General features: G+C 56.2%; 68 protein-coding genes, 1 tRNA gene, 5 pseudogenes and 1 riboswitch (2 of these 75 cut by a window edge). Of the genes and pseudogenes, 33 read left to right on the top strand and 41 right to left on the bottom strand.

Annotated elements, in window-relative coordinates:
* The 6 genes and pseudogenes from rlmN to AAYR33_04545 form a co-directional block, all read right to left on the bottom strand.
* Positions 1-343: pseudogene (rlmN, locus tag AAYR33_04570) on the bottom strand (23S rRNA (adenine(2503)-C(2))-methyltransferase RlmN) (it extends 877 nt beyond the left edge of the window).
* Between the two features lie 66 nt (positions 344-409).
* Positions 410-1,153 carry a TlyA family RNA methyltransferase gene (locus AAYR33_04565; protein ID XAO72174.1) on the bottom strand — a complete coding sequence of 248 codons (744 nt, stop codon included), beginning with the start codon at positions 1,151-1,153 and terminating at the stop codon, positions 410-412.
* Positions 1,153-3,147, bottom strand: coding sequence for a 1-deoxy-D-xylulose-5-phosphate synthase (gene dxs / locus AAYR33_04560; GenBank protein ID XAO72173.1), 1,995 nt, complete (start codon positions 3,145-3,147; stop codon positions 1,153-1,155). The genes AAYR33_04565 and dxs overlap by 1 nt, the downstream gene beginning before the upstream one ends.
* 5 nt (positions 3,148-3,152) lie before the next feature.
* Positions 3,153-4,049, bottom strand: a complete 897-nt coding sequence (locus tag AAYR33_04555; GenBank protein ID XAO72172.1) for a polyprenyl synthetase family protein — start codon at positions 4,047-4,049, stop codon at positions 3,153-3,155.
* Between the two features lie 29 nt (positions 4,050-4,078).
* Positions 4,079-4,345: an exodeoxyribonuclease VII small subunit gene (locus AAYR33_04550; protein XAO72171.1), complete on the bottom strand. Its 267-nt coding sequence runs from the start codon at positions 4,343-4,345 to the stop codon at positions 4,079-4,081.
* Positions 4,346-4,495: 150 nt separating this feature from the next.
* A complete protein-coding gene (locus AAYR33_04545; GenBank protein ID XAO72170.1) occupies positions 4,496-4,753 on the bottom strand; it encodes a sulfurtransferase TusA family protein in 258 nt (85 codons plus the stop codon).
* A 125-nt stretch (positions 4,754-4,878) separates the two neighbouring features.
* On the opposite strand from AAYR33_04545, the gene AAYR33_04540 reads away from it, so the two are divergent.
* Complete coding sequence (locus AAYR33_04540; protein ID XAO72169.1) at positions 4,879-5,826, top strand: ROK family protein; 948 nt, start codon at positions 4,879-4,881, stop codon at positions 5,824-5,826.
* Between the two features lie 13 nt (positions 5,827-5,839).
* Here the strand turns inward: AAYR33_04540 and AAYR33_04535 are convergent, their stop codons facing one another.
* On the bottom strand, positions 5,840-6,646 hold the full coding sequence (locus AAYR33_04535; GenBank protein ID XAO72168.1) for an RlmE family RNA methyltransferase: 807 nt from the start codon (positions 6,644-6,646) through the stop codon (positions 5,840-5,842).
* Positions 6,647-6,839: 193 nt separating this feature from the next.
* On the opposite strand from AAYR33_04535, the gene AAYR33_04530 reads away from it, so the two are divergent.
* Positions 6,840-6,913: transfer RNA gene (locus AAYR33_04530), tRNA-Gln, on the top strand.
* A 23-nt stretch (positions 6,914-6,936) separates the two neighbouring features.
* On the opposite strand, the gene cyoD is transcribed toward AAYR33_04530, so the two are convergent.
* The 6 genes from cyoD to AAYR33_04500 form a co-directional block, all read right to left on the bottom strand.
* On the bottom strand, positions 6,937-7,260 hold the full coding sequence (gene cyoD, locus AAYR33_04525) for a cytochrome o ubiquinol oxidase subunit IV (protein ID XAO72167.1): 324 nt from the start codon (positions 7,258-7,260) through the stop codon (positions 6,937-6,939).
* Positions 7,257-7,826, bottom strand: coding sequence for a cytochrome c oxidase subunit 3 (locus AAYR33_04520; GenBank protein ID XAO72166.1), 570 nt, complete (start codon positions 7,824-7,826; stop codon positions 7,257-7,259). Before AAYR33_04520 ends, cyoD begins: the two co-directional genes overlap by 4 nt.
* Before the next feature lie 357 nt (positions 7,827-8,183).
* Entirely contained in the window at positions 8,184-9,650 is a 1,467-nt protein-coding gene (locus AAYR33_04515) for a cbb3-type cytochrome c oxidase subunit I (GenBank protein XAO72165.1), read from the bottom strand.
* A gap of 3 nt (positions 9,651-9,653) precedes the next feature.
* Positions 9,654-9,944, bottom strand: a complete 291-nt coding sequence (locus AAYR33_04510; GenBank protein ID XAO72164.1) for a hypothetical protein — start codon at positions 9,942-9,944, stop codon at positions 9,654-9,656.
* Complete coding sequence (locus AAYR33_04505; GenBank protein XAO72163.1) at positions 9,941-10,345, bottom strand: hypothetical protein; 405 nt, start codon at positions 10,343-10,345, stop codon at positions 9,941-9,943. Before AAYR33_04505 ends, AAYR33_04510 begins: the two co-directional genes overlap by 4 nt.
* 292 nt (positions 10,346-10,637) lie before the next feature.
* Positions 10,638-10,814 carry a hypothetical protein gene (locus tag AAYR33_04500; protein XAO72162.1) on the bottom strand — a complete coding sequence of 59 codons (177 nt, stop codon included), beginning with the start codon at positions 10,812-10,814 and terminating at the stop codon, positions 10,638-10,640.
* A gap of 263 nt (positions 10,815-11,077) precedes the next feature.
* On the opposite strand from AAYR33_04500, the gene AAYR33_04495 reads away from it, so the two are divergent.
* The 3 genes from AAYR33_04495 to AAYR33_04485 all read left to right on the top strand — a co-directional run bounded on the left by AAYR33_04495 (position 11,078) and on the right by AAYR33_04485 (position 16,850).
* The gene (locus AAYR33_04495; protein ID XAO72161.1) at positions 11,078-12,817 is read left to right on the top strand and encodes a cation:proton antiporter; all 1,740 of its coding nucleotides are present in this window, start codon (positions 11,078-11,080) and stop codon (positions 12,815-12,817) included.
* Positions 12,818-12,832: 15 nt separating this feature from the next.
* Positions 12,833-13,615, top strand: coding sequence for a 5'/3'-nucleotidase SurE (surE, locus tag AAYR33_04490; protein ID XAO72160.1), 783 nt, complete (start codon positions 12,833-12,835; stop codon positions 13,613-13,615).
* A 139-nt stretch (positions 13,616-13,754) separates the two neighbouring features.
* Positions 13,755-16,850, top strand: a complete 3,096-nt coding sequence (locus AAYR33_04485; GenBank protein ID XAO72159.1) for an FAD-binding and (Fe-S)-binding domain-containing protein — start codon at positions 13,755-13,757, stop codon at positions 16,848-16,850.
* On the opposite strand, the gene AAYR33_04480 is transcribed toward AAYR33_04485, so the two are convergent.
* The 8 genes from AAYR33_04480 to AAYR33_04445 all read right to left on the bottom strand — a co-directional run bounded on the left by AAYR33_04480 (position 16,843) and on the right by AAYR33_04445 (position 20,292).
* Positions 16,843-17,616: an SDR family oxidoreductase gene (locus AAYR33_04480; protein XAO72158.1), complete on the bottom strand. Its 774-nt coding sequence runs from the start codon at positions 17,614-17,616 to the stop codon at positions 16,843-16,845. The two genes, AAYR33_04485 and AAYR33_04480, sit on opposite strands and share 8 nt — an antisense overlap.
* Positions 17,617-17,731: 115 nt before the next feature.
* The gene (locus tag AAYR33_04475) at positions 17,732-18,004 is read right to left on the bottom strand and encodes an alpha-hydroxy-acid oxidizing protein (protein ID XAO72157.1); all 273 of its coding nucleotides are present in this window, start codon (positions 18,002-18,004) and stop codon (positions 17,732-17,734) included.
* On the bottom strand, positions 17,992-18,390 hold the full coding sequence (locus AAYR33_04470; GenBank protein XAO72156.1) for an alpha-hydroxy-acid oxidizing protein: 399 nt from the start codon (positions 18,388-18,390) through the stop codon (positions 17,992-17,994). Before AAYR33_04470 ends, AAYR33_04475 begins: the two co-directional genes overlap by 13 nt.
* Before the next feature lie 24 nt (positions 18,391-18,414).
* Positions 18,415-18,717 (bottom strand): GMC family oxidoreductase, encoded by a 303-nt coding sequence (locus tag AAYR33_04465; protein ID XAO72155.1) that lies wholly within the window; start codon positions 18,715-18,717, stop codon positions 18,415-18,417.
* Positions 18,718-18,735: 18 nt separating this feature from the next.
* A complete protein-coding gene (locus AAYR33_04460; protein XAO72154.1) occupies positions 18,736-19,014 on the bottom strand; it encodes a hypothetical protein in 279 nt (92 codons plus the stop codon).
* On the bottom strand, positions 19,011-19,469 hold the full coding sequence (locus AAYR33_04455; protein ID XAO72153.1) for a GMC family oxidoreductase N-terminal domain-containing protein: 459 nt from the start codon (positions 19,467-19,469) through the stop codon (positions 19,011-19,013). The genes AAYR33_04460 and AAYR33_04455 overlap by 4 nt, the downstream gene beginning before the upstream one ends.
* Positions 19,470-19,512: 43 nt before the next feature.
* Positions 19,513-19,941 carry a hypothetical protein gene (locus tag AAYR33_04450; protein ID XAO72152.1) on the bottom strand — a complete coding sequence of 143 codons (429 nt, stop codon included), beginning with the start codon at positions 19,939-19,941 and terminating at the stop codon, positions 19,513-19,515.
* A gap of 33 nt (positions 19,942-19,974) precedes the next feature.
* Entirely contained in the window at positions 19,975-20,292 is a 318-nt protein-coding gene (locus AAYR33_04445; GenBank protein ID XAO72151.1) for a hypothetical protein, read from the bottom strand.
* A 65-nt stretch (positions 20,293-20,357) separates the two neighbouring features.
* Between AAYR33_04445 and AAYR33_04440 the strand changes: the two genes are divergently transcribed.
* Complete coding sequence (locus AAYR33_04440; GenBank protein ID XAO72150.1) at positions 20,358-20,645, top strand: hypothetical protein; 288 nt, start codon at positions 20,358-20,360, stop codon at positions 20,643-20,645.
* 45 nt (positions 20,646-20,690) lie between these two features.
* Here the strand turns inward: AAYR33_04440 and AAYR33_04435 are convergent, their stop codons facing one another.
* The 7 genes from AAYR33_04435 to AAYR33_04405 form a co-directional block, all read right to left on the bottom strand.
* On the bottom strand, positions 20,691-20,834 hold the full coding sequence (locus AAYR33_04435) for a hypothetical protein (protein XAO72149.1): 144 nt from the start codon (positions 20,832-20,834) through the stop codon (positions 20,691-20,693).
* 106 nt (positions 20,835-20,940) lie between these two features.
* On the bottom strand, positions 20,941-21,066 hold the full coding sequence (locus AAYR33_04430; protein XAO72148.1) for a hypothetical protein: 126 nt from the start codon (positions 21,064-21,066) through the stop codon (positions 20,941-20,943).
* A complete protein-coding gene (locus AAYR33_04425) occupies positions 21,063-21,647 on the bottom strand; it encodes a hypothetical protein (GenBank protein XAO72147.1) in 585 nt (194 codons plus the stop codon). The genes AAYR33_04430 and AAYR33_04425 overlap by 4 nt, the downstream gene beginning before the upstream one ends.
* 16 nt (positions 21,648-21,663) lie before the next feature.
* On the bottom strand, positions 21,664-23,451 hold the full coding sequence (locus AAYR33_04420; GenBank protein ID XAO72381.1) for a thiamine pyrophosphate-requiring protein: 1,788 nt from the start codon (positions 23,449-23,451) through the stop codon (positions 21,664-21,666).
* A gap of 344 nt (positions 23,452-23,795) precedes the next feature.
* Positions 23,796-25,160 carry an MFS transporter gene (locus AAYR33_04415; protein ID XAO72146.1) on the bottom strand — a complete coding sequence of 455 codons (1,365 nt, stop codon included), beginning with the start codon at positions 25,158-25,160 and terminating at the stop codon, positions 23,796-23,798.
* A gap of 204 nt (positions 25,161-25,364) precedes the next feature.
* On the bottom strand, positions 25,365-25,724 hold the full coding sequence (locus AAYR33_04410; protein ID XAO72145.1) for a hypothetical protein: 360 nt from the start codon (positions 25,722-25,724) through the stop codon (positions 25,365-25,367).
* Positions 25,721-26,446 (bottom strand): Gfo/Idh/MocA family oxidoreductase, encoded by a 726-nt coding sequence (locus tag AAYR33_04405; protein XAO72144.1) that lies wholly within the window; start codon positions 26,444-26,446, stop codon positions 25,721-25,723. Before AAYR33_04405 ends, AAYR33_04410 begins: the two co-directional genes overlap by 4 nt.
* Before the next feature lie 15 nt (positions 26,447-26,461).
* Between AAYR33_04405 and AAYR33_04400 the strand changes: the two genes are divergently transcribed.
* From AAYR33_04400 to AAYR33_04370, 7 genes are all read left to right on the top strand, one after another.
* The gene (locus AAYR33_04400; GenBank protein ID XAO72143.1) at positions 26,462-26,998 is read left to right on the top strand and encodes an MFS transporter; all 537 of its coding nucleotides are present in this window, start codon (positions 26,462-26,464) and stop codon (positions 26,996-26,998) included.
* Positions 26,999-27,071: 73 nt separating this feature from the next.
* The gene (locus AAYR33_04395; protein XAO72142.1) at positions 27,072-27,926 is read left to right on the top strand and encodes an MFS transporter; all 855 of its coding nucleotides are present in this window, start codon (positions 27,072-27,074) and stop codon (positions 27,924-27,926) included.
* A 307-nt stretch (positions 27,927-28,233) separates the two neighbouring features.
* Positions 28,234-28,530: a sugar dehydrogenase complex small subunit gene (locus AAYR33_04390; protein ID XAO72380.1), complete on the top strand. Its 297-nt coding sequence runs from the start codon at positions 28,234-28,236 to the stop codon at positions 28,528-28,530.
* An 8-nt stretch (positions 28,531-28,538) separates the two neighbouring features.
* Entirely contained in the window at positions 28,539-28,817 is a 279-nt protein-coding gene (locus tag AAYR33_04385; protein XAO72141.1) for a hypothetical protein, read from the top strand.
* 66 nt (positions 28,818-28,883) lie between these two features.
* Entirely contained in the window at positions 28,884-29,162 is a 279-nt protein-coding gene (locus tag AAYR33_04380; GenBank protein ID XAO72140.1) for a hypothetical protein, read from the top strand.
* A 29-nt stretch (positions 29,163-29,191) separates the two neighbouring features.
* A complete protein-coding gene (locus AAYR33_04375; protein ID XAO72139.1) occupies positions 29,192-29,593 on the top strand; it encodes a hypothetical protein in 402 nt (133 codons plus the stop codon).
* Between the two features lie 34 nt (positions 29,594-29,627).
* Positions 29,628-30,014: a cytochrome c gene (locus tag AAYR33_04370; protein XAO72138.1), complete on the top strand. Its 387-nt coding sequence runs from the start codon at positions 29,628-29,630 to the stop codon at positions 30,012-30,014.
* Positions 30,015-30,202: 188 nt separating this feature from the next.
* Here the strand turns inward: AAYR33_04370 and AAYR33_04365 are convergent, their stop codons facing one another.
* From AAYR33_04365 to AAYR33_04350, 4 genes are all read right to left on the bottom strand, one after another.
* Positions 30,203-30,640: a hypothetical protein gene (locus AAYR33_04365; GenBank protein ID XAO72137.1), complete on the bottom strand. Its 438-nt coding sequence runs from the start codon at positions 30,638-30,640 to the stop codon at positions 30,203-30,205.
* 90 nt (positions 30,641-30,730) lie between these two features.
* Positions 30,731-31,201 carry a hypothetical protein gene (locus AAYR33_04360; protein XAO72136.1) on the bottom strand — a complete coding sequence of 157 codons (471 nt, stop codon included), beginning with the start codon at positions 31,199-31,201 and terminating at the stop codon, positions 30,731-30,733.
* A 56-nt stretch (positions 31,202-31,257) separates the two neighbouring features.
* Entirely contained in the window at positions 31,258-31,458 is a 201-nt protein-coding gene (locus tag AAYR33_04355) for a hypothetical protein (protein XAO72135.1), read from the bottom strand.
* A gap of 696 nt (positions 31,459-32,154) precedes the next feature.
* Entirely contained in the window at positions 32,155-32,613 is a 459-nt protein-coding gene (locus AAYR33_04350; GenBank protein ID XAO72134.1) for a MurR/RpiR family transcriptional regulator, read from the bottom strand.
* 40 nt (positions 32,614-32,653) lie between these two features.
* Between AAYR33_04350 and iolC the strand changes: the two are divergent.
* The 14 genes and pseudogenes from iolC to AAYR33_04280 all read left to right on the top strand — a co-directional run bounded on the left by iolC (position 32,654) and on the right by AAYR33_04280 (position 43,722).
* Positions 32,654-33,852: pseudogene (gene iolC, locus AAYR33_04345) on the top strand (5-dehydro-2-deoxygluconokinase).
* A gap of 62 nt (positions 33,853-33,914) precedes the next feature.
* Positions 33,915-34,283 (top strand): annotated as a pseudogene (locus tag AAYR33_04340) (DUF2090 domain-containing protein).
* Positions 34,284-34,373: 90 nt separating this feature from the next.
* Positions 34,374-34,741 (top strand): annotated as a pseudogene (locus AAYR33_04335) (5-deoxy-glucuronate isomerase).
* On the top strand, positions 34,683-35,174 hold the full coding sequence (gene iolB, locus AAYR33_04330) for a 5-deoxy-glucuronate isomerase (GenBank protein XAO72379.1): 492 nt from the start codon (positions 34,683-34,685) through the stop codon (positions 35,172-35,174). The pseudogene AAYR33_04335 and the gene iolB overlap by 59 nt, the downstream one beginning before the upstream one ends.
* Positions 35,175-35,230: 56 nt before the next feature.
* A pseudogene (locus AAYR33_04325) lies at positions 35,231-35,617 on the top strand (tautomerase family protein).
* A gap of 85 nt (positions 35,618-35,702) precedes the next feature.
* Positions 35,703-36,170, top strand: a complete 468-nt coding sequence (locus AAYR33_04320) for a hypothetical protein (GenBank protein XAO72133.1) — start codon at positions 35,703-35,705, stop codon at positions 36,168-36,170.
* Complete coding sequence (locus AAYR33_04315) at positions 36,062-36,466, top strand: TIM barrel protein (GenBank protein XAO72132.1); 405 nt, start codon at positions 36,062-36,064, stop codon at positions 36,464-36,466. The genes AAYR33_04320 and AAYR33_04315 overlap by 109 nt, the downstream gene beginning before the upstream one ends.
* Positions 36,467-36,662: 196 nt before the next feature.
* Positions 36,663-36,881, top strand: coding sequence for a hypothetical protein (locus tag AAYR33_04310; protein XAO72131.1), 219 nt, complete (start codon positions 36,663-36,665; stop codon positions 36,879-36,881).
* Positions 36,878-37,630, top strand: a complete 753-nt coding sequence (locus AAYR33_04305; GenBank protein XAO72130.1) for a TonB-dependent receptor plug domain-containing protein — start codon at positions 36,878-36,880, stop codon at positions 37,628-37,630. Before AAYR33_04310 ends, AAYR33_04305 begins: the two co-directional genes overlap by 4 nt.
* Positions 37,631-37,783: 153 nt before the next feature.
* Entirely contained in the window at positions 37,784-38,236 is a 453-nt protein-coding gene (locus AAYR33_04300; protein ID XAO72129.1) for a hypothetical protein, read from the top strand.
* Positions 38,237-38,312: 76 nt separating this feature from the next.
* Positions 38,313-38,999: a TonB-dependent receptor gene (locus AAYR33_04295; protein XAO72128.1), complete on the top strand. Its 687-nt coding sequence runs from the start codon at positions 38,313-38,315 to the stop codon at positions 38,997-38,999.
* 123 nt (positions 39,000-39,122) lie between these two features.
* The gene (locus tag AAYR33_04290) at positions 39,123-40,901 is read left to right on the top strand and encodes a hypothetical protein (GenBank protein XAO72127.1); all 1,779 of its coding nucleotides are present in this window, start codon (positions 39,123-39,125) and stop codon (positions 40,899-40,901) included.
* Between the two features lie 196 nt (positions 40,902-41,097).
* Positions 41,098-41,514, top strand: coding sequence for a DUF2946 family protein (locus tag AAYR33_04285; protein XAO72126.1), 417 nt, complete (start codon positions 41,098-41,100; stop codon positions 41,512-41,514).
* A gap of 63 nt (positions 41,515-41,577) precedes the next feature.
* Positions 41,578-43,722 carry a TonB-dependent receptor plug domain-containing protein gene (locus tag AAYR33_04280; GenBank protein ID XAO72125.1) on the top strand — a complete coding sequence of 715 codons (2,145 nt, stop codon included), beginning with the start codon at positions 41,578-41,580 and terminating at the stop codon, positions 43,720-43,722.
* A 34-nt stretch (positions 43,723-43,756) separates the two neighbouring features.
* On the opposite strand, the gene AAYR33_04275 is transcribed toward AAYR33_04280, so the two are convergent.
* From AAYR33_04275 to AAYR33_04255, 5 genes are read right to left on the bottom strand one after another with little or no spacing between them, the layout of a single operon-like run.
* A complete protein-coding gene (locus tag AAYR33_04275) occupies positions 43,757-44,749 on the bottom strand; it encodes a HesA/MoeB/ThiF family protein (protein ID XAO72124.1) in 993 nt (330 codons plus the stop codon).
* Entirely contained in the window at positions 44,736-45,359 is a 624-nt protein-coding gene (locus AAYR33_04270) for a thiamine phosphate synthase (protein ID XAO72123.1), read from the bottom strand. The genes AAYR33_04275 and AAYR33_04270 overlap by 14 nt, the downstream gene beginning before the upstream one ends.
* Positions 45,356-46,114: a thiazole synthase gene (locus tag AAYR33_04265; protein XAO72122.1), complete on the bottom strand. Its 759-nt coding sequence runs from the start codon at positions 46,112-46,114 to the stop codon at positions 45,356-45,358. Before AAYR33_04265 ends, AAYR33_04270 begins: the two co-directional genes overlap by 4 nt.
* 1 nt (position 46,115) lies before the next feature.
* Entirely contained in the window at positions 46,116-46,313 is a 198-nt protein-coding gene (thiS, locus tag AAYR33_04260; protein ID XAO72121.1) for a sulfur carrier protein ThiS, read from the bottom strand.
* On the bottom strand, positions 46,310-47,254 hold the full coding sequence (locus AAYR33_04255; GenBank protein ID XAO72120.1) for an FAD-dependent oxidoreductase: 945 nt from the start codon (positions 47,252-47,254) through the stop codon (positions 46,310-46,312). The genes thiS and AAYR33_04255 overlap by 4 nt, the downstream gene beginning before the upstream one ends.
* A gap of 53 nt (positions 47,255-47,307) precedes the next feature.
* Positions 47,308-47,436, bottom strand: a riboswitch (TPP riboswitch).
* A gap of 189 nt (positions 47,437-47,625) precedes the next feature.
* Between AAYR33_04255 and AAYR33_04250 the strand changes: the two genes are divergently transcribed.
* Together AAYR33_04250 and AAYR33_04245 are read left to right on the top strand one after the other, a co-directional pair.
* The gene (locus tag AAYR33_04250) at positions 47,626-47,769 is read left to right on the top strand and encodes a heavy metal-associated domain-containing protein (GenBank protein ID XAO72119.1); all 144 of its coding nucleotides are present in this window, start codon (positions 47,626-47,628) and stop codon (positions 47,767-47,769) included.
* Between the two features lie 119 nt (positions 47,770-47,888).
* Entirely contained in the window at positions 47,889-50,045 is a 2,157-nt protein-coding gene (locus AAYR33_04245; GenBank protein ID XAO72118.1) for a cation-translocating P-type ATPase, read from the top strand.
* Between the two features lie 692 nt (positions 50,046-50,737).
* Here the strand turns inward: AAYR33_04245 and AAYR33_04240 are convergent.
* The 4 genes from AAYR33_04240 to AAYR33_04225 all read right to left on the bottom strand — a co-directional run bounded on the left by AAYR33_04240 (position 50,738) and on the right by AAYR33_04225 (position 52,377).
* Positions 50,738-50,980 carry a hypothetical protein gene (locus AAYR33_04240; protein XAO72117.1) on the bottom strand — a complete coding sequence of 81 codons (243 nt, stop codon included), beginning with the start codon at positions 50,978-50,980 and terminating at the stop codon, positions 50,738-50,740.
* A 155-nt stretch (positions 50,981-51,135) separates the two neighbouring features.
* Positions 51,136-51,369 (bottom strand): hypothetical protein, encoded by a 234-nt coding sequence (locus tag AAYR33_04235; protein ID XAO72116.1) that lies wholly within the window; start codon positions 51,367-51,369, stop codon positions 51,136-51,138.
* Complete coding sequence (locus tag AAYR33_04230) at positions 51,366-51,878, bottom strand: hypothetical protein (GenBank protein XAO72115.1); 513 nt, start codon at positions 51,876-51,878, stop codon at positions 51,366-51,368. The genes AAYR33_04235 and AAYR33_04230 overlap by 4 nt, the downstream gene beginning before the upstream one ends.
* Positions 51,879-51,987: 109 nt before the next feature.
* On the bottom strand, positions 51,988-52,377 hold the full coding sequence (locus AAYR33_04225; GenBank protein ID XAO72114.1) for a superinfection immunity protein: 390 nt from the start codon (positions 52,375-52,377) through the stop codon (positions 51,988-51,990).
* 385 nt (positions 52,378-52,762) lie between these two features.
* Here AAYR33_04225 and AAYR33_04220 point away from each other — a divergent pair, with 385 nt between their 5' ends.
* The 4 genes from AAYR33_04220 to AAYR33_04205 all read left to right on the top strand — a co-directional run.
* The gene (locus tag AAYR33_04220) at positions 52,763-53,407 is read left to right on the top strand and encodes a glycoside hydrolase family 3 N-terminal domain-containing protein (GenBank protein XAO72113.1); all 645 of its coding nucleotides are present in this window, start codon (positions 52,763-52,765) and stop codon (positions 53,405-53,407) included.
* A 10-nt stretch (positions 53,408-53,417) separates the two neighbouring features.
* Entirely contained in the window at positions 53,418-54,059 is a 642-nt protein-coding gene (locus tag AAYR33_04215; GenBank protein ID XAO72112.1) for a glycoside hydrolase family 3 C-terminal domain-containing protein, read from the top strand.
* Positions 54,014-54,358: a glycoside hydrolase family 3 C-terminal domain-containing protein gene (locus AAYR33_04210; GenBank protein XAO72111.1), complete on the top strand. Its 345-nt coding sequence runs from the start codon at positions 54,014-54,016 to the stop codon at positions 54,356-54,358. The genes AAYR33_04215 and AAYR33_04210 overlap by 46 nt, the downstream gene beginning before the upstream one ends.
* A 126-nt stretch (positions 54,359-54,484) precedes the next feature.
* Positions 54,485-54,663, top strand: the 5' portion of a protein-coding gene (locus AAYR33_04205) for a fibronectin type III-like domain-contianing protein (protein XAO72378.1). Its footprint extends 295 nt past the window's final position; the window shows 179 of its 474 coding nt (coding positions 1-179); the start codon lies at positions 54,485-54,487; the stop codon falls past the right edge of the window.

Below are 54,663 nucleotides of genomic sequence, written 5' to 3'. Positions count from 1 at the left end.
GAAATTTGCGCGTGTCGTCGCGGGCCGTCTGCTGGGTTGTGATATCCGGCCGCCCGATAACATACAAGCTGGCAAGCTTCTCCCGCAATGGGCGGGAAATGGAACTCATTTCATCAAATTGCGTGACGCCCTGATGATAGATCCAGTGCCAGAGCTGCTTGGCGTGGAAAGGTTTTTCACCCAGCAGAGCAAGTTTGGCGATCAGCTCCTCTCGTGACAACCCAACCAGATCTTTCCGCCCATCTGCGAGAACGGGCGAAGGTGGCGGAAAAAGCGCGGCTTTGGCCTGAATGCGCGCCTGTTCATCAGCAGTGAGGTCGGGTAGCGAGACGCTGTCTGTCATAATGGGGGATGGCTTATCATAAAGTCGGGCTATTTTTTAAACCAAAACGTCATGAAGCCCGAAATTTTAGTCCAGACGTCGTGCCGCGATAAGGAATTCTCGATTGCCTTCCGGGCCGGTGATCGGGCTGGGCTCCACGCCAAGCACCTTCCAACCGGGCAGATTTCGCCACCAATCGGCAATTTCATCGCAGACGCGTTGATGAATCTGCGGGTCTCGCACCACCCCTTTGGCGCCGATCTCCGTGCGTCCCGCCTCAAACTGAGGTTTGATCAGCGCGACCGCCCAGCTCCCGGGTGCGCATAGGGCGAGCGGCGCGGGAAGGACCATCCTTAACCCGATGAAGCTCGCATCACAGACGAGGATATTGACAGGCTCGGGCACGTCCTGTTCCGACAGGTTGCGTGCGTTGCATTTTTCCCGCACGTCAACGCGTGGGTCAGAGCGCAGGCGCCAGGCAAGCTGCCCATGCCCCACATCGACCGCGTAAACCTTGCGCGCGCCATGGGTGAGAAGCACATCGGTGAAGCCGCCTGTTGACGCCCCGATATCCAGCGCGACGCAATCCGTGACATCCAGTTTGAAATGCTGGATGGCATGGTCGAGCTTCAGCCCGCCGCGTGACACCCAGGGATGATCCTGCCCACGCACGGAAAGCGCCGCATCTTCGTCAAGATTGTCCCCCGGTTTGGAGACACGCTTCTCGCCTGTAAAAACCAGTCCGGCCATAATCAAGGCCTGGGCGCGGGCACGCGTTTCCACCAATCCGCGTGAGACGAGGAGGAGGTCGGCCCGAACTTTCTTTGCCATTAAGCTGACTGGGCCTCGATGTCCACGCCGAGGGCCGTCGCCGCTGTCGCGACAATATGGCGTGCGGTCAGGCCCGCCTCATCATATTGGGCATCTGGCTTATTATGGTCGATATAGGCGTCGGGCAGGGCCATCGGGCGGAATTTCACGTGGTCAAGCTGCCCTGTCTCTGCGAGATGTCGCACGACCAGACTGCTGAAACCACCCGCAGCACCTTCCTCAAGCGTGATGAAGACATCGTGACGTTTCGCCAGCCTGTCGATCAGCGCCGTATCGACCGGCTTGGCAAAGCGTGCATCGGCGACGGTGACGGGGATGCCCTGCGCGGCCAGCCTATCCGCTGCTTTGCGCGATTCCTCGAGCCGTGTTCCGAGGGACAGGATCGCAACGCCGTGTTTCTGATCGGGGCGCGTATTGGCCTCCTGCACGATGCGCCCGACGCCGATCGGCAGCACCTCACCCTTCTCAGGAAGGTCAAGCCCGATGCCGCTGCCACGTGGATAACGCAGTGCGATCGGCCCGGCATCATAGGCGCAGGCGGTTGCGGTCATATGAGTGAGTTCGATCTCATCACTCGGGGCCATGACAACCATATTGGGCAGGCAGCACAGATAATTGAGATCAAACGACCCCGCATGGGTCGCGCCATCCGCGCCCACCAGCCCGGCGCGGTCAATCATGAAGCGAACAGGGAGGTTTTGCAGGTCTACATCATGGACAACCTGGTCATAGGCGCGTTGCAGGAAGGTCGAATAAATGGCGCAGACGGGACGGAGGCCCTCCGTCGCCATACCGGCTGCGAAGGTCACCGCATGTTGCTCCGCAATGCCGACATCAAAGAAACGCTCGGGGTAGGATTTCGCAAAAGCATCCAGCCCGGTGCCGGATGGCATGGCTGCAGTGATGGCGACGAGGCGATCATCCTCACCCGCACAGCGCAGAAGCTCACGCGACATGACGGACGTATAACTTGGCGGGCCGGAAGGTGCCTTTTTCTGCTCTCCCGTCACCACATTGAAGAGATTGACGGCGTGATATTTGTCGCCCGCAGATTCGGCAGGCTGGTAGCCGCGACCCTTCTCGGTAATGGCATGGAGGAGGATGGGGCCTTCATTATTATCACGCAGATTGCGCAATATCGGGACGAGTTGGGTCAGGTCATGTCCATCCACCGGGCCGACATAATAGAAACCAAGCTCCTCAAATAACGTGCCCCCGATGATCAGCCCGCGCGTCAGCTCTTCCGCTCGCTTGGCGGCATGTTCCAAGCGGGAAGGGAGGTGCTTGGCGAAACGCCCGGCCAGGTCACGGAGGCCCAGAAATTGCCGCGACGTCATCAGGCGGGAGAGATATTTGGACATGGAGCCCACAGGCGGGGCAATCGACATCTCATTATCATTGAGGATCACGATGAGGCGTTTCGCGCCGGGCCCGGCGACGGCGGCGTTATTCATCGCTTCATAGGCCATGCCGGCGGAAATGGAGCCGTCACCAATAACCGCCAGGACGGAACGCTCACGGTAAGACGCATCTTTTTCCGCCTGGAAGTGATGCGCCACCGCCATGCCTAGCCCCGCGGAAATCGAGGTGGAGGAATGCGCGGCGCCGAACGGGTCGTAAGGGCTCTCAGCGCGGCGGGTGAATCCGGAAAGTCCCCCCGGCTGACGAAGGCTGCGGATGCGGTCCCGACGCCCTGTCAGGATTTTATGCGGATAGGCCTGATGGCCGACATCCCAGATGATTTTATCATCCGGCGTATCGAAAACCGCATGCATGGCGATGGTCAGTTCCACAACGCCAAGCGAGGCCCCCAGATGGCCCCCGGTCGTTGAGACGGTGTCGATCGTCTCTGAGCGCAATTCAGTGGCGAGCTGCCGGAGTTGATCGATTGACAGATTTTTCAGATCATCCGGCGTGGTGACGCGGTCAAGCAACGGGTATTTGCCGAGCGTCGGTATCGTCGAGACGGAATGTCCATTATCCAGCTTTGACATCGTGTTCAATTTCTCCGTTCGACGACATAACGAGCCAGGGCTCTGAGCGCGTCGGCGCGCTCTCCAAAAATTGACAGGGACGCGACGGCGCTCTCTGCGAGGCGCGCCGCTTCCGCCTTTGCGCCTTCAATACCGAGTAATGCGACATAAGTCGATTTTCCGCTTGCGGCGTCCTTCCCGGCGGTTTTGCCGAGTTCCTCTTCCGTCGCCGTGGAATCGAGCACGTCATCCGCCACCTGAAACGCCATGCCAAGGTCACGCCCGTAAGCGTCAATCATGGCCCTCTCCCTTGAATCCGCACCGCCGAGAATCGCGCCGGAGACGGCAGAATAACGAATGAGCGCGCCAGTTTTCATGGCATGGAGGCGGCGCACCTGTTCTATCGGCAGATTGCGGCCTTCTCCCCTGATATCAACGACCTGACCCCCCACCATTCCCGCCGCGCCGGAAGCCTCAGCCAAAGCGGCGACGAGACGCACCTGAATGGTCGGGTCGGGATGGGTTTCCGCACTTGCAAGGATTTCAAAAGCCTTTGTCTGCAATGCATCACCGGCGAGAATGGCGATGGTTTCATCAAATTTGCGATGGGTTGAAGGCTGGCCACGGCGGAGGTCATCATCATCCATGGAGGGGAGATCATCATGGACCAGACTATAAGCGTGCAGCATCTCAACGGAGGCAGCAACGCGCAGCGCACCGTGTGACCCGGCATGGAAGATCGACGCGACTTCCGTGGCGAGATAGCCGCGCAGGCGTTTGCCCCCATTGAGTGAGGCGTAACGCATGGCATCAATTAGAATCTGCTCATCCCCCGCCACGTCAGGCAGGAGGGAGGCGATGGTCGCTTCAATAGCTGAGGCTGCCCGCTTGAGGTAGGCTGTGAGGTCTTGAGAGGTTTTCATAGGTGACGTTGTAACTGGGGACTGGAGGTTCATGAGGTGACGTCTCGCGCGCCGGGGGCGGTGCCATCATGCTGCGCGGCTATGTCGTTGGTGGCACGGTCACGGTCGAGGATATTCTGGACACGCATCTCCGCCTCGTTGAGTTTGAGGTCACAATGACGCCGCAACGCCGCGCCGCGTTCATAGGCGGTGATGGCCTCTTCAAGCTTCATCTGGCCGTTTTCCAGATCGCGGACAATATTCTCAAGCTCGCTGAGAGCGTCCTCAAAAGACATTTTCAAGAGGTCTTTGCTCATCTTAAATTTACCAGTTCTTCAGTAAGTCTGACAGGCCCCATCGCCGAGAGGGGAGGGATAGCGCGCAAGGGGCATTTCGCCAACGTCTAACGTCGCGCAGGTTCGGTTTCTCTCGAAAAACGGTGATTTTTTGCCACATATACTGTAACGTTAAACTGTATCGCGACGCAAAATCGTCAATGTAAAAGCGTCACCACGATCCTTGAAGCCGATCAAATGATGGTGACGATCCCGGCACAAAGCCTGGAAACCGGCAAGACTTGCACGATCATCCGAAATCACCTCGACCACCGCGCCTGCGGCAACGCGACTGAGAAATTTCTTGGCCGCAAGCACGGAAATCGGGCATTTAAGGTGCCTTGCGTCAAAAATCGTCGTCGATGCGAGGTCAAGTTTCATCCTGTTCATGATGAGTGTCTCTGCAATAAGGGTCAAGATCCAACTGGCGGAGGTATAGTCTTTACGTCTCGCGGATAACTGCGCATCATGCGCCGTCGTCTTTCTTGTGACGTATATTTATTAAGGTCTTCTTTATGGCTGATTATCGTCTAGGTATCGATTTTGGCGGTACCAAAATCGAGATCGCGGTTCTCGATCGTTTCGGCGCGCTTGTGCTGCGGGAGCGTGTGCCCAATCCGGGCATTTATCAGGACGCCGTGATCGCTGTCCGGGATTTTGTGTTTGATGTCGAGGCGCGACTCAATGCCGTGCCATTCCAGAATAAATCGAGCGGCAAATCCACAACATCGCTGGGTATTGGTATTCCGGGTGCCATCTCACCTGAAACAGGACTCGTCAAAAACGCCAATGCCACCTGGCTGAACCATCAGCCTTTCGGCAGGGACCTCGATACCGCCCTGCAACGCCAGGTGCGCGTGGAGAATGATGCAAACTGCTTTGCCCTGTCCGAGGCGTCAGACGGTGCCGGCGCCGGGCAGCGCGTCGTGTTTGGCGTCATCCTCGGGACCGGGATGGGCGGCGGCATTGTCTGTGAAGGCAAAGTCATTGGCGGCCGACATTCCATCGCGGGTGAATGGGGCCACATGCCCTTACCCTGGCTTCGTAAGGAGGAATTTCCCCTGCCACGCTGTTTCTGCGGCAATGAGGGCTGTCTGGAGCGATATCTCTGCGGGGCGTCACTTGCGCAGGACTGGAAAGGCGTTGGCCATCGTAACACGGCAGGGATTGAGCAGGCCGCTGCGGCGGGTGATACTGACGCCGCCAGGGCGCTTGACCGATATGTTGATAAATTATCCCGCGCCTGCGCCATGATCATCAACTTCCTTGATCCGGATATGATCGTTCTGGGGGGAGGCGTGTCCAATCTCTCTTCCCTGTATGAACGCGTCCCGCCGCTTTTGCAGCGGCATGTCATTACACCGACCTGTACCACGCCAATTGTACAGAACATGCGTGGCGACAGCTCCGGCGTGAGGGGTGCGGCTTGGCTGTGGCCTGTGGATGCGGGCGTGACATCCTGACCCATGGCCGACGTCAGTGCGTTATCGCGGCGGGTCGGTAACCCTGCGCCACGACGTAAAGCTCACTCGACTCCTTGCGGGAGGAGGGGGGCTTGACGTGACGCACCGACGCGAAATGCTGTTTGAGGCGCCGCAACATTGTGTGCTCCGACCCACCCTGAAAGACTTTGGCGACGAAGCTGCCCCCCTCCTCCAGTACGGACGTGGCAAAATCCAGCGCGGCTTCCGCCAGTCCCATGATGCGCAGATGGTCCGTTGCGACATGGCCCGTCGTGTTGGGCGCCATGTCGGAGAGGACAATATCCGCTTTACCACCCAGAAGGGTGAGAAGCTGCGTGTCCATTGATGGGTCGGTAAAATCGCCCTCAATGAAATCCGCGCCGCTGACAGGGTCAATCGGGAGGAGGTCGATGCCGACAACGCGCGCCGCATGTCGTTTGACAGCAACCTGACTCCAGCCCCCTGGCGCCGCGCCGAGATCCACAATTTTCGCGCCTGGTTTGATCAGTGAAAAGCGGTCATCCATATCGATCAGCTTGAAGGCGGCGCGTGAGCGCCATCCCTGCGCCCTTGCGGCGGCGACATAGGGGTCATTCAACTGCCGTTGCAGCCAGCGTTGCTGGGATGTTGTCTTGCCTCGCGCCTTGCGCAACGTCACTGCTTTGGCGCGCATCGCGCCGACGCTTTTCCCGTCATGCCCTGCATCTTCCGCACCGGGTTGGGCGGCGCTTTTCAATGCGCGGCCCGGGACGCGCATTGCGGCCTGCGATGATGGACCCGGCTTCCGCCCTGTGCCTTTGCGTTGATCTGATGGCTTCATGAGGACAAATATAACCATTTATCCATATTAACCGCCAAGTAAAATCTCTGACGATTGTCGTAACGCGTCGTAACGCAACGCAATTTTCCGTGCTTCACGCGGCTGATAAGGGGGCAGATTTGGGGCTTGTGTCATGCGGGGCGTAATGCTAAGTCGATGCCACCGAATGCGTGCTGTCATACACGCGCATTTCTGGGGGATAGTTTAGCGGTAGAACTACCGGCTCTGACCCGGTCAGCCCTGGTTCGAATCCAGGTCCCCCAGCCAGTTTTCCTCTTCAATATCGCGCGTTACGGGTGTGCTAAGTTGCCGCTCATCATATGCACCTCATTCCCGATCACCCATAGCGTCCCGCCGACCATGAGGAAGACGATCAGTCCGGTGAACAGAACAAGCTGCAAATCATCGCGATGGGCGCGTTTGAAATCGACATGCAGAAAATATCGGAAATGCACACAGACCTGAATGACCCCGCAAGCCGCGATCGCAATTAACAAGTCACGCCCCTTCAGCACATCGCGCCATAAAAGGCTAAAGGGAATAACCGTCAATATTATCGCGGCGAGGAAGCCAATAAGGTAGTCGCGTCCCGCGGTCCTTTTTTCCGGCGTCATTTGGCAAGCCCTATCAGATAGACGATCGAGAATATTCCGATCCAGATAATGTCGAGAAAATGATAGAAAAGCGCAAGGCACATGATCCGGCTGATAACCGAGAGCGTCAGGCCGAACCGCCCTAATTGCAGCAGCATGATGAGGATCCATAGACAGCCCACCGTGACATGCAGCCCATGCGTACCGACGAGTGCGTAAAAAGATGAGAGAAAGCCACTGGCGGAAATACCGGCCTCCTGTTGCACCATGTCGATGAAGTCAGAGATCTCGAAACCCAGAAAGCCGGCGCCCAGGGTCAATGTGACGATAAGCCGGATCATGGTGCGGGCGACGCTGACCTGACCCTGCGCATTGAGGGTAACGAGTCCGAAAGTAAAGCTGCTGAGAAGGAGGCAGCCCGTCTGAATGGCGGCGCTCTTGAGCTGGAAAAGATCTTCCGGCCCAGGCCCATCGGTGCGATTGCCCCACATAATGGCGTATGTCGCGAAGAGGAGCGAGAAGATCACCAGATCGCTCATCAGGAAGATCCAGAACCCGAACCGCGCCTCCTCAGCACGTGCGCACATGGCGTCGAGCGGGGTTGGGCGCCGTGAACGCCGTGACGGAGAGGGATGACGGTGTGGACATCAGCCTTGCTCCCCATCCGCCAGAGGCATGGTCGCGGCGTCGGAATGATGCGCCGCGAGGGCCTGACGCCAGCGTTTCTCATGCGCCCGGATTTTTTGGTGGAAATCACTTCTTCTTTATCGGGTTGAAAAGTGCTGACGATAATCGTGATGCCGAACCCGATGAGCGCCAGAGCTGCGAGCCAGAAAATATGCCATGTCAAAGCAAATCCGAGCACAATAAGCGCAGCAAGGCAGATGGGCGCAACGGACCTGCTGGCGGGCATGGAGATGGATCGGTAGCTTTCAGGCTCGGGGTTAGGGGTCGCCCGCCTGTTTGGCGACGTAAAACGCGTCGAGACGCGCGACATGCGGGATTTGCGCAAAATTATACTCGGGCGCTGGTGCGGAGACTGCCCATTCCAATGCGCGATCATCCCACGGATCGCCATCAAAAACCGCATATTCCTGTCGTTTCCGAATGCTGACAACGAGCTGTATAATTAGGAAAACGAAAGCGAGGTCGATCAGGACCGCGCCGAACATGGCGATGAGCGCGTAATCATGCCACGCAGCGATTGTGTAGGACTGCGTGCGGCGCGGCATACCCATAAGCCCGGAGACGTAAAGCGGCATGAAGGCGAAGATAAAGCCCCAGACCCAGCACCAGAAGCTGTAATGGCCCAATCTTTCATCCAATCGGAAGCCAAAAGCCTTGGGAAACCAGTAGTGATAGCCACTCAACATGCCGAAGAGCAGGCCCGGTATCAGCACATTATGGAAATGCGCCACCAGAAACACGGTATTATGGACCTGATAATCCAGCCCCGGATTGGCGAGGATAATCCCGGTGCACCCACCCACCGTGAAGAGCAGGATGAACGCACAGGCATAAAGCATCGGGACGGAGAGGCGGATACGGCCGCGAAACATCGTCAAAATCCAGTTGTAGATTTTGACGCCGGTCGGGATGGCAATCAGGATGGTGGCGATCCCGAAAGCGGCATTGACCTGACCATCCTGCCCCATGGTTAAAAAATGATGCAGCCAGACGGTAAAAGACAGCACGGCAATTACGATCGTGGTCCAGACGAGTGAGTGATAACCGTAAAGTGTCTTGGATGAAAAAACCGCAATCGTCTCTGAATAAACCCCGAAAGCGGGCAGGACGAGGATATAGACCTCAGAGTGACCGAACAGCCAGAACATATTGACGTAGTTCATGACATTGCCGCCCAAATCGTTTGTGAAGAAATGGGCATCAAAATAACGGTCCATGGCGAGCATCAATGTCGCGACCGTCAAGGGCGGCATCGCGAAAATGATCAATATGGAGACGCAGAGGCATGTCCAGGTAAAAAGCGGCATTAAAAACAGGCGCATCCCCGGCGCGCGTTTTTTATAGATCGTGACGGTGAAATTAATGCCGGTCATGGTATTGCCGATGGAGCTAAGCGTCAGCGCCCAGATCCAGTAATCGACACCGACATCCGGGCTGAAACCTGTCTCAGTGTAAGGCGGGTAGCCACTCCACCCGCCGGTTGAAAATTTGCCAATGCAAAGGGAAATCATCAGAAGTGCCGCGCCCGCCGTCGTAAAAGCGAGGCTGATGGCATTCATGACAGGGAATGACACATCCCGCGCGCCAATTTGCAAGGGCATGACAAGATTATAGAGGCCGATCATAAACGGCATGCCCATGAAGAAAATCATGATCGTGCCATGCGTCGTGAAAAGCTGCGCAAAATGATCTGGCGGGACAATCCCAGCACTGTTGAAACCCACAACCTACTGCACCCGCATCAGGACCGCTTCCGCAAGGGCCCGCGCCAGCATCACGAAGGCGAGGACGATATACATAATACCGATGCGTTTATGGTCAACGCTCGTCAGCCATTCCCGCCAGAGGCGGCCCCAGAGGCGGTGACGGCTGAGCAGATAAAGCGTGACGAGACCGCCAATCACGACCAGACTGGCCGCCATCATGGCGATCACACTGTAAAAAGGCAAAGCGGTGACGTCGAGACGCCCGAGAAGGAAGTCGCGGGACGTGATGCGGCGCAGCAATTCAGCCATCATTTTGCATTGTTCCCTCTTTGGGTGTCACGGAGGACTTCTTTGAAAATGAAGCCCGACATGTAGCGGAAGACGAGTCCACCCGCCTCTTCACACATGGGGGATGAGGTCATTTGCTGAAGCTGCTCATGCGCGTCCCGGCAGGAGCCCTGCTGATGCGGCACACGGTAAAAGCCGCGCGTTAGCTCCGGCCCCGTGTTGTAAGCATGCTCAATCCATTGGGAGAAAGCATCGCGCGAGACGACATGCACGATAAATTTCTGGTCCTGAAAGCCTTCACCATTGAATTGCGTGTTCTCACCGAGCAGATCCGTCGAGGCACCTGTGCGGAGGTTAAGATGCGTCACCATCCCGCCCATGGCGTAAATCTGTCCGCCAAGGGCGGGGATGAAAAATGATCGCATCGTGCCATCACTTATTCAGGGTAAAGCGGATATTTGTGTTCTCCGGCAATGTGATGGTGTTGACGGTGGCGACGTGATGGTCGGGATAGAGGAAGAGCCATTTCCAGTTCATCCCGATGACCTAGATCTCCAATGTTTCCCCGGCGGTGGGGCGCGCTCCGGACTGTAACGCGTCTGTGGCCCGGCAATCATGATGGCCAGAAACGCGACAATCACCATCGGTTCACTCCAGATGAAAATCTCAAGCGGTCGGTAAAATTCCCAGTCCGGCGCATAGCGCGCCTTGCGATTGCTAATCCGGTAACGCCAGATAATGGCCGGGGAGGGCGATGAAGATCGGCACGAGAACGGCGATGAGGACCACGCCGATCTCGATCATCCATTGACGTTGCAGCGACGCAATCAGACCTGCGGGCGTCAGAAAGCTACTTTCCTTTGGGAGACATGCGGAAAGAAGCAGAAGGCTCATCCCGCCGAGACGGCGCCTGAGAACGGCGAAGAAACGTCGTTTCTTTCGGTGCGTCAGTTGATTTCTCATTGCGAGTAAAGACGGATGTCGATGGGTGGGGTTTTACGAGGCCCGAGTTTTTTCAAAAACGTGTCCTTTACGTCGCGCCAAAGGCAGGCACGGCATCTTCGGACGACAGATTGCGGCGGCGTCAGTAAATTCCCCGTGAAGGATCGGGTTATGTTAATCTTTCCCGGCGCAGCAAAAGCAGGAGAGGGCGCTACATGCATCAGGTCACACCTTTAATCGGTATTCTGGTTGCCGGACTGGGCCTCGCCTTTTTGTTGGGGACGGTGGCACTGCGCTGCAAAATCTCGCCCCTTGTGGGTTACCTTCTGGCCGGTATCCTCATCGGGCCTTTCACACCCGGTTACGTGGCGGATGGAAGCCTGGCACTTGAGCTCGCGGAGGTCGGCGTTATCCTGCTGATGTTCGGGGTCGGGCTTCATTTCTCGATCAAGGATCTCCTCATCGTCAGGCGGGTCGCGGTGCCGAGCGCGCTCGTGCAGGTTGCGGCGTCCGTCGCCATGGGGTTCGGCGTTGGAAAGATGCTGGGGATGCCAACGGGTGCCTCCATTGTTTTCGGCATCGCCCTGAGCGTCGCGAGCACGGTCGTGCTTCTGCGCACGCTTCAGGAGGAAAACCTGATGAATACGGAGCGCGGGCGCCTGGCCGTCGGCTGGTTGGTGATCCAGGATGTCATTACCGTGCTGGCGCTGGTTCTGCTCCCCGCTTTTCAACCGTTCATGAAGGGTGATGTCGGGCAAGGTTTCTCCCTCATGGGGTTGCTTGTGCCCGCCTGCTGGACGGTCATAAAAGTCGCAGCTTTTATCGCGCTGATGCTGGTGCTAGGCAAAAGGCTGATTCCGCGCTTGATGCATTATGTCGCCCGGACAGGCTCAAAGGAATTATTCCGCCTGTCTCTGCTGACATTGTCTCTTGGCGTAGCCTTTGTGGCGGCGCGCTGGTTTGACGTATCCTTTGCACTCGGCGCGTTTCTTGCCGGGATGGTGCTGAGCGAGACCGATCTCAGCCATCGCGCGATGGAGGAAATGCTGCCTTTCCGCGATGCTTTCGCGGTACTGTTTTTTGTCTCAGTCGGGATGTTGTTCAATCCCGCCGTGCTCATCACGGACCCGTGGACGTTATTCCCCACCGTCCTTGTCATCTTGGTCGGCACGCCGCTTGTCGTCATCCTCATATTGCGACGCATGGGGCAGAAATGGAATAATGTGCTGTTTATTGCCAGCGGTCTGGCGCAGATCGGAGAATTTTCCTTTATTCTTGCAGCGCTGGGCATTCAGCTAGGTTTGATGCAGGAATCAACGCGGGACATTATCCTCGGCGCCTCCATTATCTCGATTTTTCTCAATCCCGTTGTCCTGCATCTATCGCAATTGATTGACGCGCGCATCCGGGAGCGCTCATCATCACCGCTACCCGATGAAGGGGATGAAGCTTGCGTCCTCCACGCCCCTTATGCGCCGACGCGATTTACACAGCATGTCGTCATTGTCGGGTGCGGGCGGGTCGGCTCCATCGTGGCGACGCAGCTCGCCGCGGCGGGATGGCAGATCGCCGTTTCCGAAATTGGCAGCATTCCGATGGCGTTGACGGATCGCGAGAATGTGCATGGCGTGATTGGCAATGCGGTGGATCACAAAGTGCGGGAGGCGTTAAATCTCCGTCACGCCCGACTCCTGATTGTCGCCATTCCCGAGACGTTTGAAGCCGGGCAAATTATTGAAAAATCCGTAGCGGCCAATCGAAACCTGACGGTGATTGCACGTGCGCATTTCGATGAGGCCGTAGCCTACCTTAAAAAATGCGGGGCCTCACGCGTGATTATGGGGGAACGAGAAATCGCCGCTGCGATGGTCGATTACACGGAGTCAGGTTCAAAGCCGCCAACATTGCTTTCTGGGGCCGCGGGGCATATCAACTTGGGACAGCAGGGCAGTTGAGGCGAGGCGAATCTTATGATATTTGAACGCATTTTGCTCACCAATGATGATGGGATTGACGCGCCGGGACTGGCTTTACTGCAGAAGATCGCCCATGCCCTGTCAGATGATGTCTGGGTCGTCGCGCCGGAATCTGACCGGAGCGGCACAGGTAGCGCGGTAACCCTCCATGACCCGTTGCGCGTGACCGAGAGAGGGGCGCAAAAATTCGCCATATCCGGCTCCCCGGCTGATTGTGTCGTGCTCGCCATGCGTCATTTGATGAAGGATGCCCGCCCGAGCCTTGTCTTGTCAGGCATTAATCGCGGGGCGAATATCGGCCATGAGACGTTGTTATCCGGCACAGTCGGGGCGGCGATGGTGGCGCATATGTTCGGCAGCCGGTCCATCGCGCTGAGCCAGCTTTTTCTTGAAGGGGAAATCAGCTGGGCGGCGGCGGAGAGTGTGGCTTCTGATGTCATCAAACATCTGGCAACGGAGATTTTACCGGTCTCACCGTGCCTTAATGTCAATTTCCCGGCCTGCGCGGCGGCGGATGTGCGTGAGATGATTTTCACAAATCAGGGTTTCGGGGGGTTGAGTGATGTCGATGTTGTCGTGCGTCAGGATATGCAGGCGCGGGAATATCACTGGATCTCCATGCAATATCGCCACCGCGAATTTGCATCCGGGAGTGAGGGCGCGGCCCTTCTGCAAAACCATGTAACTGTGACGCCCCTGCAAATCGACCGTACCCACCTTTCAGCGCTTGAGACGCTGCATGACCGGATGGGCCTGTCCCCTCAGCTTAAGGTGTGAGGAAGCGTTTATTGCCCCTTTCATAAAATGGTGACGTAGGGGGAGGTCCATCGCGTTATGCCATTTGATGATATGATCCTTTATGAAGTCCCGTTGAAGATCGGGCTTCGTGATATTGTGATGATGAAGGTGAGTTAGTTTGGTCAAGGCAATATCCGCACTCCCGATTTCTGAGGCGGAAATATCTGTTGATGCGCATTATCTGGATGCATTGAGAAAAGCGGGTTTTCAGGGGGAAATCGCGCAGGGCGAGGATTCCCGCATCGTCTTTTCGACCGATAACTCGATTTATCGCCAACCACCGCGCGCCATCATCTTTCCCATTGATGAGAATGACGTTGCACTCGCCATGCGGATCGCAGGACAGGCGGCTTTCAGGACGGTCACTTTCGCACCCAGAGGCGGCGGAACAGGGACGAATGGCCAGTCCCTGACAAATGGCATCGTGCTTGATCTTTCACGCCACATGAATGCGATTTTGGAGATCAACGTCGCGGAGAGATGGGCGCGCGTTCAGCCGGGCGTCGTGAAGGATCAGCTCAATGCGGCGCTGAAGCCTTACGGCCTCTTCTTCGCGCCGGAACTTTCAACATCCAATCGTGCGACGATTGGCGGGATGGTAAGCACCGATGCGAGCGGTCAGGGGAGTTGCACTTACGGCAAAACCCGCGACCATGTCCTCGCGCTGAAAACCGCTCTGCTGGGTGGCGATGTGCTGACAACGCATCCCGTTGCCACATCCGCCCTGGAAGCGACCTACCCGAAATCCGGCCGAGCAGGGGAAATCGCGCACGCGCTGCATCGTCTGGCGACCGAAAATCAGGATTTGATTGCGGAGATCTTCCCCGAGCTTAATCGTTGCCTGACAGGTTATGACCTCAAGCACCTCATGCCGGGTGACGGCGTTTTCGACCCGAACAGCGTCCTTTGTGGCGCGGAGGGGACGCTTGGGGTGGTGGTGGTGGTCAAGCTCAATCTTCTGCCCGTGCCGAAACATGTGACGCTGATCAATGTGCGTTATGAGAGTTTCATGGACGCGCTGCGGGATGCGCGTCACCTGATGGCGAAAAAACCGATCTCGATTGAGACGGTTGACTCCCGCGTGCTTGATCTCGCAATGCAGGATGTGAGCTGGTACGGCGTCGCGGATTATTTCCCGTCCGATCCCGAGAAGCCAACGCGGGGCATCAATATCATTGAGTTCTCCGACGATGATGCGGAAATTCTGGCACATCGCGTCGCGGACTTCACAGATGATTTGACAAGCGGCGCAGCGGGACGATTGGGATATACATGCGCGCAGGGCGATGCGGCGGTCAAAAGCGTCTATGCCATGCGCAAGCGCGCTGTCGGGCTTTTGGGAAATGTCAGTGGTGAAGCCCGACCACAGCCTTTCGTTGAGGATACGGCCGTCCCGCCGGAGCATCTGGCGGACTATATCGCCGCCTTCCGCGCACTATTGGACGCGCATGGGCTGGAATATGGCATGTTCGGCCATGTGGATGCCGGGGTGCTGCATGTGCGCCCGCTGCTGAATATGCGAAAAGCTGAGGATCGCGCCCGGATCAAGCCGATCTCGGATGAGGTCGCGGCATTGACGCAGAAATATCACGGCCTGCTCTGGGGTGAGCACGGGAAGGGCCTGCGGTCGGAATATGTGCCGCGCTTTTTCGGTGCGCTTTACCCTGTGTTGCAACAGGTCAAAGCGCTTTTTGACCCGCATAATCAGCTCAATCCCGGCAAAATCGCGACCCCCGCCACCCTGCCGGAAGCATCTCTCACCGGTATTGAGGATGTGCCGATGCGGGGCGCGCATGACCAGCGCATCACCCCGCCCGTCTGGAAGTCTTTCGGCGCAGTCATGCATTGCAATGGCAATGGGGCCTGTTTCAATGACAACGTTAATGACCCGATGTGCCCCTCATGGAAAGGTACGCGCGACCGTCGCTATTCACCGAAAGGCCGGGCGCAGTTGGTCAAGGCGTGGCTGGACAGGCAGATTGTTTCCGGCACGGATATCGCGGCGCTGGAGCGGGAAGGCGGCCTGGCCGTCGTGAAACGGTTTTTCACGCGGCAGCGTCGGACGGGCGCGGATTTCTCGCATGAGGTTTATGACGCGATGGCGACCTGCCTCGCCTGTAAATCCTGCACACGCCAATGCCCGGTGCATGTCGATGTGCCGGATCTTCGGGCGCGGTTTCTGTCGCTGTATCACACAAGATTTTCACGTCCCATCAAGGATTATCTGATTGCCGGCCTTGAGCCTTTGCTCATCGTCGCGGGTCACGCGCCGCGCCTTTATAACGGGCTGCTGATGGGCAATAAATGGGCGGCACGCGTCGCGCGGCTCAAATTCGGGCTTGTGGACCTGCCCGCATTGTCGACACAACGTTTCTGGCGCGCCTGTCGACGCCTGGGCGTTCGCACCGCGACTTTGCGTGAGATGCAGAAATTGTCGGATGAAAACCGCGCCCGCAGCGTCGTTTTTGTCCCGGATGTTTTCACCAGCCAGATTGAAACGCATGTCGTGCTGGATGCGATGGAGGCGGCGCGGCGTCTTGGCTTCAGGGTTTACGTGACACCGCCCGTTATGACGGGGAAGCCGTTACAGGTTTACGGCTTTACCAGGCTCTTTGAATTTGTCGCCCGGCGCAGTCTGCGCAGATTACAGCGACTGGCGGATAGCGGAATGACGCTGGTCGGGGTGGACTCGGCCATGACACTTGTCTTCCGGCAGGAATATCGTCATCTCGGCGATATTGGCGTGCTGCCGGAAATCAAGTTGATCCATGAATGGCTTCATTGCGTGACTTCCGACCTGCAGTTGTCGGGACCGATCAATGAAGGACAGATATCTCGCCACACGCTGATGCTTCATTGCACTGAAAAGACGAGTCTCGCCGACTCACCGCAAAAATGGCGCGAGATTTATCAGCGTTTCGGTCTGACCCTGGATATTGCGGAGACAGGTTGTTGCGGCATGTCCGGCGCATTCGGGCACGAGGCGACCAATCGGGCACTGTCGCGCGAGATCTTCAGCCTTTCCTGGGAGCCTCGTCTCGCTGGTGAACCTCAAGGGAAATTTCTAGCAACCGGGTTTTCATGCCGGAGTCAGGTCAAGCGTTTCCGTAATGAGAAGCTAATGCACCCCGTCTCCGTCATCGCCGCCCGTTTGCGCTGGGCGGCGGCGGAGCTTCGGGAGTTTCAGCCTCCGTCAAAGGTTGAAATCAGATAATCGTATAGCCGCCATCAATCAGCAGGTCGGCACCATTAATCATGTCCGCCCCGCGGGAGGAGAGGAAGAGAACCGCCGCGGCGATCTCGGAGGGTTCAGCAAAACGCCCGACGGGGATTTGCTGTTTTGCCGCTTCACCCTTTTCACCCGCCCAGGCTTTTTTACCCAGCTCGGTCACCACAATGGTCGGTGAAATCGTGTTGACGGTGATGCTGTGACGTCCCCATTCCGCGGCGAATGTTTTGGACATGCCGATGACGCCGAATTTCGAAGCGCAGTAAGCCACGTGCTCTGCAATCGCGACACTGCCGGCCTGTGACGCCATATTGATGATTTTCCCGCCTGTGCGCTGCGCGATCATGACGCGACCAACCTCCTGCGTGACGAGGAAAGTGCCTTTGAGATTAATGTTGATCGTCTTATCCCATTGCTCAACCGTCAGCTCTTCAGCGGGTGCCAGATGGACGACTCCGGCGCAATTGATAAGGATATCAATGTGCCCGAACATTGTTTTGACGTCATCAACCATCGTCTCAACGGATTCAGGTGATGATACGTCGCAGGTGAAAGCATGGGCGTCCGTGCCGACGAGCCGCACCGTGGCCTCGGCACGCTCCCGCTGAACATCAACCGCCGCGATCTGCGCTCCCTTCTCGGCAAGGGCCTCCGCAATGGCGGCCCCGATGCCTGAGCCCGCGCCAGTGACGAGGGCAGTCTTGCCGATCAAGGGGAAATTGAGATCGACTTTTGTCGAGGAAGAAATCATCTCGGATCACCGTCATCAATATTTACTATCCGACCTCATACGTCAATTTTGAGACGTCGGAAATGGGGCCGAAGATTATTTTTACGTCTTTGATGAACAAAATTGGCGATAGATCTCAATTTTCAATCAATACTTCCTTAAGCTGGTCAAATTGCGTGACACCGAGAATGGCCATGCATCGCGCGATATCCTCCGTGACGAGCATGATCGCCTTGGCGACACCGGATTCTCCGGCCACGGCGCAGGCCTGCAGAAAAGGCCGCCCCATCAGCACGAGATCCGCGCCCAGCGCCATGGCTTTCAGCACGTCATTGCCGGAGCGAAAACCACCATCAATCATTAGCGGGTAATCGGGCAGGCGGGCGCGCGTTTCCATCAAAGCCTCCATGGGGCTGATTGTTGTATCGATCTGTCGCGCGCCGTGATTGGAGAGCAACACGGCGTGTCATGACGATGCGCGACGCGGCCCTCCAGCCGGTCAGCATCATAATGGACCATAGCCGCGCCGCCCGTCGGCGCGAGGTCGAAAGGCACCTTATATGTCTCACCGAAAATCGTGACGCCGGTCTCAACTTTGTCGATCTGACGCAAGCGGAAGGGCTGCCAGAGGAGCGCATGGAAGGCGGCTTCATTATAATGAAGCGAGATTTCCGCACCGGCGCCATTTCGGACATATTCATAAACGGCGCGGGGAAGGCACGACTTGCTGAGTTTTTCAAAATCCTCAAGACAATAGACGCGATTGAGGCGATGTCTCGCGATGAATCCTGCCAAACTGCCCTCCTCATCCTGTCGTTTTTAGATCGTGACCTGTTCCTGACGGTGCAATGTTTGGATGCGGTCCGCCGTGCGTAAAGCCAATGCCGTGATGGTCAAAGACGAATTGACTCCGCCTGTCGTCGGAAAGACGGAACCATCACAGATCCAGAGGTTGCGAATATTCCAACTTCGATAGTCAGCATCCACGACACTTTCCTGCTGACTGGAGCCCATCCGCGCTGTGCCCGCAAGGTGGTTCGTGTCGTTTTCCTGTCGCCAGCAATCTGCAATCCCGGCACTTTCGAGGCTTTGCTGCATTTTATCCAGGGCATGGGCGATCATGCGCTTGTCATTTTCAAGTCAGGAATAGGAAATAAGCGGCACAGGCAGGCCATACTGGTCGCGTTCTGAGGAGAAGGTGACGCAATTATCAAGGCTCGGCAGCATTTCACCCACCATTTTCAACCCGACCTGATGGTTGTAGCGACTCATCTCATCGCGCAGCGCCTGCCCCCACAAATTCCGCCCGCTTGAAAGCGCGCCTGACCATTCGACGGGCAGGGGGCCTTGCGACATCCAGCAATAACCGCCGAAGAAATCTTTCTTATCGTCGTAATTCCAATGTTCCGTGATCGTCATGGAGGGTGCCCCTTATTCCATCGGATCATCTCATCCGAAACGCCAAAAACCGCCTGATTGGATTGCACCATCAAGCAACGGCCCAATAGCCCTGAACTGTTTGACAGGCCGTCAGGGAAACGCGGCGTTGCAGAGTTCAGGAGTAGGCGCGGCGTTTCGATGGCGTAATCCGCGACGATGACGTTTTTGGCGCGTTGGAAATGCCAGCTCCCATTGCGGAAATAATACACCCCCGTCGCACGGTCCCGTGCATCGACCTCCACGCGTCCGACCATGGCGAGGTCACGCATTTCCGCCCCCGCTTTGACCGCACGCGGAATATATGTCACGAGTTGACTTTGCTTGGCGTTGGTGGAGCACCCTACTCGGCAGAACCCGCGATAAACGCAGGATGGCGCATGATGGCGCGGGGCGGAGAGGGTCGCAAGCGGCGTTTCCACCCAGTCATATCCCATCGCTTCAGCCCCGCGGGCCAGGACTTCACCCGCCGCATTGATTTCATGCGCGCGATAGGGATATCGCGGGCGGCGCGGCCCCCAAGGATAAGTGAGGGGCCGGAAATGGCGAGGTTGCGCTCGGCAATATCGTAATAACCCCCATCTCCCGCCAATCGATCGGCCAATCGGCGCCATAGCCCAGCTTTGTCCGCGACAGGAACCAATCCGGCCGGAAACGAAGCGACACCATGGCATAATGTACGGTTGAACCCCCGACTGCCTTGCCACTATTATTCTTGCCCATGGCAATGGGGTTTTCCCCGATGACAAGGCGGTTATCCGTCCAGAAGAGCTGGCTTTGACTCGTTTCGTCCGACGCGAAATCCTCCAACGGACGAAACCACGCGCCCGCATCGAAACCCACGACGGAATAGCCCATCTCCGCCAGCCGCGCGATCAGCGGCCCGCCACCGGCACCGGTCCCGACCATGACAAAATCCACGTCATCTGGATCCCGATGGCACTACATCGGGATCCAGCGGCCACGATGAAACACATCGGGTGCCTCTCCATTTATGCCGCGCGGCGTGGCCATCGGATCAGCGGACATTTTGATTGATCTTTCGGACTTTGCTGACTTGACCATCTTCCGCTGAAACAGCTTCCCACGGGTCACGCTCATTGGCATGCATTCGGACATAGCCGCGCGGACTTGCCGGGCGCCATAGCCAATCTCACTCCACGCCACGGGATGGGCGTAATAAGCGGCGATAATTTCGGACATGAGATGCGTGCTGAAAAAGAGTTTCGCCGGGATCTCCGCCCAGCGCGGCGCTTTCACATCGCCATTTCTACCGCTTTCAATAAGGCGTCCTGCTAATCAATGAGCAAAAGCGGGAATTTGCGGTGATGAAGGTGGTTAGCCTCGTCCTCAATCGCCTGAAGCCCCATCGGCCAGGCGATCTCACGCGGAGGGAGGTCGATATTACGAAAGCCGGGCTGATTGCCCTCGATGAGATCCCTGTCAATATAAGCTGCAAGCGGGATGCGTGGCCGGGAAGGCGGTTGCGGGATGATCCCCGGTCACAAATCGCATTCAGCGTGTCCCATGCTTCCGGCGAGAAGAAGTTCGGGCGGTCCTCGATGGCCAGCCACGCATCAATCACGGCGCGCGTGGCGTCATTCCAGGAATGACGAGCGCGTTTCCGCATGACATTATAGCCGGGATAAAGATCGCGCTCAGTCATCCGGATGGTCCTCCATCAGCCCGAGGGCGGCGAGGCCAGTGAGGGCCAGGCCGGTAAAAGCAGGTGGTGCGGGGAGGGGCGGACCATTGAGGATATTTTGCTGCCAGTTACGCCAGCCATCCATGTCGCGCCCCACGCCTATCGAGTGAAAAGATCGTGCCCGCAAAGCCCATCGCCGCTGTGGCGCGCAGCCACCCAGCGCGTTTTGAGCGCCGACATCCCTGCGGGGCCTGAAGCGGCTCTCAGGAGAAGTGCCGCCGCGACGGGGGCATCGTGACGGGTAGATACATGGCCGGATTATGATAACTTCCACGAAAATGCAGAAGCCACGCCTCAGCCGTCGTGCCAATCAGGTCGCTACTTGTCAAAATGCTGACGACGCGCCCGGCGGGGATACCATGCACGGTGGGCGGGTGGCCAAGCGGCGTGGCGCGGACACGTTCAGAAAGATATCCCAACATGCCGGGCAGGCCGATCGCAAAAGGCGCACCCAGAGGTACACCGTAAAACAGGTTCTGCCAACTGATGCGCCCCGTTCTTTTATAGAGACGTTGCGCAGATGGAAAAACGTCCCGATCACGCCCACCGTGCCAGTGATGACAAAGACGGAATCCCGTACGACATGCGTCGCGCGTCGATGATCCGCCGTGCCGTGCAGGCTGACGGCGAGGGCGGCGGCGGATGTCAGGAGCGGCGTATACATGGCCGGATTTTTTAAGCTGCCCCGATAATGCTCAACCGCGCTATCCATCAGGACGGAGGCCGCCAAAGTGGCGGAAGCGACATTGAGGCGATGGGCGGCTCTCTCTGCTGAGCGCGGGTCGGGGACGGGCTTACCCGTCCGGATGAGGGGCGAGATCAGCGCGCTGAGGGCAGGCGCGAGACGTTGCAAGGCCCGTGATTGGCCGAGATCCCCCACGCGGTGACGTGACAGGCCCAATGATTTCATGGAGCGCATGGGCGCGTCAGTCGCGACGGCGCGGCAGGAAGGAGGCAAGCACCTGACGCGCGGAATTCACCATCGTGCTCGCGCGTTCAGGCTCATCAATCAGGGAGGTCATGAAGGCTTTCGCCTGGGCGAGGGTGATATGTGGCGGGAGCGGCGGCACATTCGGGTCTGTCTTGGCTTCCAAAATGACGGGCCGGTCAGCATTCAGCGCCTCATCCCAGGCGGCGCCGAGCCGATCCGGCGCATTGACGAAGATGCCACGCAAACCTAGGAGCTCCGCATATTTGGCGAAAGGAAAATCCGGGATGGATTGCGTGGCTTCCGTCTTTCCGGCGCCGGATTGCGCGCGCTCTTCCCACGTCACCTGATTAAGGTCTTCATTATTCAAAACCAGGACGATCAAACGGGGGTTGGACCAGTTTTTCCAATATTTGGAAATGGTGATCATCTCATTTATGCCGTTCATCTGCATCGCGCCATCTCCCATACAGGCAATGACCGTGCGTTCCGGATAGGCCATTTTGGCGGAAATCGCATAAGGCGTCCCCGCGCCGAGCGAGGCCAACCCGCCTGAGAAGGAGCCTTTCATCCCGTCGCGGAATTTGAGGTCACGCGCATACCAATTGGCGACAGAGCCTGAGTCCGCCGTGATGATGGCGTTATCCGGCAAACGGGGCGACGACTCCCAGAAGACTCGCTGCGGGTTTAACGGGGTGGCCTCCTGCATCGCCCGGCTTTCAAGGAGCTTCCACCAGCTTGCGACATTATTCTCGATTTTCTTGCGCCATTTGCGGTTGGATTTCGGTTTCAGCAGGGGGAGGAGTGCTTTGAGAATGGATGCACTATCCCCCTGGAGGCAGACATCCATCGGGTAGCGGAGAGACATATTGGCGGGCTCAATATCAATCTGCACCCCTTTTGCCTTCCCCGGATCGGGGAGGAATTTTCTATAGGGGAAGGCGGAGCCGACCATGAGAAGCGTGTCGCATTTCTTCATCATGTCCCAGGAAGGTTTAGTCCCTAACAAACCCATTGAGCCTGTGACGAAAGGATAATGATCGGGCACGGCGGCCTTGCCCAAAAGCGCCTTGGCAATCCCGGCCCCCAGAGTTTCCGCGACGGTCAGCAACGCTTCGGTGGCGTTCAGCGCACCGGCGTCAGCGAGGATGGCGACGCGTTCCCCCTTATTGAGAATACGCGCCGCCTCGTGCAGGCCAGCAATATCCGTGACATGCGCGAACGTCGTTTCACCAATGCCTGTATGGGTGAAACCATGGGCGTTGGGCGCTTCCTTGAAAGGTTTGATCTGCACGTCATTGGGGATGATGACGACAGTCGGCACGTGCTTGTCGCGCGCGATGCGCACGGCACGGTCAATCGCGTGGCGGATCTGATAAGGGTTGGAGACGGTGACGACATAGTCATTGGCGAGGTCTTTGCAGAGGGATTGCAAGTCAACCTCCTGCTGGTAATTTGCGCCGATACAGGTGCTTGCCTTCTGGTCCATAATGGCCACCACCCCGACATGATCCATCTTGGCGTCGTAAAGTCCATTCAGTAAATGGATGGCGCCCGGGCCGGAGGTGGCTAAGCAAAGCCCCGGCTGGCCGGTGAATTTGGCATGAGCCGAGGCCATGAAAGCGGCCATTTCCTCGTGCCGGACCTGCACATATTCAAGGTCACCCTGATCGACCGCTTTCTGCAGAGCAAGGTCAATGCCGCCGATCCCGTCTCCCGGATATCCGTAAACGCGGTGGAGGCCCCATTCCTTCAGGCGTTTAAGGAGATATTCGCTCACATTCATCGGGAAGACCATCTTCTCTTCGGATTTTCAACGCGGCCATCATCCACCTCTGAAAATGACGGAAGTGACGGCCATTTCCTACCCGACGGCTGAAGGTGCGACAGACAGGAACCCTAAGATTTTCGAACGAAAATGGATTTGGTTTGGTTTCCAAAATTCCGTGTATCGTGAGAGAGGTCGTGGGGCGGTTTTTCCCGCGGGTACAGCGCGGTCAGCCGTGTCGAAAGGGTCCTTTCAGCATGGGAGACGGACAGATCAAGATCTTGTTATATCGATCTTCGCTACACATGAAAAAGGCGTCACCGAAGTGACGCCTTGATTCATCTCTAAATCTTACACGATAATTATATATGCATATCAGATTCGATTTTACCTTCGACCGAACGCACACCTTCCCGGCTGCGCTTGATTTCGGCTTCCACCTCCGGGTCCATTCTCAGGAAATAGGTCATGATGGCGCTTGAGAAATAAATCGCAGCGTAAATCATCATGACACCTTTAACACCGACGCGGTCAATGAAAAGGAATACAATTGCCGGACCGATCCAGACACTGGCCCCGGCACCGAGATTCAGGAGGGACATGGCTGCCGCTTTATTCTCAGGTGCGAGGTAAGGCATGAGAGCTGTCAGGGGCACGTAAGCTGCCAATGTTGCACCGTAAAGCGCACCCGCCGCCATGACGATATAAAGATGTTCCGGGCCGAGGAGTGTCGGCGCATAGAAAAACACCATCGTCGTAATGGTTGAGCCGAGTCCGCCCATCACCATCACCGTGCCACGCCAGCTGATACGGTCACTGCAAATGCCGAAAATCAGGTTGAAAAACACGTTACTCATGAAGATGGCCTGAAGCACGGCAAGCCATTGCGACGTCGTGAAGTTCAGCTCACGGAAGTAGAGCGGCATGAAGACCAGGAGTCCGAATTCCGCAGATGTGTCGATGGCACGAACAATACAGCCGACCCCGACTTTCGGCCGTTCCCACGCGATGGAAAGCGCCGAGAAAAGCGTGCGCAACGCATTGGGGTCATTTGTATTGCGGTTGGCCTTGGCGCCACGAATGCCGTAAAGCGCGAGTGACCCGCCGATTACGACGATGCCCAGCGCCAGCCACAATGTGTAATAGGAACCCATGATGGGCAGAAAGATACTGGCAAGGGTGGAGCCCAGCGTCGGCAGGCCTGCCGTGAAGCAGAACCAGAACCACCCTGCGGCAGAGCCCAGCTTGCTGGCCGGTGCCGTATGCACGACCCAGACGAGGAAGCCAAAGGCGAAAAGCGGGTAGCCAAAGCCCCTGATGCCGTAAAACAGGGCAATCAGAGAGAAAGATTTTGACGGCAAACCGTAGGAGAGGAACCCGACCTGAAAGATCGTCCAGATCAGCAAGCCGACAATCATGACGGTGCGTGAGCCCCAAAGCTCAGACAATGCGCCGGAAAGCCATGAGGAGAGGGCTGCTGTCACGCCGTAAATCGTGAATGACAGGGCGACATCCGTCTCCTTGAAGCCCTGGCCGACGAGGTAAGGTGATAGATAGCCACTCTCAACGCCGTCACCAATCATGAAAAGAAGGACGCCGACATAACCCCAAAGCATAACGGGAGGGATGCCGATCCAGGATAGGAAACGTCCAAAGGCTGTATCGGAGACTGTCTCCTTTACGACCTCAAGTTTCGCTGAATCCGGTATGAAGGCTCCGCCCGTCATATAGGGTACTCCTGTGTAAAATGGTCTCGCATATAAGCTGTAAAGCCGTTGTTAACGGCCGTGCTTAACAAAAATTAAATTAAATTGGAAATAGTAACGATTAAAAATAACGTGAAATATGTTATCTTGATATGATTTTGTGGTAAAATTTTCCACTTGTCCTGCGCAATCGTGCCGAGAGGCGAACTTGCTTTGTCCTGGAAATCAGACGCTTTCATAGATGGAATTCGACTTCAGATTACGGCGTGTCGCTTCCGGGAGCGCAAGTTTGAGGGTACGGCCTTCCCGCGCTGCGCGGGCCGCGATTTCCATAATGTGCATCACAGCCAGCATCTGATCTTCATTGATGAAAAGCGGGCCTTTCTGATTTAAGGTTTCGACGAGGAGGGTATAAAACTGGCGATGACAACCGCGCGGGGCGGGCATGTCCTGCTTGCTTACATCCTGATGACACAGCCGGATCGGGTCAGGGTCCACCCCGAACGCGTCGTCAGATGGGGAGATCTGCCTCACAAGCCGGTCTTCCTGGATATCCAATCCGGTCTTGATGACACCGCCTTTCATGCTGTGAATGACAAAACGCGGGGCAGGGAAGCGCGCAGAACGACATTGAGCTGCCGGTAATGCAGTGTCACCATGAACCAGTCATCCGCACCTGCCTCCACCCTCAGACACTGGATTTCCGCCGTCACGCGCTCTGGCACGCCGAAGGGCAGAAGGGCCTGATCCACCAGATGAGGCGCCAGATCAAACCACCTCCCCGTGCCCTCTCCCTTCGCAAAACGCCAATTATCCGAGACTGCCGGTTCAAACACATCAAAGGCCGATTCAACATGTCGGATGGGGACAAGCACGCCTGAGCGGACCACATCTGAAATGGCGAGGAAATCACTGTCCCAACGGCGGTTTTGAAAGACAATGACATGCTTGCCCGCCTCGCGCGCCGTCTGAAGAACGGCCTCCGCATCCCGGAGATTTGTTGTGAAAGGTTTATCGATGACAACATGTTTGCCAGCGCGCAGCGCCATCTCAGCAAAGGGGCGGTGCGTCTCGTTGGGAGAGGCGATTACGACGACATCGAGCGCGTCGTAATTGCACATGGCTTTGGCGTTATCGAAGATTTTGACGCCGGGATAGGATTTCTGGACTTCATCCCCACGGGAGGAACAAATGGCATGAAGCGCGAGGCCCTCCGTCGCCTTGATATAAGGCAGATGAAAAACCCGTCCGACATAACCGAAACCAATGACGCCAATTTTGAGAGGTTTCAGGGAAGTTTCAGGCATGGCGGCGTCTTCCTTTTGGTTGTTACAATGACAGGCCAAAAAAATTTATGTGCTGGAAATCCACAAAAACATTACATCATGCGCGCTTTAAAGCCGCTTCTGTCATGTCCTTGCGTGCAAAACCCTTCCCTGGCGCGCTTTGCGTCACCTTTAGAGATGTCGATGGCGCGGAAACGAGGGCCACGTCAAGCGCGACTGTCATTAAATGAAACGCTTCACCCACGTTTATCACATAAAAAAAGAAATAATAACAGATTAAAATGTTCTTTTCTGTTGCTTAGGACGGAAATTTTGTTCCAAACTAAGGTTAACGGCTGCATTATCGGTGCCCTCCTGTTAGGATGGCTGGCGGATCGCTGGGGGCGGCGCATGGTGCTGTTTGTCTGCGTTATTTTGTTTTCGGTGCAGTCGGTCGGGACGGCCATCGCGCCAAGCTTTAGCTTTTTCGTCATATTCCGGATGTTAGGTGGCATCGCTGTCGGGGCGCGCTATCAATGGAGCAATTTGCCATCGTGTTCGGGCAGGTCATTGTTTTTATCGTCAATTACATGATTGCGGCGAACGCGACTCAGCATTGACTCAATCATATGGGATGGCGCTGGATGTTCGCGTCGGAAATTGTTCCGTGCATTATTTTTGTCTGACCGTTTTCACCATCCCTGAATCACCGCGCTGGCATGCGCTTAAAGGCCGGGATGATCTGGCTTTAAAGACCTTGTCGCGCATCTCGAACGCGCAACATGCCCGGAATTTGATGGCGGAGATCAAGGATTCTCTGAAGTTGGTGGAAAATCAGGCTTCCTTCCGCCTCAGCACCGTGTTGAAAGATCGCCGCGCGATGTGGATCATCTTTGTCGCCTTCATGATCGCCGCCTTGCAGCAATTCACGGGCATCAATGTCATGATGTATTATGCGCCAATGGTGCTGCATGGCGTCGGGGGCTCGATGCAGTCCGCGCTTTTCCAGACAGTGTGGATTGGTGTGGCCCTGCTTCTGGGCAGTGTCGTGGGTGCATGGCTGATTGATTTCAAGGGACGCCGGTTCCTTCTGAAATATGGTGCGCTTTGCATGGTGGCGAGCCTCATCCTCGTCTCCATGGCGCTTTATCATCAGACGCAGGGTTGCGGTGCGCTCGCTGGCATGATGCTCTTCATGTTCACTTTCGGGTGCTCATGGGGGCCGATCACGTGGGTGCTTGTCTCCGAAATCTTCCCCAATCGCTTCCGTTCCATCGGGATGAGCATCGCGGTTGCGTCAAACTGGATCGGCAATTTCTTTGTCAGTCAGTTTTTCCCGATGGTGAATGAAAATAAATATCTGACCGAACATTTTCACAGTGCGTTTTCCATGTGGCTCTTCGCCATTCTGGGGCTTCTCTCCACATGGTTCGTCCTGCGCTTCGCGCCCGAAACGCGGGGCGTCTCGATGGAGAAAATCGAGGACACCATGCTTCAGGTTGCGCCAGCGTCCGTGCGTTAAGTGAAGCCGATGCGTCTCAAGGTCAGATGGATGCGTCGTGATCAAACCATCCGGTCGACCGAGCGGTCGGCGTTCTGACCGCAAACAGGGTCACGCCCATGTGTCTGTCGCTTTTCAAAAGAAAAATCTCAGGGGGCGGCGGGGCCAGGATGGATATGACCCCGCTGCAAGACAGTGCCCCCTCCTTCGGAAATACCGGATTTGCCGAAATCTCCGCGCAATTGACGGGTCAGGAAAAGCTTGATCCTCATCTTGTTCCCCGCTGTTACAGGGCGCTCTGCAAGGTGGACGCCCGGTTTGAAGACAAATTTCTGCACCTCGAACGCGCCGCGCAGGATTTCGCCCGGCCCCTGATGTCACATGGGGGGAATTTGCTGCGGCTTATCCTGAAGCGTCGGAAGTGGCCATGGCGATCATCTCGGCCTTATATCTCGGTTATACAGGCGGGCCCCGATCGGACTGTACGGAAGATGATGCGCAATTTGTCGCTTATGAAAATGCGCTCATGTACCGATCAACAATCGATGCGACAGTGATACCGTCTTACGCCCGCGGAAAAACAAATTACTGGGTGGAACCACCCGCAACGATCGGGCGGGACTGATATTTGAGATGAGATCTCTCCGGCTTATCGGGGTTATTGCCCTTTCCCGCCTGATCTCGGGTGCTGTCGCATGTGTGCCGCTCATTGCTGGTGCGGCGTCGGCCGATACGGGCCTTCAGCCCCTCATAGCGCGCGGTGCCTATATTGCGCGCGAGGCGGATTGTGAAGCCTGTCATATCGGGCCCGATGGTGCGCCCTATGCGGGTGGCAAAGCCATCCATTCCCCTCTCGGCGCCATTATTGCGCCCAATGTTACACCTTCAAAAACTTTCGGCATTGGCGGATAGAATGAAGCCGCCTTCGCGAAAGCCATCCGTCATGGCGTTTCACCGCACGGGTATCTCTATCCTGCCATGCCCTACACATCCTATGCCGGGATGAGCGACCGGGATGTGCACGCGCTGTTCACTTATCTGCAGAATAACGTCACCGCCATTGATGCCGGGCCAACGGTTGAGACGCGGCTTCCCTTTCCCTTCAATGTTCGCTCCCTCATGGCTGGGTGGAACAGACTTTTCGCGCGTGGGCGCCCGGTCGATGATGTGTGTGATCAACCCGGTAGTGTTTGCAGGCGGGCGGTATCTCGTCGATGTCATGGGGCATTGTTCCGCCTGCCACTCACCGCGCAATAGTCTCCTCGGCGAAGATAAGCATCGCTATCTTGGTGGGGCGGTTGTCGGGGGGCTGGTATGCACCTAATATCACATCGGATAAAATCAGCGGGATTGGGGCCTGGCGTGATGATGAGCTTTTCACATTCCTCAAAACAGGGGCCGTGTGCGGCAAAGCGCAGGCTTCTGGTGGTATGGCGGAAGCGATTGAGCACGGCTTGAGCCATCTTTCCAATGATGATCTTTACAGCATCGTTCGCTATCTGAAGACCGTCCCGCCCCTCCGGGATGCAGGCCAGACGGAGCCGGCCTTTGCGCGGCGCCCCCGGCAGGAACTAATATTTGAGGCCCTGCATCTTGGTGCCTCGCGGGCCGCGGGGGCGCTTTCCGATGGTTCTTCCCTTGACGGTGAGCAGATTTTATCGGGGCGTGTGCCTCATGCCATCAACTGAACGGCGCTGGCACGCGGGATCAGTTTACCCTTCCTTGTTTGCAAACACGGCGACAGGTGGGATGACGCCACGCAACCTTGTGATGAGCATCCTGACCGGCGTGTATCGCGAGGTGGACGGGCATATCGTGTTCATGCCCCATTTTGCGGATGAATTATCAGATGCGCAGGTCGCGGCGGTCAGTAATTATGTGCTGCAACGTTTCGGCAATGCGGCGCTTACCGTTTCGGCAGCAGATGTTGATAAATTCCGACGGGGTGATGATCGTCCTTTGCTGATGACCATGTTCGTGCGTCTGGGCGGAATTTCCGACTCTAGCGGGTTGGCGGCGGCAGGTGTCGCGGCACTGGCCTGGCTGGAGAGGCGCGCCTGCCAGCGGAAATTCGCTGAAGCTGAAATGGAATTGCCGCCGGATGCGTGACGCAGGCCGCGCTTTACCGTCATGACATTGCATGATTTTCGGAACGCCCCCATCTGCGCCCCGATCACGGTCGCCCGACCGCCCTCCACACCGTGTCTCCACGATGAAGAGCCGAGGACGGAATGGATGTTTTGTCAGATCGATGCGAGGAACTCCCCCCCCTCCTTTGCAGGAAGAGGGAATTAAACTCACAAATTACTGCATGTACTTGAAAAGTCGGTATCGCTACCAATCACGTCCAGATCTCTCACCAGATCGGGCATCCCTGTTTTACCGTTAAAGGCGGAGACGCTGATGTCCTGTCCTTTAACGTCAATCAGGTAATAATCACCATTAAAAAGCGCCCCCGCAGTATAGACAGGAATATTTCCAAAAACAGTATCTTTTTGCGCCCGGCAATAAGCTTGCGCGTGCGTGTGTCCGACGAATATCGCCTTGACCTTGTGGGACGTGATGATGGATTTGAACGTGGCGAGATCCTGCAGATTACCTCTATTGAGGAAATGAGAGTCGCCATCATTATAGAAAGGTCTGGCGTCATGAAAATTGATGATGGTGACCTTGCCTCTCAGATCAGCGCGTTCAAGATCCCGCTTGAGCCATTCCAGAGAGTTGGTGATGTTCACCGTCGTCTGCAGGATTACGTTATCGGCTTTTAAATTTGTCGTGTAGAGGGGATAATTCTGGAGTTGGACGTAAAGGACATCCCCGACATCTCAGGAATAAGAAAAGCTTCCACTAAAGTCGTCTGATTCCGTCAGAAGCTCCGTATGTATCGATCGTGACACATCTGAGCTGAAGGCGGCGCCAGGAATTTTATCGATATTATTCCTCATATTCTGAATATGATCATATTCCCTCGTAACCATATTCAGGGCGCAACCATCAGAAGATAATCCCCAATCTAGGAATTCATAGCAATCATGAACATTATTGGCGTAGTCATGATTTCCCAACCCCTCCAGAAGCGGGATATTGGTTGAGTGAAAAATGCGGGCATAATCGTCGTATTGAGTTGTGCGCCCATATTCCGTCAGGTCACCATTATTGATCATGAATCTGACGTTACTATGCTCTTTGATGGCATCAAGGGTGCTGTTGTCGATTGCTTTCCACTCCGCCCCGTTTGCACTTTCTGAATTCGGGTCACCCCCCGAGGATAAACGCCATGGCTGCGCGTCTGCCATGATGATTGCCCTGTAGTTTTTGATCGGCTCCGGGCGTACTTTTTTTTGCGCACATACTAGGTGATGGACGCTTTATTTCCATCCCCTGTGCCTTTCTGCGTAAAATAATAGTCGTCAGGGTCCGAATTGACCCAGTAAGAATTGCCCCCGCTATAAGGATTGTACGACGCGAAAGTAAGATTTGCGCCATCATTTTCGACCTTATATTTTGCCCATCTACCGGCGCCATGCAGCCAGGCATTGGATGTCGTCACCATGTAACCTTCACTATTGAAATGAATGTCGGATGGTGGGGAAGTTTTTCATTCACCTTCATCGATACCCTGACTGACGAGCTTCATATCTGTAATGGGCATGTTTAGCCAGTCAACGATATGCACGCTGGTTGAACGGTCATCAAAGGACCCTCCGACCGGATTTTATTTTTTACCTGAGGGTGAGCGTGCGTCTCTGATGTGGAGGACGCACCTGCACAGCCTGACAAGGTACAGACAGCCAAAATGATCGGTAGATATCTATACATTACAGATGTTTACTTTTTTATTAATCTGAAATAATGTTATATATCACAATGGCCACTTCAAACAAATTATAAACTTGTTAATACGATTAAAACTTATTTATAGTTTTAGAAAATACCAGAAAATTGCTTCTTATAATGATTTCGTATACTGACAATACGACATTTTATGACACGGCGTTTCGAAAATTTACCAATCGCATAGCGTGTCCTTACGATGTTTTCCAATATTTTTTGTGTAATGTCTCGGGTAAATAGCCTCTAAGAGGGTCGATCCGGCAAGATTGATTTCAAAATCTGAAAACGGGGTCGGGGCGCGTCACAAATTTATCGGCGCGTCCTGTTGAGGCGGGGCTGGACACGATGCGCGCAAGCGTCCCGCCTGATGGCATGTCGCCAAGGAGTAAAAGCGTCTGGTGACGGCGATGCACTGTTATTTCCGCCGCTCGGCAATGGCGGCTGCAAGAGTCATGATCATGACCATCGTTGCCGCATTGGCCCGGAAACCCTGGAAATCGGTTTCGACAATTTCAAACCACAGGCCGGATGCGGGGATAATTGGACTGATCGCATTATCCGTCAGCGACACAACCGGCACGCGTCTTTTTTCGAGCTGGTTGAAGAGGTGTACGGTCAGAGGCGCATATTCACTAAAGCTGATGACGAGGGCCGCATCTTCCGGCCCGGCGCCGAAAATGGACTCCTCTTCCATCCCCGCTTCAGCGCCCACAACTCGGTGCGGAATTTCAAGCTTGGTGAATAAATAAGCGAGGTAGCGCACAACAGCCATGGAGCGGCGCAGGCCAAGAATATAAATGATGCGGCCGCGTGCGAGGCAGGCAACCGCTTTCTGGAGACGTTCAGGGTCCACAAGGTGATGGAGCGCATCCATCGATATTTACGGCCAGCAGATTGGCGGCCGACTGGAAGATATGGCGACGTTCAGCAAAGCCGTGGGCGGGTGTCCGGCAAATATTGCGATCGGGACATTACGCCTGGGCCTGCGCGCCGCGCTTATCATGCGGGTGGGTGATGAGGCTTTCGGTCGCTTCATCCGGGAGCGCCTCGCGCGTGAGGGCGTGGAAACGCAGGGCGTGGTGACCGACACGGCCCGCCTGACGGCTTTGGCAATCCTGAGTGTGCGTGACCGGGAAAACTTTCCCCTGCTGTTTTACCGCACGGATTGTGCCGATGCGGCGCTGAATGAAGATGATATCAATCCGGCACTCATCCGTCGGGCCAAGGCGATCGTGGTGACCGGCACGCATTTCTCGCGTCCGCATAGCGCGGCGGCCCAGCGCAAAGCGATGAAGATCATCCACGAAGCGGGTGGTAAAGTGGTTTTCGACGTTGATTACCGTCCCAATCTTTGGGGCCTCGCCGGCATAGGTGAGGGGGAATCCCGTTATGTCCGTTCGGATGATGTCACCCGGTATCTCAGCGCCATCCTGCCGGAATGCGACCTGATTGTCGGTACGGAGGAGGAGCTCCATATCGCGGGCGGGAGTGAAGACACGCTGGAGGCGATCCGACGGATCCGAAGTTTGACGCAGGCCGTAATTGTCTGCAAACGCGGCCCCATGGGGTGCGTAGTCTTTGAGCACGATATTCCGGACAGTCTTGAAAAAGGCATTCGTGGGGCTGGTTTCCCGATTGATGTTTACAACACGTTGGGTGCGGGTGATGCGTTCATGTCCGGCTTCCTGCGCGGCTGGGTGCGGGGTGAAAAGCTTGAAACTTGCTGCACTTACGCCAATGCCTGCGGCGCCTTCGCCGTCTCACGCTTGTTATGTTCGGCGGAAATCCCGACATGGGAGGAACTCCGTTACTTCCTGAAAAATGGAAGCCCTCTTAAGGCGCTGCGTCATGATGCGGCGCTGAACTACCTGCATTGGGCCACGACAAGGCGGGCGCAATCCATGCCGATTATGGCGCTGGCCTGTGATCATCGCATGCAGCTTGAGGATATGGCCCGTGAGGCCGGTGCCGCACCGGGGCCTTTAAACGCCTCACGATCAAGGCGCTGGACAGGGTGACGAAGGGGCGTCCCGGATTTGGCACCTTCATGGATAGGCGTTTCGGCCAGGACGCGTTGTTTGACGCGTCGCATAAAGGTTTGTGGATCGCGCGCCCGATTGAGAAGCCCGGCTCGCGCCCTCTGGATTTTGATGATGGGGGAAGTCTGGGCGCCATCTGGCGGAATGGCCGATTGACCACGTCGTCAAATGCCTCTGCTTTTACCACCCGGATGACCCGGAAGCCTGGCAACGCATCGCGGCCGTCATCGCGGAACGTGACCCGCTTTGCCTCGGCATTGTCATACTCGGCCTTGATGCGCCGACGGATGATTTGCTTGAAGCCTTCAAGGCGGCCGCCGTCACACCCTAGGTCAAAGGTTTCGCGATTGGCCGCACGATTTTTGGCCAAACGGCGCGCGCATGGCTAGCCGGACAGATTGATGATGAACAGGCCGTTACAGAGATGGCCGGAAAATTCACCGTTTTTGTCGAGGCATGGACGGCTATTGAAGCCGCACGCGAAACGCTCAAGGTTTCTGCGTGATCCAAATCGGTTTAGGATTGGTTTCCCGCTTCTGCATTCATCGCACGCTTACTGGCGTGAAGGCGGAGTGGGCAGTAAAGGCATGATGTCATGACAAATTTGCTTGTTCATTCACAGGCGCCCGGGCTTGATCGCGTCACTATAAAGGTCACGCCGGAATCGGCAGGGTGGAAATATGTCGGGTTTGAAGTCCGTAAGCTGACGGCTGGTGAGGTGACCTCCGGCACGACCGATCAAACGGAAATCTGCCTGGTGCTACTGGGGGCAAAGGACGAATTGAAGCGGCCGGATGGGATTTCGGCCTGTTAGGTGAGCGCAAAAACCCGTTTGAGGGTTTGCCCTGGTCCGTTTATGTGCCCCCGAATGAAGCACGGTCCATTCGGGGGCACATAAACGGATCTGGAGGTAGCCATATGCTCTTCCTCCGCGCAGGGGAAATACCCGGCGCGCCTGATTAAACCGGATGAAGTGGGGGAGGTGCCGCGCGGCAAGGGTAATAACCAGCGCTTCATACGCAAAATCTTGCCGGACACGGCGCAGGCGGAGACGCTTCTCGTTGTGGAGGTCATCACCCCCGGCGGACACTGGTCAAGCTATCCGCCGCACAAGCATGACACGGATGATTATCCCAACGAAACCTACCTTGAGGAGACTTATTACCATCGCTTCAAACGCGGCAGCAGTTTTGCGCTGCAACGCGTCTACACCAAAGATAAAACCCTGGATGAGTCGATGGCAGTGGCGGATGGCGATGTCGTCATGGTGCCGAAAGGGTATCATCCGATCGGGACACCGGTGGGTTTTGACCTCTTCTACCTGAATGTCATGGCGGGGCCGCATCGCGTCTGGAAATTCTCGATGGACCCTGATCAGGCGCATCTGCCCTATTAATCGTCCGTTCCACCTGATGGGACAGAGCTTTAACTTAGTCAAAAAAGGATCAACCTATGCCTCTTCTCCATTTTCATATGCTCGAAGGTCGCAGCCCGGCGGAAATCCGGAAAATTCTCGATGTCGCGCATGAGGCCATGCTGGATGTTTTTCAGGTGCCGCGGCGGGATCGCTATCAGCTCGTCAGTGAATATAAACCCTCGCATATGATTGTGGAGGATACCGGGCTCGATATTCCGCGCACGGAAAAAGTCCTCCTCATCCAGATGTTCAGCCGACCACGCGAGGAGGAAAAAACCGCCGCGTTTTACAAGCGCCTCACCGAACGTCTGGAGGCGGAATGCCAGATCAAATCGTCCGATGTCATGATTTCGGTTATGGAAAATGAAGATGCGCACTGGTCCTTCGGGAACGGACGCGCGCAGTTTCTAACAGGTGAGCTCGGCTCAAGGCCACGACCCACTAGAGAAGCGCATATGCCGCCCTTCGGGGCGGCATATGCGCTCAAAACAATCAATTGGTGACATTGTGACGGGCTTAGCGACGCTCTTCAAACTCGCCGCCTGCGCGGAGATGCTTTTTACCGACCTGCCGATCACCGAGCACGTGCGTGAAATCTCCGCACGCGGTTTTATGGTGGAAATCTGGGACTGGACCCGGCACGACATTAAGGCGCTAAAGGCGACAGGCGTGGTATTTTCCTCCATGACTGGCTATGTCAGCGGCGGATTGGTCGAGGAAGCTGCCATCCATGATTTTCTCTCCTCGGTGGCCCGGTCCATCCCGATCGCGCAGGAACTCGGCATTACCCGACTGAATATTCATGGGACAGGTCTGGGCCCCACCGGACTGCCTGTCACCCCCGTACCGGTCGTCACGCCGGAAATGTGGATGAGGGCGCGCAGCATGACGTCACTTTCGTGCTGGAAAACCTCAATACCGCCATTGACCATCCCGGCGTGCCTTTTGCGAAAGCGGAGGATTACCTGGCCTTGATCAAGGCCGTCAACCATCCCAATCTGCGCCTGATGCTGGACCTCTACCATGCTCAGATCGGGGAGGGGAATCTTATTTCCCTTTTGCGTCGCTGCCTGCCTTATATCGGGGAAATTCAGGTGGCGGATGTGCCGGGCCGCTGTGAGCCGGGGACGGGCGAGATTGCTTATCCTGCCATCGCGAAAGCACTTTACGACATGCACTACACCGGTCCGATCGGGCTGGAAGCTTTCGCCCAATCGGACTTAGCCTTTGCGCTGGATCGCTTCCGTGCGGCATTTTCACTGTCGGTTTAAGGGGTTAGGAGACGGGATGATGGCATAAAAGGTTGCAGGGAAAGCACGATCCCGGTTTTTTATCGCTTCGGAATTTTCAACCTTCCGATAGAAAGTTGAAATAGCGTGGGATCGCGGTTATTCCCCTTGCTTCCCGCGTCCGCGCAAGCCGGCGCGCGTTCGTCGATGCCGTGATCCCTGTTCCGAAGACATCTGAATGCCCAAAAACCCCGCCTTTCTCCGCATTGCTTCGATCGATGGCCGCCGCCCCACCTCATGGTTTCGGCTGTGTCTATCCGGTGCGGTCACATGTCTGACGGTGCAGGCCGCGGCGGCGCGTGACATGGCGGAAGGTGGGTCGGTGACCGGCTTGTGGTCTCGTCGCGCCGCAGCCTGTCGCGCGGCGCCGAAAATGTCGTGTCCATCCTCATCATGAAGCAGATGGTCCCCGGCACAAATGTCATGAATGCGGTCGGGCGACTGCCGGGTGTGAGTTTTAGCTCGACTGATCCGCTCGGGATCGACACATTCGGCACGAGTACCTACGTGGGCGGCTTTTTTATGGATCAGATTGGTTACACGCTGGATGGTATCCCGCTGAATGACCAGACTTATGAAAGCAATAACGGCGTCAGCATCATCCAGGCGGCGGTTCAGGATGATATTGCGCATGTTACCGTGTCGGAAGGGCCGGGGGGGGTTGAAGTCCCCTCCACCTCAACCCTCGGCGGTATGATCCAGTTTGAAACGTCGGACCCGACAGCGAGGCGGGGTGGGAAAGTCTCGCAGAGTTTCGGGAGTTACGGCTCCATGCGCACTTATTTTCGTGGCGATACGGGTGAAATCAACAGGACAAGCACCAAAGCCTATGTCTCCTTCACCCGCGCGGATGAGAAATTATGGATGGGCTCAGGCGACCAGCAGCAAAAGCAGGTCCAGGCCAAAATTGTGCAGCCCATCGGTCATGACAGCAAAATCAAAGCGTTCTTTAATTGGAGCTCTTTGGCGCAATGGGGATATCCGGATTACTCCCTCGCGATGATTGACGCGCTGGGCTGGCGCATCCCCCGCCTCTATCCCAATTATGCGAAAGCCTACGCTTATGCATCAGGCGACCTTGATCTTCCGGCTTCACCTGCCATGAAGGCGAATGATGATCAGGCTTACCTCTATGATGGCGGTTAGGTTCAGATTGATTATACGGGCGGGCTCAATCTTGATTTCGCTTTAACCGATCGTCTTCGCTGGCGCTCGGTTGTTTATGGTCAGAGCGATACGGGCTATTACACTTATTCCGATTATGACCAGCCCTCACTCGGGACGGGTGCGCCTCTCTCCATGTCCGTCTGGTCAACCCGGCAGGAGCGGTTCGGTTTGACATCTTCCCTGCTTTATGATCTTGATAAGCATCACATTGATGCCGGGGTCTGGTTCGAAAATAATAATCAGCAGGAAAGTCTCTTCTGGTATAATGAGCCCGTCCTCGGTCAGGGCTCCCCGCTTGCGACGGTCGGGCCGTGGACGACATACGGGCCGGCTTTCAAGCAGGGCTATAATTATCTGTGGCACACAAATAATTTCGCGGCGCATATACAGGATGTCTGGCGGCCCTTCAAAAATCTGCGCCTTGTTGGGGGTTTCAAATCAATGCTGACCCATACAGGCGGCGGCGCGGATTATAATAATTCGGCCTATACAGGTGCTGATGCCCTGCCTAATGGCGGGATGACGGCATTTGACGCGTTCCTGCCGCATTTTGGGGCAAGTTGGCAATTTCTGCCCCGGGCATGAGCTTTATTTCGATCTCGCGGAAAACATGCTCAGCTACCTCGTTTTGCCGAATGGTGGCGGGAATTCGCTTTGATCAGTGCAGAGTCAGGAGATTTTCCGCGACCTGCAGAAAAAGGTCAAACCGGAGCGGGACTGGGTTTATACAGTCGGGTACCGCTACACGAACCGCTATATGCAGGCCAGTCTCGCCGGTTATCATGTTGATGCCTCCAATCGTCTTCAAGCGGCGACGCAGGGGACCATCCTCCAACCCATTTCCACCGTTGCGCAAACAAGCGTGCAGATTAATGGTGTCGATGCGGGGCTAACCCTTTATCCGCTCAAAAATGTCACGCTTTATAATAGCGTCAGCTATATGCACGGCACTTATGGGGATAATATCGGCGGTGCCGGCGTGACCTATGACACGAAGGGCAAACGCCTCGTCAATTATCCGGACTTTATGTACAAAGGGAACCTCGCTTATAATTGGCGCAACCTCGAAGCCCATTTTGACGTGCAGTATTTTTCCCGCCGTTATTTCAGCTATATGAACGACACGTCCGTGCCGGGTTACTGGCTGGCCAATGCGGGGGCGCGTTATAATTTCGGCAATGTCGGGCTGGCGAAGGACCTGACGATTTCCTTCAACGTCTATAATCTCTTCGATTCCCATTACATCTCCATGATGGGGGAAAACGGCAATCCGTTCGTCGGGGATTATCAATCTCTTGAGCGTGGGTCGGTGCGGCAGTTTTTCGGCACGGTCAGCACACGTTTCTGACGTTACTTTCGGGGCGACGGTGCCGCCGTGGACAGGCCCCGATAAGGTTTCACAAGATCTTCACAAAACGCAAAGAGTGACCGTTGTAATGTCTCCGAAACAGTCGGAGAAGGATCGTCATTGTTGCGTAAGTCATTGGGTTTTCAGGTCCACCCCCTATCAAGGATAACGCGGCGAGCGCTGCTGATCGGCCTTGTCGCGAGCACGGCCATTCCGCATATCGGTCATGCGAATGGGATGCAGAAGCTGGAGCAGATGGAACGACAGATCCATGCGATGCAGCGACAGCTTGAATCGCTCCGCGCCGCACATCAGAAAGAGCAGCTTCGTCAACGGAAGGAACTGGCGCAGTTACGCCGGGAGGTTGAGGGTAATCCGCAGCTTCTGCGCCCGCGCGGTGACGCGCTGCGTCCCGTCGGTGGGGCTCTCCCACCCGATAACATGGCCATGGCGGGTTATCCCCGTATGGATGAGCGTTCCATTCTCCTGCCACCCATCAATGCGGCCACGTCTTACGGACAATTAACGGGAACGCCGACCGAACGCGTGCTTAGTCTTTCCAGCCCGCTCCGGCGTGGGCAGTTGCAGGTTGGCGGGTTGCGTATCACGTTGGGCGGCTATGTGGAGGCGGCGTCCATTTTCCGCTCACGAAATAACGCGTCTGATATTTCCTCCAATTTTGGCACGCTGCCTTTCGGTAATGATCCCAATCATGCGATTACGGAATTCCGGGAGACAGCGCGGCAGAGTCGGCTTGTCGCCCTTATTGAAGGGAATATTGCTAGCGGGCTGCGCGCCCAGGCTTATATTGAGACCGACTTTCAGGCTTCCGGCTCCTCCTCAAATTCACGTCTCTCCAACAGCTACGTGCTGCGAGAGCGTGTATTTTACGGCCAGTTAATGGATGATAAAGACGATCTCACGCTGTTGGCGGGTCAGAACTGGTCGCTTCTGACCTTGCAAAATCACGGTATGCGCGCGCGTGATGAGCAGACGCCGATCGTCATCGACGCACAATATATTCCCGGTTTTACCTGGACGCGAAACCCGCAGATCCGGATTGTCAAAGGGTTTGACCATTCGCGTTATAATCTGGGCCTTTCCATCGAAAGCCCGCAACAGGTCATTGCGCCGGGGCCGGGCGGCGCCTATCTGCCGTCAGGCGCAACCCACAGCACCTTCCGTAACCCGGGCGTCGGGATCAATAACCCCTCTACGGATTATTCAACTGACATTGCCCCGGATGTCATCGCCAAATTCGGCGCGGACCCGGGTTGGGGGCATTACGAGATTTACGGTTTGATGCGCGTGGCGCATAGCCGTGTCACTTATGATGGTTATGGCAAATCCGCGACGCAACTCACGGGCGGCGGTGGCGGCGGTGCCATCCTGCCGCTGGAGAAAAAACACAAGATCAACCTTCAACTCTCCGGCCTATTCGGGAAAGGGATTGGACGTTACAGCTCCGCTAACACGCCGGATGCGACAATCGGGCCGGATGGACAGCTTGCCCTCCTCCCGGCCGCGCTCGCCCTGGCGGGGATTTACGGCAATATCTCGCCGAGCTTCCAGTTATTCGCCTATGCGGGCACGGAGGCCGTCCTGTCCCGGCAGTCATTTATGGCAGGCGGGTTGCCTTATGGGTATGGCAATCCCCTCTACCAGCTTTCCGGCTGTCAGCACGAGGGTGCCCCCGCGCGTCTGTGCCAGACGAGTATCCGGCAATCTGCCCAAGGTACGGCCGGTTTCTGGTGGACGTCCCTGCATGGGGATTACGGCACATTGCGGATCGGCGCGCAATATTCCTACACCACCTTATGGTCATTCTCCGGTGTGGGCGGTGAGCCCCATACAGATGCGCATATGGCGTTCCTTTCCTTCCGTTACCTGCCATTCCAGTAAAATCGCCTAAGGGTTGTGCATGGTTCCTGACGGGGCTGGTACCACCCGACCTGTTTTGGGCGGGCAAATCGGTCACACAAAAGTGAAATTGTTTCCATTGTGATTTTTAACCCTTCGTAAAGCTTGCGAGATCCGCGCGGGACCGGATATAGCCAGCTTCAGGATGCTGACATCTTGAAGAAAGCAGGAGGGGGCGATGCAAAGAAGCGTGCTGACCGCACCACGCCTCAGACTGCGTCATTTGTGCCTCGCTCTTCTCATCCTCCTCGGATTTACGGGTGAACTCACCCTACAGAGTCTGGCCACGCCCGATGAAGTCCCGCGCGCCGAGATCGTGCGTCTGCTCGGCATTGATATTGCGCCGGGTGCATCCTCTGCTGCGTCAGCGGGGATGCACCACCATCATAACAAACATAAGCCCGGCCATATGCATCAGGGGTGCGTGATTTGTCCGCTTCTGACGCTTGTCGCGATGATGGTGGCGCAAGCCGTCATTTTTCCCTTTTCAAGTCAGCCCGTCCTGCGTCTCTACTGCGTGCTTTTTGCAGCGCGCGCGCCGCCTCCGATTTTCTTCCCGCGCCCTTTCGGGCAGGCCCCCCCTTTTCCATCCTGAAACGTCATGTGTCGCGCGCCTTCCGCGCGCGGTGAGATTCCATTTTTACTTCAGGATGAATCAATGCCTGCCTCATATGATCGGCTGCGCAAATTACGGCGCGGCGTGCCCGTGGTCGTGCGTGCTCTGAGCGCCCTCCTACTGACCGATTCCGCCTTTTCTGCGACGCCACGCGCGGCCATGACGGTGGAAACTGACAGACCCATGTCCCGCACGGACTATTTCAATGTCACGGCCCGGCGGCCCGGTGACTCCCATAGTGCCGATACGTCAGACCTTCTTACCGACCAACTCGGTTACTCCAGCTATGCAGCGGGTGGCGTTGCCAATCTGCCCGTCCTGAATGGCATGGCGGATGACCGTGTCGCAACCATCGTCGATGGCATGCGCATGGGCAATGGCTGCCCCAATCACATGAATCCGATGATGTCTTACGTTGATCCTGACAGTGTGTCTGTCGCTCAGGCCATCGCGGGCATTACATCCGTGTCGGAAGGCGGCGACAGCATCGGCGGCTCGGTTCTGATCAAACGCCGCCCGTTGGAATTTTCCAAAACGCATTCCGTCCTCGTCACCGGTCGGGCACGGGGTGATTATCGCAGTAATGGCGGCGGGTCGGGCGCGTCAGGGAGTGTGACCGTCGCGAATGATATGTGGAGCCTGCGCTATACCGGCTCTTACGCCCATGCGAGTGACTATATGACGGGCGGGACGGGGCATCGTGTCCGTTCAACCTCTTATCTGTCTTTCAATCATGCCGTCACGGCGAGTTTCCAGAAAGGCGCCCATGCGGCGGACCTGACGTTCGGCCAGCAGGATATCCCGTATGAAGGCTTCCCCAACGCTTATATGGACATGACCAATAACCGCTCAAGCTTCGTAAACGGCCATTATAAGGGGGCCTTTGACTGGGGCACGCTGGAGGCGCGTGGTTTCTGGCAACGTGTCAACCACGTCATGAATATGCTGTCGGATAAAGGCGGCCACAGCGCGACGACGGGTATGCCCATGAACACCGATAAACGCACGGTCGGTTACAATGTCGATGTGACGATACCGCTTTCGACCCAGCATCGCCTGATGATGGGAAGTCAGTTTATCCATGACGGGTTGAATGATTGGTGGCCGCCCCTCATGGGCAGTAAAATGATGGGACCGGGGACATTTCATAGCATCAATAATGGCCATCGCGACCGGATCGGGCATTACCTGTCGTGGAATGCCCAATGGACGCCGAAATTTGCCTCCCAACTTGGTGTCCGCGATGATGTTGTGATGATGAATACCGGCAATGTCGCGCCCTATTCCTGGACCGGGATGATGTCCCGCCCCGACGCCAATGCGGCGCGGGCTTTCAATGCGTTAGATCGCGGGCGCACGGATGTGAATTTTGATGTCACGGCAACGACACGGTACGTAGCCAATGACCGCGTCAGCCTTGAAGGCGGTTTCGCGCGCAAGACACGTTCACCTAATATGTATGAGCGTTATGCCTGGGGTATGGGCGCGATGGCGACGAAGATGATCGGTTGGTTCGGGGATGGGAATGGCTATGTCGGCAATCCAGACCTTAAACCGGAAGTGGCTTATACAGCCAGTTACACTCTCAGCCTTCATGACGCGTCACAACGGAAATGGGCGGTGAATATCCAGCCCTTCTATACTTACACCCATAATTACATCAATGTGACGCGTATCAGCGCTTTGGGAAAAGGGTTTGAGAAACTTCGTTTCGACAACCATAATGCGCAAAGTTACGGCATCAATGCGAATGGCCGCGTGCGGCTTTATAATAGTCGGATCTGGGGGAGTGGCGCCGTCGTAAGCTACTTGAATTGGGTCCGGGGCCAGGATGAGGTGACGGGGTCCGGTCTTTATCACCCGATGCCAGCAAGTGGTTTAATCGGTTTTCACTCCACGTACAAAAACCTCTCGGGTCGGGTTGATGTCACGCTTGTGAAGCGCAAAAGCTCGGTCGACTGGCTGCGTAATGAGCCGAGAACACCGGGTTATGCGTTACTTGGCATGGGATTGCGCTATGATTGGCGGGCCTTCACACTCGACGCCGCTATCGAAAATCTTCTGGATCAAAAATATTATCTGCCGCTCGGCGGATGGTCACTTGGTGATTATAAAGCCACGAAAATACTTTCCCCTCTGGTAGGGATGGGGCGCTCCTTCAATCTGAGTCTCGCCGCGCGCTTCTGACAACAGGCACCTCCCCCTCAACGGGGGAGGTGCTTCATGCAGGAAACGTCATCTCGCCTTCCTGATGGAAGGCGATGATGGCGACGTTATTGTCCCCCGTCTCCCGCATGTAACTTTCCGCAGCCCGCCAGGCTGTGACGCCCCGACGGCAGATGAAGACACATCTGCGGCCCGGTGAAGCTGCAAGATGCCCCACCTCATCCGCTTCAATCGTCTGGACGTCACCTTTGAAAAATCGAGGGTCAAGTTCTGCAGGACGCATCAGGAAAATACGGTCCGTGGCGCTGAGGGACGTCGCATCGATAAATGCCGCGTAGGGCGTTTCAGGCTCCGAAGCGCCGTCAAAACGGAACTGCGCCGTCTTCCAATTTTCAAGATTGATCTGAAACATCAGGCCGAGGGGTGAAGGTGACGCATCCATTAAAACATCAAGCACCATCTGCGCCTGTAAAGCGCCCATCATGGCGACAACCGGGCCCATCACGCCCGTTTCCCTGCATGTCATGACGCGTGCGGGCAGAGAGGGGAATATGGCCCGGTAGCTGGGCGCGTTATGGCAGAAGCTACCGACATACCCCATGCGCCCGGCAACCGAAGCGGAGACAAAAGGGGTGTTGCGCCGCTTGCATATATCTGAAAGCGCGTAGGTCACCGCGACTTCATCCGCCGCATCGACGACAATATCGAAATCGGGGATGAGGGACATCGCACGATCCGGCGTCATTGCGCGCGGGATTTCGACAAGCTGGCTTTCACGATTGAGCGTCGAGAGATGATAAACAGCGCACGCTGCTTTGTTGAAACCGATGTCACTTTCACGGAAAATCGTCTGGCGGTGCAGATTATGCGCCGCCACCACGTCATGATCCATAATCGCAATATATCCGCACCCCGCGCCCACAAGGAGCGGCAGGAGGCTCGCCCCGAGCCCCCCCGCGCCGATGACAAGTACGCGGGCTTGGCGCAACCGCGCCTGATCCCGCATCCCATTGGGGAAAATCCGGACCTGACGGTCATAACGTGACATGCTGCGTCTCGCTTGTGCGTTCCAGCCAGAGCCGACAGCGTTCGACCGGGTCTGGCGCGGTGATGACATCTGTGACGACACAGACGACATCGGCACCGGCATTGAGAACCCCCGGCAGAAGCTCAGGCGTCAAACCGCCGATGGCGATGAGGGGAAGGGGGCTGATCCGGTCCTTCCAAACCCTGATTTTATCCAATCCCTGTGGCGCGCATTTCATCTCTTTCAGTTTCGTCTCATAAATCGGGCCGAGCGCGATGTAATCGGGTGTCAATGCCAAAGCGCGCGTCAGTTCGGCATCATTATGGGTGGAAAGTCCGATGCGCATCCCCGCGCGACGGATCTGCATCAGATCGGCATGGTCAAGATCCTCCTGCCCCAGATGCACCCAGCCACAGCCCAACTCACAGGCCATCTGCCAGTAATCATTGACGATGAGGATGGCGCCATAAGCGTCGCAAAGATGTTTTGCACGCGCGATCTCCTCTCGAATCACAGGAAGAGGGCGGTCCTTGATGCGCATCTGGACGAGGCGTAATCCGACTTTCAGGCACGCCTCAAGATGCGCCGTCGTGTTGAGAATGAGATAAAATGACGGCAATGCAGGCTTCATGTTAAATCTGCCATGCCGAAAACAGGTGTCGATGGCTGCGCCATATCCCGGCGCGGCATCAAGCCTGCCTGAAAGGCGTCCTGCCCGGCTTCAATGGCCTGACGAAAGGCGCGGGCCATGACTTCCGGATCACGCGCATGTGCGATGGCCGTGTTCAGTAAAATGCCGTCCATGCCCATTTCCATCGCCTCAAGGGCCTGGCTTGGCGCGCCAATTCCGGCATCGATAATTATTGGCGTATCGGGAAACCAGGCCCGCATCGTCCGCAGCGCTTCCTTGTGCCGCAAACCCTGCCCGCTACCGATTGGCGCGGCCCAGGGCATCAGCACCTGACACCCGGCCGCCAATAATCTTTCACCCAGAATGAGATCTTCCGTGGTGTAGGGAAACACGTCAAAACCGTCATCACAAAGGATGCGGGCGGCTTCGACAAGCTTGAAGGGGTCCGGTTGCAGCGTATCCGCATGGCCGATCACCTCAAGTTTGATCCAGCTTGTGCCGAAAAGCTCGCGGGCCATGTGGGCTGTTGTGACAGCTTCCTTCACACTGTGACAGCCCGCCGTGTTCGGCAGGATGCGACACGCACTCTGCTGGAGGATCTCGCGAAAGGAGGCGCCCTCCGCCCCTTCCCGCCGCAGGGAGACGGTGATGACATCCGCCCCGGACGCGATGACGGCGCGGCGTAATATCGCGGGAGATGGATATTGCGCCGTGCCGAGGAAGAGGCGGCTTTTGAGAGTAACGCCGTAAAACATGCTACCCCCCCTGCATCGGGGAGAGAATTTCAACCCGCATTTCCGGCTGGATGATAAAGGCGGCGCGCTGATCTCGCGCGATGAAGGTGCCATTGACCGCAGTGGCAACGGTCTTGCACGCGCTAGGATGGGCCGCCACCAATTCAGCGAGTGACGTTGCGTCCGTCTCAATGATGTCACCATTGACAAAAATCTTCATGTCCGCACCTCCTGAAGCAAATGGATAAGCGTCTCGGCACAATAGGGGGCCATGAGGAAGCCATGTCGATACATGCCATTCACATGCCACCGCCCATGCTCGTAGATGACGCGGGGGATATTATCCTCAAAAGCCGGGCGCACGCCGGCCCCCATTTCCAATATTTCAGCCTCCGCGAAGGATGGGTGCATACTATAAGCGGCAGAGAGAAGTGCCATTACGGATTGCGCGGTCGGCCGACCCGCGAAACATGTTTCCACCATTGTCGCGCCGATCATATAGACGCCGTCATCACGCGGCACGATGTAACAGGGAAATCTCGGATGAAGGAGGCGGACGGGACGTGAGAGCCTCAGAAGCGGATTTCTCACGATCAGCATTTCCCCGCGCACGCCACGCAGGCCGCTCAGATGGTCGGCGGATTGCAGAGCCCGGCAGTCAATGATCTGGCGCGCATGTGGCGCCTTTGTGAAAGCGACATTTTCCGTCCGGAGACGGCTCTCCAGACTGGCCAGCGCTTTTCGCGGGTCAAGATGGCCTTCATCGGGAAAAAACAGGCCGCGTGAAAATTGATCTTCGAGATCCGGCTCAATCTCTCCTGGTTTAACCCAGCGGTGATGCGATGTGCTCTGGCTGAAACGTTCCAACTCACGTTGATCGCGCGGGGGTGCAACCACAAGCGTGCCATTATGCTTCACGCCCGGCACATGTTTTGACCACCATGATAAAGCGCGTTGCCCGTTTGAGATGATTGGTGCCGGTGCCGTCTCACCTTCACAATAAGGGGCGAGCATCCCGCCCGCGAGATGTGAGATGGAGGCGGGCGCGCCGTCCGGCACGATAATTTCCACGCTGTAACCGGCGTCATGCAACATGGTCGCGCAGGTCAGAGCGGCAACGCCACGACCCAGCACGGCAAAGTCCGTTTCAGCCCTGGACATCGGCGCGCGTCTGTGAGTTCTGGCATGTCCCGATAAGGGGATGTGGCCGTGTCAACACGATTATTTATCCTTCCTACGCCAGTATTAACTGGATCAGGTTCAAAGGGTCGCTGCACCTCTGGCATCATGCGCCAGATTTACAGCCTCTCAGCCCTTTTGGCAGGGCTCCCCCGGGTCGTGACTCGTATAATACGAAGGTCGCGCGACCATGTCAACGCCTATCCCACGATGGTCAGTTTCTGCATCACAATGGCGCGTGACATCTTGAAAGATGGTCGCGGAAAGTCATCTTGTTGAGAGGGTTTAAACATAATCGACGCTTTCCGCGGGCGCCAATGGCGCATTCTGACGGAGAGAAGGGAGCGGGTAAAATGGGACAGAAATTACGTTTCAAGGTCGAAGGCATGATGTGCGAGGGATGCATCTCGACATTGCGCAAAACCCTGTTCCGTGAAGCGGATGTCAGCGATATTGCGATTTCATTGGAACGACGTGAGCTTGAGCTGACGGTGTAAGCGCCATCTGTCACGCCGACACATATCCTTCAGATTGTTGAAGATGCCGGTTATTCTGCCGCGCAGCTTAATTAGGCCAAAACCCGGCATTAATACTGGTTTTGCGACAGGGACGCTTCATGTCTGACAATCTAACCCTCCGTATCAGCGGCATGAGCTGCGCCAATTGCGCAGCGCGTCTTGAACGTGTGCTGAACCGGCAGGAGGGCGTGGCGGCCCGGGTCGATTATGCGTCAGAGCGAGCGGCCGTCACTTTAAACGGGCCAATTACGCCGCCAGATATCTTCGCGGCCATTCGCAAAGCGGGTTTTGACGCGGTGGATGAGCGGGCGGTCGAGCAGGATACGCAACCAGCCCGGCGCCTTCTCGGCCTCGACCGGGACATGATTTTACTGACACTGTGCGCGGCCTTCTTTTTCTGCACGATGCTGGTCATGTGGGGAGGGTGGCATATACCCTTTTTATCATGGCCCGAACTGGTCATCGCCAGCTTTGTGCAATTCTACCTTGCGCGGCATTTCTATCATCGTGCCTTTGCTTCCCTGAAGGGCGGCGATGCCAATATGGATGTGCTGGTGGTGCTGAGCACATCTTGCGCCTATATTTTTAGCGTCTGGAATATGTTTCGCGGGGACGGGGCGGATCTCTATTTTGAGACGGGCGTCTTCATTATCTTCTTTGTTTCACTCGGCAAATGGCTGGAGGCGCGGTCCAAGGCGCAGGCGGCGGCGGATCTTGAAACTCTCCTCGCTTTTGAACCTGACTTGATCCATGTTGAAACGTCGGAAGGCGTTATTGATCGACCCGTTGAAAGCCTTCAGGTCGAGGATATCTTTATTATCCGGCCGGGGGAAAATATCGCTGTTGATGGCGAGGTGATCAGCGGGGAATCAGAAGTTAACGAAGCGATCCTGACGGGGGAGGCGCACCCCGTTTACCGTCAGGTGGGCGATAAGATTTTCGCGAGGACAACCAACATCAATGGCGTGCTGAAACTGCGCGCGACGTGCATCGGTGCAGATACAGTCGTGGCCCGCATGGTCGAGACTGTGAGAAATGCGCAACTGACGAAGGCGCCGATCTCGCAGTGGGTGGATCGCGTGACGCGCGTCTTTGTCCCGTCAATTATTTTGGTCGCCATCGCCACTTTTTTATTGTGGTTTATGCACACGCATATCTTCCTGACAAGCCTGACCTCCGCCATCGCCGTCATGGTCATCGCCTGTCCCTGCGCTCTGGGCCTGGCGACACCGATTGTGCTGATGGTCGCTGGAGGGCGGGCTGCACGAAGCGGCATATTGATGCGCAATGCTGCGGCATTTGAAACGGTATCAAAATCCGACACCATTATTTTTGACAAGACGGGGACATTGACGCGCGGGCAATTTGAAGTCACGGACGTGATCCCCGCGAAGGGTGCCTCGAAATATGATCTGCTGTTGACTTTACTTGCCGTCGAAAATCATGCCGTGCACCCTCTCGCACGCGCTATTGACAATTATGCACGGTCTCACGCCATTGACGAGGTGGAGGTGACGCAATTCCGCATCATGCCGGGGCGCGGTGTTGCCGCGCAAATCGGGGATGACGCCGTCATGGCGGGTGCGCCAGCTTACTTCATCTCTGAGGGGTATGCGTTACCTGAGACCTTGATTCAACCGCTGGAAAATCAGGGCAAGACAATTGTCGTCGCGGCACGTGCGGGCCGAATATTGGGCGTTATTGCCTTGGAAGATACGCCACGCATGGACGCGAAACCCGTCATCGAAACATTGCGCCGTAAAAATATCACGCCGGTTCTCCTGACGGGAGATCATGCCGCCTCCGCCAGGCATGTTGCGTCACAGCTCGGCATCACAAATGTCCATGCCGGTATATTGCCGGAAGGGAAAGCCAGGCTTGTCAGGTCCATGCGTGAAGACGGGCATCGTGTGGCAATGGTGGGCGATGGCGTCAATGATGCACCGGCGCTGGCCAGTGCCGATACCTCGATTGCGATGGGCTCGGCCGCCACGATATCATTGAATCACGCCGATATCATCCTGATCCGCAATGACCTGTCGGCGATTAACGACCTCATGCAGCTTTCCGGCGCGGCTTCGCGCAAAATCAAAACCAATCTGGCGCTCGCCTTACTTTATAATCTTTGCGCCATTCCTGTTGCGGTGATGGGTCTCTTGACGCCCGCCGTGGCGTCGGCGGCGATGGCGCTGAGTTCACTTTCCGTCGTGATGAACGCGCTGGCGTTACGGCGTTGGCAGCCCGGCAAAAACTGAGTTGGATATCGCGGCACTACATGAATGCAATGAACAGGGCGGAACGATTCACGCGAATATGACGCCCACTTGATGACCGACGGAGGTGTAAAAGCGTCGTTCGGGCGGAAATCAATATGATTACAAATGAGGGTGAGTAAGGCGTTGATGAGGACTTGGTGGTGGATTGCGGCCTTACATCGCTGTGAAGGGCGAGGACTGTCACAGCCTTTTCACCGTTGTCGATAAATGGCAATTTAATTGTAAGGCTATGATTTTCCGGCAAGTTTTCGCCGGACGGGGTGCTTTGGGACCTTCATGGATCCTGAAGAGGGTTTACAACGTTAAGCTCGTAACCGTCCCTAATAAACGATGAGATTTTGCCAAGTTCTTCGTCACGGAAAAAGGTAAGGAGGCCTCATCGAAAGTGCTTCAACGTCCTCAATTATCCAAAATTCGTCGAGATGAAATTTTTGATCTTTTGGCGCTCATGGTTGGCCGGAGTCCACCCGTCTTGAATGACTCGCGTTGGCGCATGTTTCAGGAGGGGCAAACCCCTCGAGATAGTGAAGCTGCATTTTTTATTTCAGATTCAATGATTTATTTTGGAATCTGGGATGATGGACAGGATTGTTTCCTCGTCCCAAGGTCAAAGAGGATGCGGGGATCAGCCTGGATACCTTTCGCCCATTAATTTGTGAGATCCGCCCGCCTCAACGCCCCGCCTTGTCACCTGCACGCTCACGTTGGGATTGTTGCTGCATGTAATACTGGTAGGATGCGACTTCATTCTGCTCCTGCACGGTTTCGACAGCATTGATTTTCCGGCTCATTTCTTCCGGCGTGATCTGCGCTGCCTGCGGCGGCGGTTTCGGATCATCGCAGCGTGTCATGCCGATCGCCAGACTTGCAAACCCGATCATGTTTGCTATCCGCTTGAAGCGCGTATATCGCATGTTCGCCCCCTTACAAGCCAACTTCAGTATCGATCTGGCGAGACCCTTGTTCCACATCGGGCCGACAGGTCCGGCCAACCGGGGCATTATCACGCGCAGAAGTTAAAATCCGGAGAAGCCGCGCCCACTCTCCACTTGCCAGCCTGGACGTCAATCTATGACTTCCGCCTTGCCGCCTCATCAGCCGCATGTTGTTGGGTCTGCATCATCTGATATTGATAAGCCAGGGCGTTATTACGCTCAAACTCACCATGTATGGCTGCGAGTTGCTGCTGTTTCGTAACAGGGTCAAACTCCGTTGTCTGGGGTGGCGGGGTTGGGTCGCCGCAGGATGGCAGGGCCAGGATGACAGCGAGCAAGCCGTAGCGGCGCATGGCGAGAAGGGTCATTTACCGGTCCGTGGGCATTGATGGTTGGGCTGCACACGCGTCTCCGTGCGGGTCATGGCGACCAGCATGGCCTGGCCAGGTGCGAACTCGCACAAACGACCGACTTGAGCTGAGCTATACATAGCATTGCCGTCTTTATAGGCGATCTGCACGCCATTGACGAAAGTTGTGTCCGGCACGATGGAACCTGCCGCGGCACCGGCGACGCCCCCGCCAAGCCCGCCCAATGCCGCGCCGGCATTGGAATGCCCGACACCGAGCCCGAGCCCGAGCCCGAGCCCGGCGCCTAAAATCCCGCCCGCAATCTGCGCCGCTGTCTGATTACGGGAATTATTGACCTGTACACGTGCGGGCGCCACGCCGATAATCGTGATGATCTTGAGGGCCTGACGTTGATTAACCTCGCCCGCCATATACGTGTCCGATCGATTTTCCGTGCCCGGCGCCGCGCAGGATGTCACGGCGATCAGGGCGGAGAGGGATGCCAGGGTTGTCACGCGGGCGGTCATCACGAAGTCCTTCTGAAACTGTCAGAAATGACACGCGATGAACGCCGAAGAGTTTCATTAAAACCTCGTAAAGAGACGCTCCGAAACCACGCGGGATGAAAGGCTGAGCCTAGAAATCCGTCTCGATTTTTGGGTTGATGGCATACTCATGCAGCAGGGACATGACGTGGCTCGCATTTTCGGACAGCCCGACGACGAGAAGAACCGTCAAAATGACGATGATCACAAGCAGAAGCGTCCGGGACCGTGTCGCATTTGGCGATGGGAGGGGCGTGCCAAGCTGATTGAAGAAAAACAGCCGACGCGCCTCATATTCATCCCGTCGTTCAATCAGAAGCGCGATGAAGAGCGTCAGCACCCATCCGATGAAAGTCCACCCGAGAAAGAGGTTGAGCAGGAAAAGGGCGGGCAGGTGATGCGTGTTGCGAAATGCTGCAATGATACTGGGCAGGAAATAAAGACATGCAAAAAATAGAAGGATGAACAAGAAGAATTCCATGGGTCAACTCCTGACTGACGCCCGAGAAGCATCAACTAAAACAGGAGAGGTTTCAAACGCTTTTCTCATTTGGGAACAGCAGGGGCCATCTTCCTCTTACGCGAAGTATTCGACGCGTGCCGTGGAGATAAAACCGGTCGGCATTAATTATTTTTCAGGAAATGCCTGCAATGCGGGGCCGATTCGTTCAATTCGGCCCAAAAGCCGCCGCCCGACGCCAGTCTAAAAATGACCGGGCGGGATCGCGTTTAGTTGATGGCAACTTCACAGATAACATAACATTTAGATTATATAATTTGTTACAGAAAACACGGCAATGTTATGAGTAAATCATTAACAGCATGTGAGATTTTTGTCGTGTTAACGCACTCGAAGGGGATACACGATGAAAAGAAAATTAGCGGCCATGATGCTGGCGACGGCCTGTCTAACCCCTGTCCCGATCACAGCTCACGCACAGCAGGTCTGGAAAAACCCTGACGCGACGCCTTCTGAGCGGGTCGAATCCCTCCTGAAGGCTATGACGCTCGATGAAAAATTCGTCATGCTGACCTCTGAATGGGGCGCTGCCTATAAAAGTTACAGAAAACCAGCAGGGGCTGTCGGCTCAGCCGGGTATAGTGCAGGTAATAAGCGCCTCGGCATCCCGGCATTACAATCGACCGATGCTGGACTTGGCGTTACTAACACCGTCAATATGCGCCCCGGGGATGGTGCGACAGGATTACCGAGTGGTCAGGTCATTTCCGGAACTTTCGACCCCACCTTTGGATATCAGGGTGGTCGCATGATCGCCACTGAGGCGGCACATCGCGGCCTTAACGAGATATTGGGTGGCGGCATCAACCTCGTGAGAGACCCGCGTGGCGGGCGGAACTTTGAGTATGAGGGAGAAGACCCGATCCTGGCAGGTGATGTCGCCGCAGCATTGGTCAATGGCGCGCAGGATCAGCACGTGCTCTCGACCATCAAACATTATGCCCTTAATTCGATCGAGACCACGCGAAGGGAAATGAACTCGGTCAATTGATGAGCAGCCCATGCATGAATCTGACCTGCTGGCTGTTAAAATCGCGATCGATAAGTTCGATCCGGCATCCGTCATGTGCGGTTATAACCGCGTCAATGGCGTGCATGACTGTCTGGACCCCTATCTGCTGATAACCGTTCTGCGTCAGGAATGGGGCTATAATGGCTATGTCATGAGCGATTGGGGCGCTGTTTATGACGGTGATGCGGCCTGGAAAGCCGGGTTCGACCAGCAATTCGGCCTGCCTTTGGATAAAGAGGCCTGGTTCGGCGATTACATGAAGAAGAAAGTCATCGCCGGGGAAATCCCTGTCTCAGTCGTCGATGAAAAATTGCGCCACATTCTTTATCTGATGTTCAGAAACGGGCTTTTTGAAGCACATGCGCGCCCGACAGAAACGGCGCAGGATATCGCTGAGCACACGGAAGTGGCGCAAAAAATTGAGGAAGCCGGTACCGTCCTTCTCAAAAACGACCATAATATTCTGCCGTTGAAGCAAGGACTGCGCAAAATCCTCGTCATTGGTGGTCATGCGGATAAGGGCGTCATGACCGGTGGTGGCAGCGGCGCCGTCACACCTCGGGGCGGGGCCCGGTGCGCGGGGATGTGGCCAATGATGTCCAGCATTGGCCACATCCCATCGGCTATCTGACCGGCGCGCCGCTTGATGCGCTGAAGGCTGAAATGCCTCATGCGCAAGTGACGTTTCTGCCAGGAGATGACCTTGATGCGGTGAAGAAAGCCGCGAAAAAGGCGGATCGCGTTATTGTCTTCGCCTCAAAATGGGCATCTGAGGTTATTGACGACGCGGATCTGTCCATGCCGCAGCATGAAAACGCTATGATTGAGGCAGCGGCAAAAGCGGGTAAACCGGTCATCGTCGTGCTTCAGACAGGCAACCCCGTCCTGATGCCCTGGGCCGACCATGTGGATGGTATTCTGGAGGCATGATTCCCCGGTTCAGGGAGAGGGAAGGCGATTGCGCGTCTTCTGACCGGCAAGGTCAACCCGTCGGGACGGTTGACGACCACCTGACCCGCGTCCGTTTCACAATTGCTGCGGCCGGAAGTGAAGGGAATGGGTCTGGATTTCTCTCCCTTCAAAAACCATGCGCCGGCAGATTATGATACGCAGCTGAATCTCAATATTGAAGGCGCCAATGTCGGCTATCGCTGGTTCAGTCTCAAAGGGGAGAAACCGCTTTATCCGTTTGGCTATGGATTGAGCTACACATCCTTCACCCATACCGGCCTCAA

It is taken from the genome of Acetobacteraceae bacterium (assembly GCA_039613835.1).
Lineage (GTDB): Bacteria > Pseudomonadota > Alphaproteobacteria > Acetobacterales > Acetobacteraceae > Sorlinia.
This window is presented reverse-complemented; position numbering and strand designations above follow the sequence as displayed.

Excerpts from the sequence above, each read along its gene's own strand:
- AAYR33_04225 (XAO72114.1), bottom strand. The coding sequence starts at position 52,377 with ATGGAATTCTTCTTGTTCATCCTTCTATTTTTTGCATGTCTTTATTTC.
- AAYR33_04545 (XAO72170.1), bottom strand. The coding sequence starts at position 4,753 with ATGAACAGGATGAAACTTGACCTCGCATCGACGACGATTTTTGACGCA.
- AAYR33_04350 (XAO72134.1), bottom strand. The coding sequence starts at position 32,613 with ATGGATGCGCTCCATCACCTTGTGGACCCTGAACGTCTCCAGAAAGCG.
- AAYR33_04230 (XAO72115.1), bottom strand. The coding sequence starts at position 51,878 with ATGACCGCCCGCGTGACAACCCTGGCATCCCTCTCCGCCCTGATCGCC.
- AAYR33_04425 (XAO72147.1), bottom strand. The coding sequence starts at position 21,647 with ATGAAATCATTGGGCCTGTCACGTCACCGCGTGGGGGATCTCGGCCAA.
- AAYR33_04235 (XAO72116.1), bottom strand. The coding sequence starts at position 51,369 with ATGACCCTTCTCGCCATGCGCCGCTACGGCTTGCTCGCTGTCATCCTG.
- AAYR33_04520 (XAO72166.1), bottom strand. The coding sequence starts at position 7,826 with ATGTGCGCACGTGCTGAGGAGGCGCGGTTCGGGTTCTGGATCTTCCTG.
- AAYR33_04500 (XAO72162.1), bottom strand. The coding sequence starts at position 10,814 with ATGAGCCTTCTGCTTCTTTCCGCATGTCTCCCAAAGGAAAGTAGCTTT.
- surE (XAO72160.1), top strand. The coding sequence starts at position 12,833 with ATGATATTTGAACGCATTTTGCTCACCAATGATGATGGGATTGACGCG.
- AAYR33_04510 (XAO72164.1), bottom strand. The coding sequence starts at position 9,944 with ATGATGGCTGAATTGCTGCGCCGCATCACGTCCCGCGACTTCCTTCTC.
- AAYR33_04280 (XAO72125.1), top strand. The coding sequence starts at position 41,578 with ATGCCTGCCTCATATGATCGGCTGCGCAAATTACGGCGCGGCGTGCCC.
- AAYR33_04455 (XAO72153.1), bottom strand. The coding sequence starts at position 19,469 with ATGGGATATGACTGGGTGGAAACGCCGCTTGCGACCCTCTCCGCCCCG.
- AAYR33_04265 (XAO72122.1), bottom strand. The coding sequence starts at position 46,114 with ATGTTTTACGGCGTTACTCTCAAAAGCCGCCTCTTCCTCGGCACGGCG.
- AAYR33_04550 (XAO72171.1), bottom strand. The coding sequence starts at position 4,345 with ATGAGCAAAGACCTCTTGAAAATGTCTTTTGAGGACGCTCTCAGCGAG.
- AAYR33_04565 (XAO72174.1), bottom strand. The coding sequence starts at position 1,153 with ATGGCAAAGAAAGTTCGGGCCGACCTCCTCCTCGTCTCACGCGGATTG.
- AAYR33_04415 (XAO72146.1), bottom strand. The coding sequence starts at position 25,160 with ATGACGGGCGGAGCCTTCATACCGGATTCAGCGAAACTTGAGGTCGTA.
- AAYR33_04285 (XAO72126.1), top strand. The coding sequence starts at position 41,098 with ATGCAAAGAAGCGTGCTGACCGCACCACGCCTCAGACTGCGTCATTTG.
- AAYR33_04495 (XAO72161.1), top strand. The coding sequence starts at position 11,078 with ATGCATCAGGTCACACCTTTAATCGGTATTCTGGTTGCCGGACTGGGC.
- AAYR33_04220 (XAO72113.1), top strand. The coding sequence starts at position 52,763 with ATGAAAAGAAAATTAGCGGCCATGATGCTGGCGACGGCCTGTCTAACC.
- AAYR33_04385 (XAO72141.1), top strand. The coding sequence starts at position 28,539 with ATGAGATCTCTCCGGCTTATCGGGGTTATTGCCCTTTCCCGCCTGATC.
- AAYR33_04555 (XAO72172.1), bottom strand. The coding sequence starts at position 4,049 with ATGAAAACCTCTCAAGACCTCACAGCCTACCTCAAGCGGGCAGCCTCA.
- AAYR33_04405 (XAO72144.1), bottom strand. The coding sequence starts at position 26,446 with ATGCCTGAAACTTCCCTGAAACCTCTCAAAATTGGCGTCATTGGTTTC.
- cyoD (XAO72167.1), bottom strand. The coding sequence starts at position 7,260 with ATGACGCCGGAAAAAAGGACCGCGGGACGCGACTACCTTATTGGCTTC.
- AAYR33_04245 (XAO72118.1), top strand. The coding sequence starts at position 47,889 with ATGTCTGACAATCTAACCCTCCGTATCAGCGGCATGAGCTGCGCCAAT.
- AAYR33_04480 (XAO72158.1), bottom strand. The coding sequence starts at position 17,616 with ATGATTTCTTCCTCGACAAAAGTCGATCTCAATTTCCCCTTGATCGGC.
- AAYR33_04420 (XAO72381.1), bottom strand. The coding sequence starts at position 23,451 with ATGAATGTGAGCGAATATCTCCTTAAACGCCTGAAGGAATGGGGCCTC.
- AAYR33_04310 (XAO72131.1), top strand. The coding sequence starts at position 36,663 with ATGCCCAAAAACCCCGCCTTTCTCCGCATTGCTTCGATCGATGGCCGC.
- AAYR33_04410 (XAO72145.1), bottom strand. The coding sequence starts at position 25,724 with ATGAAAGGCGGTGTCATCAAGACCGGATTGGATATCCAGGAAGACCGG.
- AAYR33_04465 (XAO72155.1), bottom strand. The coding sequence starts at position 18,717 with ATGATCGCCCATGCCCTGGATAAAATGCAGCAAAGCCTCGAAAGTGCC.
- AAYR33_04505 (XAO72163.1), bottom strand. The coding sequence starts at position 10,345 with ATGCGATCATTTTTCATCCCCGCCCTTGGCGGACAGATTTACGCCATG.
- AAYR33_04270 (XAO72123.1), bottom strand. The coding sequence starts at position 45,359 with ATGAAGCCTGCATTGCCGTCATTTTATCTCATTCTCAACACGACGGCG.
- AAYR33_04305 (XAO72130.1), top strand. The coding sequence starts at position 36,878 with ATGAAGCAGATGGTCCCCGGCACAAATGTCATGAATGCGGTCGGGCGA.
- AAYR33_04300 (XAO72129.1), top strand. The coding sequence starts at position 37,784 with ATGTCCGTCTGGTCAACCCGGCAGGAGCGGTTCGGTTTGACATCTTCC.
- AAYR33_04240 (XAO72117.1), bottom strand. The coding sequence starts at position 50,980 with ATGCGATATACGCGCTTCAAGCGGATAGCAAACATGATCGGGTTTGCA.
- AAYR33_04360 (XAO72136.1), bottom strand. The coding sequence starts at position 31,201 with ATGGCAGACGCGCAGCCATGGCGTTTATCCTCGGGGGGTGACCCGAAT.
- AAYR33_04540 (XAO72169.1), top strand. The coding sequence starts at position 4,879 with ATGGCTGATTATCGTCTAGGTATCGATTTTGGCGGTACCAAAATCGAG.
- AAYR33_04460 (XAO72154.1), bottom strand. The coding sequence starts at position 19,014 with ATGACGATCACGGAACATTGGAATTACGACGATAAGAAAGATTTCTTC.
- AAYR33_04450 (XAO72152.1), bottom strand. The coding sequence starts at position 19,941 with ATGGTCGGGACCGGTGCCGGTGGCGGGCCGCTGATCGCGCGGCTGGCG.
- AAYR33_04535 (XAO72168.1), bottom strand. The coding sequence starts at position 6,646 with ATGAAGCCATCAGATCAACGCAAAGGCACAGGGCGGAAGCCGGGTCCA.
- AAYR33_04380 (XAO72140.1), top strand. The coding sequence starts at position 28,884 with ATGCCCTACACATCCTATGCCGGGATGAGCGACCGGGATGTGCACGCG.
- AAYR33_04255 (XAO72120.1), bottom strand. The coding sequence starts at position 47,254 with ATGTCCAGGGCTGAAACGGACTTTGCCGTGCTGGGTCGTGGCGTTGCC.
- AAYR33_04475 (XAO72157.1), bottom strand. The coding sequence starts at position 18,004 with ATGGAGGCTTTGATGGAAACGCGCGCCCGCCTGCCCGATTACCCGCTA.
- AAYR33_04215 (XAO72112.1), top strand. The coding sequence starts at position 53,418 with ATGCATGAATCTGACCTGCTGGCTGTTAAAATCGCGATCGATAAGTTC.
- dxs (XAO72173.1), bottom strand. The coding sequence starts at position 3,147 with ATGTCAAAGCTGGATAATGGACATTCCGTCTCGACGATACCGACGCTC.
- AAYR33_04355 (XAO72135.1), bottom strand. The coding sequence starts at position 31,458 with ATGGTGACGACATCCAATGCCTGGCTGCATGGCGCCGGTAGATGGGCA.
- AAYR33_04275 (XAO72124.1), bottom strand. The coding sequence starts at position 44,749 with ATGTCACGTTATGACCGTCAGGTCCGGATTTTCCCCAATGGGATGCGG.
- AAYR33_04250 (XAO72119.1), top strand. The coding sequence starts at position 47,626 with ATGGGACAGAAATTACGTTTCAAGGTCGAAGGCATGATGTGCGAGGGA.
- thiS (XAO72121.1), bottom strand. The coding sequence starts at position 46,313 with ATGAAGATTTTTGTCAATGGTGACATCATTGAGACGGACGCAACGTCA.